Raw genomic sequence first — 57,671 nt, 5'->3', positions numbered from 1 at the left:
GAGCAACGTATACATAACCATAAGTAGTAGCCATTAGGCCGAGGTCTTTCTTGCGTACACGCTTGCCGGCAGCGGCAAACTTGGCGATGGCACCTACCGGAGTAGACTTAGAAGACTGTCCGCCCGTGTTGGAGTAAACCTCGGTATCCAGTACGAGGATGTTGACATCCTTACCGCTTGCGATTACATGGTCGAGACCACCGTAACCGATGTCGTAAGAAGCACCGTCACCACCGATAATCCATTGGCTGCGTTTTACCAGGTATTGAGCCAAGCTGGCGATGGCCTTGCAGCTGTCGCACTTGTCTTTGGCTGCTTCTACCATCGGAATGATCTTTTCAGCCAGTTCTTTGCTCTTGTCTGCATCGTACATGTTTTCAATCCAAGCCTGGAATACTTCTTTGTATTCGGCCGGAGTTCCTTCTGCTGCGATGGCATCTTCCATAGCCTTCACGATACGTGCACGCATCTTTTCGTTGGCAAGCTCCATACCCAGACCGAATTCGCAGAAGTCCTCGAACAATGAGTTTGCCCAAGCAGGACCGTGACCTTTTTCGTTTCTGGTATAAGGAGTGGAAGGTACTGAACCGGAGTAGATGGAAGAACATCCTGTTGCGTTGGCCACCATTTCGCGGTCACCGAACAACTGGGAAATCAGTTTGACGTACGGAGTTTCACCACAACCGGAGCAAGCGCCTGAGAACTCAAACAAAGGAGTAGCGAACTGAGAGTTCTTCACGTTAGCCTTGATGTCGACCAGGTGTTGTTTGCTCTTCACGTTTTCAGTACAGTAAGTCCAGTTGGCAGCTTCCGGCAATTGGCTTTCGAGGTGCTTCATAGTCAGAGCCTTGCCACCCTTCTTCGGGTTACCCGGACAAACATCGGCACAGTTGCCGCAACCCAGACAGTCGAGAACGTCTACCTGAATACGGAATGTCATGCCGTCGAATGCCTTACCTACAGCCTTCAGTTGAGTGAAGTCGGCACCCTTCTGCTCTTCAGCATCGAGTACGAACGGACGGATGGCAGCGTGAGGACAAACGTAAGCGCACTTGTTACACTGAATACAGTTTTCAGCATTCCATTCGGGAACGAATGCAGCCACGCCACGTTTTTCGTATTTGGCAGTACCTTGTTCCCAAGTACCGTCTTCGATACCCTTGAATGCAGATACCGGCAACAGGTCACCGTCTTGTGCATTGATAGGACGAACCACTTCGTTGATGAATGCGGGGTCGTTGTTTTCAGCCTTGGCGTCGTCTGCCAGATTGGCCCAAGCAGGATCGACGGCCAGCTGCTTGTATTCACCGCCACGGTCAACGGCTGCATAGTTCTTGTTGACAACATCTTCACCCTTCTTGCCGTAAGACTTAACGATGAATTTCTTCATCTGCTCTACAGCCAAGTCAACCGGAATAACGCCGGTGATACGGAAGAATGCGGACTGCAGGATGGTGTTGGTACGGTTGCCCAAACCGATTTCTTGTGCAATCTGGGTTGCGTTGATATAGTAAACAGTGATATTGTTTTGTGCAAAGTACTTCTTCACCTTGTTAGGCAGGTTCTTGGCCAGTTCTTCGCCTTCCCAGATGGTGTTCAGCAAGAAAGAGCCGTTTTTACGCAAACCGCGGGTTACGTCGTACATGTGCAGGTAAGCCTGAACGTGGCAAGCCACAAAGTTAGGTGTATTTACCAGATATGTAGAGCGGATAGGAGTGTCACCGAAACGCAGGTGCGAGCAGGTGAAACCGCCTGATTTCTTGGAGTCGTAAGAGAAATAAGCCTGGCAGTGCTTGTCGGTATTGTCACCGATAATCTTCACGGAGTTCTTGTTGGCACCTACCGTACCGTCAGCACCCAAACCGTAGAATTTGGCTTCGAACATGCCTTCGCCGCCCAATGCGATTTCTTCTTCCTGGGGCAGAGAAGTGAAGGTGACGTCGTCTACGATACCGATAGTGAAGTGGTTCTTTGGCATCGGCATAGCCAGGTTCTTGTAAACGGCGAGGATTTGTGCGGGAGTAGTGTCCTTTGAGCCCAAACCGTAACGGCCGCCTACGATAACCGGAGCATTCTCTGCACCGTAGAAGCAGTCTTTTACGTCGAGGTACAGCGGTTCACCGTTGGCACCCGGTTCTTTCGTACGATCCAGTACGGCAATCTTCTTGGCAGTCTTGGGAACGGCGGCCAGGAAGTGCTTGGCAGAGAACGGACGATACAAGTGAACGGCAACCAAACCTACCTTTTCGCCATTGGCAACGAGGTGGTCGATGGCTTCGCGGGCAGCTTCCGTTACAGAACCCATGGCGATGATGACGCGTTCTGCATCTTCTGCACCATAGTAATCGAACAAACCGTACTTGCGGCCTGTGATTTTGGAAATCTCGTTCATGTATTCCTCAACGATAGCCGGAACAGCTTCGTAGTAATTGTTGCAAGACTCACGGTGTTGGAAGAAGTGGTCGGGGTTTTCGGCCATACCACGGGCAACCGGATTCATCGGGTTCAATGCACGTGCGCGGAATTCAGCCAGAGCTTCCTGGTCGATAAGCGGAGCGAGGTCTTCGTTCTCCAGCATCTCAATCTTCTGGATTTCGTGAGAAGTACGGAAACCGTCGAAGAAGTTCATAAACGGAACACGTGCCTTGATGGTGGACAGGTGGGCAACACCTGCCAGGTCCATGACTTCTTGTACGGAACCTTCGGCCAACATGGCAAAACCTGTCTGGCGTGCAGACATGACGTCTTGGTGGTCGCCGAAGATACACAGTGCATGGCTTGCCAGTGTACGTGCCGATACGTGGAACACGCAAGGCAGGAATTCACCGGCAATCTTGTACATGTTCGGAATCATCAGCAACAGACCCTGTGAAGCTGTGTAGGTGGTAGTCAGCGCACCGGCTTGCAGAGAGCCGTGAACGGCACCGGCAGCACCGCCTTCCGATTGCATTTCCTGTACCAATACTGTTTCGCCGAAGATGTTCTTGCGACCTGCGGCAGCCCATTCGTCTACGTATTCAGCCATCGTAGAAGAGGGGGTGATGGGGTAGATGGCAGCTACTTCGGAGAACATATATGAGATATGTGCAGCAGCCTGGTTACCATCACAAGTAATGAATTTCTTCTGTTTAGTCATAACTAAATTGAATTATTTATTTAAGTAAAAAATCTCTCTTTCTTAATACAAGAAGCCGAATAACCAGAGAGGTATTTGGTTACCTCGGCCTATTTCCGCCTTATGCAGTACATAAGTGACTCCCGGATTATTCTTTATCTTTGTCCCTTCCGGACAAATCTTGAAAGGCATCACCTCGTCTACCATGAACGAGATGTTCTTGTCGCCCTTGTTCACCTTGTGGTCCTTCCACATTGTGTTCGCAAAGAAAGTGTCCAGTACGTCCTGCTCTTCTACCTTGACGGGATAGATGGAATACATCAGATTTGAATTGTGCATCATTATCTTCGACGGCTTCTTGGGAAATTCCTCTCCCTTCGGATATACCATATTGATGAGTCGTGCGTCTGCCAGATACTTGATGTAATTCATTACTGTGGCGCGGGATGTCTGTATGTCGTTTGCCAGTTGGCTGACGTTCGGTGCTTTCGGTCCGTCCACAGCCAATAAATATAGCAATTTCTTTATCTTCGAAAGATATTTCAGTTCTATTTGTTTGATTAGAAGGATATCCACTTCCACCATCATGTTCATCGTCTTGAGCAGATTCTCCGAAAAGTTGCGCTTTTCGAGGAAGAAAGGGTAGAAGCCGTGGTGCATATAGTCCTGCATGTAGTCCAGCGGACGTACTTTGGAGAGGATGCCTTTGGCTATTTGTTCGTGGTTGCTCAGGATTTCTTCCAGCGGATAGGCATGGAATTTCATGCCCGTCTGCAGGTTCAGGTATTCGCGGAAGGAGAAGCCGCGCAGGTTGTAGCTTTTCACAATGTCGCGCAACTCCATATTCTCTTCTTTCAGACGCATCACAGAGGAACCGGTGAATACGATTTTCAAGTTTGGGAAACGGTCGTAGCACATGCGTAGCTCCTTGCTCCACTCCGGATATTTGAATACTTGGTCTATCAACAGCACTTTTCCTCCGCGGCGCTGGAACTCGGCGGCAAATTCCACGATGCCATGTCCGGAGAAGTAGAAGTTGTTCATGTTGATGAAAAGGCAGGAACGGTCTGTTCCGAATTTTTCTTTGGCGTATTGTAGCAAGAAGGTGGTCTTACCTACGCCTCTTGTCCCCTTGATACCGATAAGACGGTCGTTCCAGTCTATTTCGTCCATCAGGTCGCGGCGTACGGGAGCATGGGTATGCTCTACGAGATAAGCGTGTGTACGGTAAAATGCTTCCATGCTTTCAATTCGGTTTATCAGGCGGCAAATATACTGCTTTTTTGTGTATTTGCAAAGTAGAGATGGCAAAATATTGTATAACTTTGCACTTTCAAACAAAAAGTGGGTAATTGATTAAATAATTGAAAGAGATGAAACTTTATGTGTTCAATCCTGATGCTGACATGGCATTGGGAAATAACGAAGAAAATTATATGGCGCCCGCTACCATCCGTCGTATGGCTGAAGACCTGGCTTTGCTGCCGATTTGGTATGCCCGGCCGGGTAGTGGCGTGTTGGCTCCTTCCGCCTATAATGCAGATTATCTGAAACAGATGCAACAGTTGTTCCGGTTGGATGTGCAGTTGGTGACGGAGCCGGAGCTACCCGATTATGCTGATATGCAGGTGATTCCTTGGGGATGGAATCCCGCTATCCGTAAGCGGATGCTGAAAGGGGGAGTAGCGGAATCGCTGCTTCCTTCGGCAGCAGACCTTTCCCGTTATCGCCGACTGGCTTCGCGCGCCAATGTCCGTTTGCTCTACGCATGTGGTGGTGAGGCCGGGAATATGTCCTATCTCTGTGGTGGTGAAGGCGTTCTTGTGACGGCAGACGATTTTGCAAACAAGGGGCGGGAGGCTGTGCAGGAGCTGCTGTTGCGTTGGCAGGACTGTGGGTGCATCTGCAAGTCGCTTTGGTCGGGCAGTGGGAAGGGACTTTGCTGGTATCGGCAGGAGGAGATGGAAAAGGTGATAGACTGGTGTTGTCGCGCTTTGCGTACCGATGGGGCTTTCTGGTTGGAACCTATATATAATAAGGTGGAGGATTTTGCAATGGAGTTCTATGCCGATGGCAAGGGAGGTGTCCGTTTTGTAGGCTATTCCCGCTTTGTCACGGATGGCAAAGGGGCCTATCGCGGTAATTTGCTGGCCACGGACATGCAGGTGGAGGAGTGGATTCAGACTTATGTTCCTTTGGAAGCATTCCATCGTCTGCGCGAGTCTGTGCGAAAAGGCCTGGCTGCGCTGGGGACTGATTATACCGGCTTTTTGGGGGTAGACATGATGGTCTGCCGCCAAGAGAAGGGGCATCCGTATGCAGTCAATCCTTGTGTGGAGGTTAATTTGCGGATGAATATGGGGATTGTTGCTCATACGTTCTGCGATAGATTCGTCGCTCCCGGTGGCGAAGGATTTTTCTCTATCGAATACTTTCCCGCTCAAGAGGCTTTGCAGGAGCAGCACGCAAGGGATATGCTGGAACACCCGCTGCGTGTGGAGCAAGGCAGGGTGGTGTCGGGCTATCTGCCGTTGATACCGGTTACGCCGAGAAGCAGGTATCGGGCGTTTGTAAGGGTGGGGTAGTCCTGTATTCATAGTGATAAAAATATGATTATCCGCATTCCTCGCCTCTGATAGGCTGTTTGCATGCTTCATCTTTATCCTTTCACCGCTTCTGTCGGCTTCGTCCTTATAGTGATGTGTCATTGAAAGCCTTTTAATGTCATGTTATAAGCCTTTCAATGCTATATTATAAGGCTTTTAATTGTATCTTCCCTATGCTGCCTTTCCAACAGACTTATACACGTATCTTGCTTCCTGGTAGCATTGATGTGCCGTAATGTGGAAGACATGAGGGTATATTACGGATAATCATTATAAAAAAACTCTTTTTTCTTCGATTTTTAAATAAGATTCCATACATTTGCCTTCGATTATAAGAGCGAAGTGTTGCTGGTAATCATTTTTACGGGAAAATATTAGCGTTTGCTATTATTCTTTAATCGTAGTTGAAACTTAGGAACTTTCAAATTGCATAATGATTAAGAATAAGATGGCTGACGCCTACGTTTAGCGTAGGTGCATCTTACTTCTTTGATTATGCAAGGTTTCCTAAGACCTCAACTACAGAAGACAGAAAAAGATGCCCTGCGCTTTTTTTTGCATCTCTTCTCTCCTTATCCTAAAGACAATAGTTTTTCGTTATACTTTCTCTTCCATTGCCAAAATAATTTTACAATTTTAGTTATTAATTTAAAAGAAATCGTTATGAAAGAGTTTAAAACATTAGTGTTTGCTATTGCATCAATCTGTTTGTTGGGTGCATGTGGAGGGTCAAAGCAAGTAACAACGCCAGGAGGTACGACTAAAGGTACCAAACAAGCCCCATGGGGGACTGAAATAGAGTTGAACGAATGTCAGATTTTGGCTGAACAAAGCCCGGCAACACGTGCCTATGGAGAAGCAACGAATCATCGGTTGTCGTTTGCAAAAGCTTATGCAGAAGGACAAGCAAGAGCTGCATTGGCACGTGCTATCAGTGCCATAATCAAAACTGCAACGAATGAAGCTGATCTTTCATGGGAGAAGTATGCGGGGACAACATCGGAGGGACAAAGTGTCATAGATGAAGGCAGTAAAGGAGAAGGGAAAGCGTTGCAAATAGCAGAGGAAATCGTTGAAAATACTGTAGTGATAAAAACGAATCAGTATATGCAACCCAATCGTCAATATCATATCTTTGTTTGTGTTGAGTATCAGGGGGATGTGACTAAAATGGCGGCTAAAATAGTTGATAAGGTAAAACAGCAAGTCCCGGATGAAGATAGAATAAAGATGGAATATCAATTTCAAAAATTCGAAGAAAAAATAGAAAAGGAATTGGCTAAAAGAAGTAACAAGTAGGCATCGATGAGAGTATTAATATTAACAATTCTGATATTGATTAATTTTCGCAGTTATGGTTTGTATGCCCAGGTAAATATACAGCATATAAAGTCAGATTCTAAATATTGGAGTGCAGAAGGAAATGGTACTACGGTAGAAGAGGCTGATCATGATGCTTTATCTCAAATTATTAGGCAAATATCAGTCAGTGTATCAACGACAATGCAAGAAGAAAATGAGAATAGACTGGTCAATGAGGGAGTTGAATATTCATATTATGCTCAAAAGGGATTTGTCAAATCATCTTCTTTTGCTTCCCTGCAAAACGTGGAAATGATTGTTCTGGAACCGGAACCCAATGCCAAAGTTTTCAGATGGGTTGCCAAAAGTGAGGTTGGCCGAATGTTTGAGGAACGGAAGAACAAGATTCTTGATTTTGTAAAAACCGGAAAGATTGCGGAACAAAGATTACAGATAGACGATGCGTTGCGCAACTATTATTGGGCATTGATGCTCGCCAAGGTCAATCGGGATGCTGTCTATGCAGATTTCAATACTGGCGAGGAGGTGAATTGTCTTACTTTCCTGCCGTTGAAGATAAAATCAGTCATATCCCGCGTCAGGGCAAATCTGGAAGAATGTGTCAATAGCGATAACCGCTATTTTGCCAAAATGCGTTTCACCTATGAGAATCGGGATGTGGCAAGCATACAACTACGCTATTTCGATGGGCAGTCTTTCGTTGGTCCTTTAGTTGTAAAAGACGGCATCGGGGAAATGGATTTAGTCTCATTGCCTGCCGATGGAAAGATGAAAATGCGCTATGAATATAGTTTTCGCAAAGAAGCTGAGAATCTTGATGCAGAGTTGAGGGCTATATTTTCAGAAATATCTGCTCCACCGATAGACAATGCTTTGGCAGAAATACCTGTCAAAGTAAATGTGAAGAAAAACACAATGGCTATTGATGAAAAGCGTATGAAAGAAACAGCAGCCTCTGTTGTTGTAGCCGAAGTTCCTGCGGAACCGATACGTACCAAGCAACGGATGGAACTTTCCACAGTTTCCAATAGTGGAGAGCTTGCCAATGTCTTGCAGCAGGTGGAAAATGCCATCAAGCAGGGAACGCCCCAAGCTGCTTATCCGCATTTCACTCCTGAAGGGTATAAGTTGTTTGAGACTTTACTGAGTAAGACAGGAACTGTCTCTTTGGTAGGCGAAAAGCAGAATTATGAATTCATACAAGCCAACGGGCAAGTTCTGGCACGCTTCTGCAAGGTGAAAATCAAATTCAGGAATGGGAAGTCGTTCATGGAAAACTTGGTATTCAGATTTAATGAAGAAAGCAAGAAAATCCAGTCGGTAGCTTTGGCTTTGAGCAAAAAGGCAGAGGAAGACATTTTTAACGCAGCCTCTTCGTGGACGGAAATATCGCGTTTTACCATTCTGCAATTCATGGAAGATTATCAGACTGCTTATTCTTTAAAAAGGCTGGATTATCTTGAAAAGATATTCTCTGATGAAGCGATTATCATAACCGGCACGGTATTGAAAACTGCTTCTTCCAATCAAGTTGAAGGGATGCCAATCGATTTCGGGAATACAGATGTGCGGTTTACTCGACAGAACAAGCAACAATATCTTTCCAATTTGCGGAGACATTTCAATGAGCGGGAATACATTCACCTTACTTTCGAAGACAACCAGGCCAAAGTGATAAATGCTCCACGGATACCTCGCGGAACGGCGTTTGCCATACAAATTAACCAATTGTATAATTCACCGATCTATTCTGACCGAGGATATTTGACCCTTATATTGGATGCTTCGAAGGAGCTTCCTGTCATCCATGTCAGGCTGTGGCAACCGGAGAAATCCAACATGCTGACATTGGATGAATTCATGAATAAATTTGAGTTTTAATGTTTTAATCTTTATAAATTATGAAAAGGATTTTGTTGGCTATTTTTGTAATAATGTTGTCATGCTTGGTTTACGGTCAAGACAAGCCTCAATTACAACTACACTCCTTCAGAATTGTGAAATCGGCAGGCGGCATGGCAAATTTGGGAACCTTGTTCCAGAACGGGTGGCCGAAAGATTCCAACGGTGAAGAAGATTGCGCATGGGTACGTGTGAGATTTGAGAATATGACGATGGCAGATGCAGCCAACGTAAAATTCAGTTTCGGAAACAGTGCCCCGATTGAAGATATCAAAGACAAACTGAAAGAAGCGGAACACGAGATATGGCTTTTTGTTACCCCCACAGAGAATGCTTATATGGAAGCCGGGCTCGATAAGTATGGGATGAGCAACCGCTTGTCTAATATAAAGTTGGAACCTAAACAAGCATACGACGTTGTGCTGAGGAATGACAAAACGATGTCAATCAACATTATAACAAAACCTGAGGGTGCCATAGCTTCGTTGGAAACCGGTCAAAAAGAAAATACTCCGGCTACCATTACTGGCGTTTCGCTTGGAAAGCATACTCTTACAATCAGCCATAATGGGAAAACACTGAAAAAAGAGGAGATAGAAGTGACGGAAGAAAATGTACGTTTTGAGTATGACCTCAGAGAAAGAAAAATGGTGGAATTCATAAGCGATCCCACCGGAGCGGTGCTATTCATTAATGGTGAAGAAAAAGGGAAAACTCCGTTGACAATAGAGTTGCCTTACGATTCTTATAATGTGGAAGCCAGGCTCAGCCTTCAAGAGACGGATTCAAAGGCATTTACCGTAAGCGGACTTTCTGAAACTAAAATCAAACTGGAGCCTATCAAGAAAAAGACATTTGAAGCTTTCGCAACCTACAACGGGAAAAAAGTGGATGCGGATCTTTATATCGACGGAAAACAAGAGGGAACCCGGCAGGCTTCTTACACATTGACCAAGCCCATTGGGAAAAGCTACGATATGAACATGATTTACTATGGAAATAGTAAAAAGCGGAAGATAAGGATAACCAAAGACATGGATGTGGAACAAGAATTCAAGATTTCCGCACGCAATTCTTTTGTATGGCCTTGGCAACGCGAATATGATGTTTGTCCGGTGGGATTCTCGATGGGATACGTGTCAAAGCAATTGGTGACCAGAGGGGAAGGGGAGAAACTGAAAGAAAATGGAGTTTGGGATGATGGGGAAGGAAAGTCACTACATGGCATGCAGCTTGGGTTGCATTTCCAGCCATGTTTTTCTTTCGGACTCGGGCTTTATTCTGGAGTATTCTATGAATTGTATATGTCGTGGAACGATGACTATGATTACAATCAATTTATAGAGCATTGTATCTATGTTCCGTTGCATGCTTATTACAGATTGCCTTTTGCAAATAAAGTGGCATTATCGGTACATGGTGGTTTAGGCTTCAACTACAGTGTGTATGGTGCTTACACTGACGATGAAGATAATCTTGAAGATTTTACTGATTTTTATGGAGAAGAAGCTTTCCCAAAACGTTTCAATATGGCTGCTGAAATAGGGCTTGGCTTCCGGGTTGGGCTGGTGCAGATCAATGCACAATATGCCAAAGGTATCACCAACCATAAATCTTATGAGTCATTAGGTGATTATAAAACGAAGCAGAATAAGCTTTCTTTAAGTGTATCTTATGTATTTGGCAGTAATTAACAGCTTGGTGTTATGGTAAATAAAATTATTTATTTAGTACTTTTTTGTGTCTTGATGCCTTTGGGCATCAAGGCACAAAATACGTTCGAGGAATTCAAGAAGAAACTTGAAGGTGACTACGCTTCATTCAGGGATACACGGAACAAAGAGTTTGAAGACTTCAGGAACAAGATTAATGAAGAATACGCTTCATTGCTAAAAAAGACATGGAAGGAATTTAATGCTTTCCAGGGCATACCTGTGCCTGATGAAGACAAACCTGTCCCACCAGTGGTTTATCCCGACGAAGACAAGGATAAGCCAATAAAAGACACTCCGAAACCTTTTGATGAAATAATTCCGATTGTTAAGCCGGAGCCTCAACCTGAACCGGTTGTACCTATTGAGGAAACTCCGAAACCGCCGGTTGAATCATACTACGCTTTTAAGTTCTTCAACACTTCGCTGAAAGTACGGTTGGAAGACAAGCATCGTTTCACTTTGCGCAGTTGTAATGAAAATGAGATAGCGACAATTTGGAACAAACTGTCAGGTACGGCTTATAACAATGTTATAAATGATTGCCTTGGAATACGTTCCCAAAACAGGTTATGCGATTGGGCTTATCTGTTGATGCTGCGCGATTTGTCCTATAGTTTCTTTAAATCGGGTTCCAATGAAGCCGTTTTGTTCACTGCTTTCCTTTATTGCCAGTCGGGATATAAGATGCGGTTGGCAAGTGCTGGAAACCGGCTGTATTTATTGTATGCAAGTAACCATGAGATATATGATAAAAATTATTGGAAAATTGATGGAGAAAGCTTTTATCCATTGGATTGTGACCAAAAACAATTGCGTATATGTCAGGTCGCTTTCCCGAAAGAAACTCCGCTCTCATTGCAGATTCCAACAGAACCGCTATTGGCCGTACGAATTTCGGCTCAACGCTCCCTGCAATCCAAGCGTTACCCTGAAATGATAGTTACAGTAAATACTAATGAAAATCTGGTGAAATTCTTTGATACCTATCCCACGTCAATGATAAACGAAGATTTCGGAACTCGGTGGGCTATGTATGCAAACACGCCGTTAAGTAAGCAGGCTAAAAACTCTTTGTATCCCAGTCTGAAAAAAGCAATAGCAGGAAAGACGCAGTCAGAAGCCGTAAATCGGATACTTAACTTTGTACAAACGGCATTTGTCTATGAATATGACGACAAAGTATGGGGTGGAGACAGAGCATTCTTTGCCGACGAGACTCTTTATTATCCCTATTGTGATTGTGAGGATCGGTCTATACTATTTTCGCGATTGGTGCGCGATTTGTTAGGATTGGAAGTCGTACTGATTTATTATCCGGGGCATTTGGCTACCGCTGTACAATTTACAGAGAATATAACCGGTGATTACGTCGCAATGAACGGTAAACGTTACGTTATATGCGACCCTACCTATATTGGTGCACCTGTGGGTGCTACAATGCCTAAAATGGATAACGCCAAAGCAAAAATAATATTGCTGGAATAATCTTTGTGAAACGTTTTATTAATCCACATATCATGGCAATGGACGATTCTGTTAATATAGAACGTTTTCCTGGATGAACCGGTAGCGAGTACTCTCTTTTTACCGATTTCCCGACTGGCATGCCTCGCTTTCGTTTCCGCAGCGGTCTACGGCTGTCACGGCAAAGTACTTCCGTGCCATCCAAGGACGGATGGGGGCATAGGTGTATTCCGTGCCTTGCACTCGTTGTGCCAGGATATTCTCCGGATTGGAGGTATCTACGGGATAGGTGTCCGAACCGTAGACTACATACATCGGGGCATTCCGCTTGTCATTGTCCGTGGCGGGTTGCCAGCTTAGTTTCCAATAGCCGTTTTCCGGTGCTGTTACTGTGAGTCCGGCGGGAGGTGTAGGGGCTACATTGTCTATCCACGGCATGGCGGGATGCAGGGCAGGGGCGGTATAGAAGTCTTCTTCCAGCGCACCATAAAGCCCTTGCGTGTTGTCCATCAGATACTTCACCCGATAGTGCGCCTCGCCTGCCAGACCTTGTGCACGGATAAAGTACATCTGCCGCTCAATCTCGTCCAGCGTCCAGTTCCCCTCACCGGGGTCGAGGAAGTAGATGCCCAGACCGGGGATGATTTGGCGTCCGTTGCTTTGTTCCTGCCAGTCGAGGGCAAAAGGGTAGAAGTGGTTGCCACGGAAATAGAGCATCGGATAAATCTGGTCCTGGATACCCTCGCCCAGCCAACCCTGCACGTCCTGATAGACGGTGTGGAAGGCATTCCAGCCACGCGACGGATAGCGGGAAGTGTCTTTGTATTTTCCTACCGGGCAGGTGCTGACCTTTACCCAGGGTTTCATTGCTTTTACACCTTTATATATATAGCGCATTATTTCCGTCAGGTTATCCCGGCGCCATTGGGCAAGGCTGCGTCCTTTGCTATACTTGCGGTAGTCGTAGCTGTCGGGAAAGCGGGGGGCGTTTTCCGGATAGCGCAGGTAGTCGAAGTGCACACCGTCTATATCATAGCGTTCCACCACTTCGCGGACAAGGCTCATCAGATATTCCTTGGTTTGCGGGTGTCCGGGGTTCAGGAAGTACTCGCGTTTGTAGGGCACGCAGATAGCGCGTTTCTTCTTGGTGACCGATTCTTTGCCAAGGGCAGCCACATGCTTGCTGTTGCCCAACGGAATCGTTACCATCCAGGCATGGCATTCCATGCCGCGCTTGTGGCATTCGGCTACGGCAAAAGCCAGCGGGTCGTAACCGGGGTCTCCGCCCACCTTTCCGGTTAGTATGGAGTTGTAGGGCTCGATGGATGATTTATAGAGGACATCTCCCCGTGTACGGGTCTGGAACAATACGGTGTTGAAATTGGCAGCTTTCAGTCTGTCCAGTATTTCAGTCAGTTCGGCTTTCTGCTTGCGGATGCCTTCGGGCGAAGTGGCACGCGTCTGAGGCCAGTCCAGTCCATAAACGGCGGTTATCCAGGCGGCGCGCACTTCATGTTTGCGCGGTTGTGCGGCAAGCGGCAGCAAGACGGCTATATACAGTAAGATAAAAAATGCCCGTTTCATAAGTTGCGTGTGATGGGCAGACTTGGTACGGAGCGGATACGAAGATATCATGAAGCTCGGATGGAGGATAGGAAAGTACATAATTTCTTATTTAGTATACATTTTCTCGGCGAAGATAAGCAAAACACCCGATTATTTTGTGCTGTTTACTTGGAAACAGTTACATTTGCGAAATTAAAAACATGAACATGCCATGATTACATTTACGCTTTGCCTGCTGGCGTTGATAGCCGGCTATTTTCTCTACGGACGCTTTATGGAACGCGTCTTTGGTCCCGACAACCGCAAAACACCTGCCCTTACAAGAGCCGATGGTGTGGATTACATTCCGCTGCCTATCTGGAAGATTTTCATGATACAGTTTCTCAATATAGCCGGACTGGGACCTATCTTCGGTGCCATCATGGGAGCCAAGTTCGGCACGGCATCCTATCTGTGGATTGTACTTGGCAGTATCTTTGCCGGTGCCGTGCACGATTATCTTGCCGGTATGCTTTCACTGCGTCATGGAGGAGAGAGCCTTCCTGAAATCATCGGACGTTATTTGGGGTTGACCACTAAGCAGGTGATGCGTGGCTTTACTGTTATCCTGATGATATTGGTAGGGGCGGTATTCGTGGCAGGCCCTGCCGGACTGCTTGCCAAGCTGACTCCCGAAAGTCTGGATACGACTTTCTGGATTATTGTAGTATTTGCTTATTATATTCTTGCTACATTGTTGCCGGTAGATAAGATTATCGGCAAGATATATCCGTTGTTTGCCATAGCCTTGCTGTTTATGGCTGTCGGTATTCTGGTGATGCTTTACGTCAACCATCCCGCATTGCCGGAGATATGGGACGGATTGCAGAACACGCATCCCGATGCTGCCCTGTTGCCTATCTTCCCTATTATGTTTGTCAGTATAGCTTGTGGTGCAATCAGTGGTTTTCATGCCACTCAAAGTCCTCTTATGGCACGCTGCATGACAAGTGAACATTACGGACGCCCCGTTTTCTACGGAGCCATGATAACCGAAGGCATTGTAGCTTTGATTTGGGCCGCCGCCGCCACTTGCTTTTTCCATCAGAATGGTATGGAAGAGACGAATGCCTCCATTATTGTAGATGCCATTACAAAAGACTGGCTGGGCATCGTAGGCGGAGTGTTGGCTATTCTGGGTGTCATTGCCGCTCCTATTACCAGTGGTGATACGGCTTTCCGCTCGGCACGTCTCATCGTGGCCGACTTCTTGGGAATGGAGCAGAAATCCATACGTCATCGTTTGTATATTTGCATACCGATGTTTCTGGCGTCCATCGGGCTGTTGCTCTATAGCTTGCGCGACAAGGATGGCTTTGATATGATTTGGCGCTATTTTGCCTGGGCCAACCAGACTTTGTCTGTTTTTACCTTGTGGGCAATTACCGTTTATCTGGTGCGCGAGAAGAAAGGGCATTGTTATTACGTAACCTATTTTCCGGCATTGTTCATGACAGCCGTGTGTGGCTCTTACATCTGCATTGCTCCCGAAGGCTTCGGGCTCGGTCCCGATAGTGCACTGAGCATAGCCTTGATAACTGCTGCACTGGCTGCTCTTTGGTTTAATATCTGGTATTTCAAGACAACTAAAAAACTTTGGAAATGAAGAGAATAAGGAAATCTACCGGGCTTACGCTGGCCCTGCTTATTTACGTTTCTGCTACTGCCGCCTATTTCCTTCCCCGTAATACGGAAATCAGTGATACGGAGAAGTACGTTACTGTAGCTGCTTCGTACCTCATTGTATTTGTGTTGTGGCTGGTACTTCGCAAGAAGGAGGCACTGCAACGCAAACGATTCGAAGAAGATGATAAACAACATTGATTATTCACTTAAAAAAACAGAACAAGATGAAAAAACTGGCATTATTCGTTTGCTTGCTTGTTGTCGCAGTGGCAGCTCAGGCGCAGTTTGAAAAGGGTAAGTGGATTTTGAATCCATCCATCACAGGGTTAGAACTCTCTCATGACACGGGAACCGACAAGACAAGTTTTGGGCTTGAGGCTAAGGGAGGTGCTTTCCTGCTCGACAATGTGGCTTTGCTGGTGCATGCCGGAGTTGCTTGGAACACCGGAGGATCTGACCTCGATGTCTATACGTTGGGTGTAGGCGGACGTTATTATTTTGACAAGATTGGCGTGTATCTGGGTGCCGATGTCAATGTAGACCGTTGGGATTGGGGACACAATTTGGATGATACAAAGTTCTCTTTCGGTCTGGAAGCCGGTTATGCGTTTTTCCTGACGCGTACGGTAACCATTGAGCCTGCCGCTTACTGGAACATTAATGACGACCGTTCTAAATTTGGTCTGAAAGTAGGTTTCGGGTTCTATTTCTAATCTTATTTTCCTGCTACTGCAAGTTGTTTTGCAGTGCCGCTGCAAATGTGTTGCAGTGGCACTGCATAAATGTTTGCAGTAGCTCTGCAACTAATGTACAGTGGCACTGTAATAGGTTTGCAGCAGTACTGCAAAAGATATGCAGTGGTTTTGCAGTAACGTTTTGCTTAGAGCAATGCTGCATATTTTCCAACTTGTTTCAAGCGCTCCATGAGTGTTTGGTCACTTTCTGCCAATTGTATGTTATAGTCTAGCTGCGTTCGCATTATTATATGAGATGCCGGTTTGTGCAGCAAGCTTAGTTTGGGGTAATTTTCTATTTTCCACCTCTTCTTTGAGTAATTCACCCGGATGTATAGGGCGTTGACATTTATAATTTTCCATATTCATAATCATTTATAGTAGTCCGATAATTCCAGGATATTACATATTGTCACTACGGTTTCAGATGTACTCTGCTTTACTGTGAATTCTATGCGGTCTTGGTCATTTACTCTAATGGAAGAAATACTTGCTTTATCTCCTTTCAATACTTCGTAATGAAACGACCGAATGGTGTGTTAAGCTCTTCGGTATTTCGTATTCCAAGGTCTTTATGCGCTACTGATATCGTTTCACCATTTGAGGCTGAAAGCGATGTTTCTTATCCTTTGTTTTTTCCTTCCTCATATAGTTGTTGCAAGTATTCCTTATCAAAGTGTATTTCCATTGTTTTTAGATTGTTTTCATTGTGCAAAGGTAATGTATACTCCAATATTCCACTATAAAAGTAGATATTTGTTGGTTGTCTGGATAACGCGAAACTTTTTATATGTCAATGAAAGTAGAGGCTGGTTTTGAACATTATAGCAAAAATCCTTATATTTATACTCGAAATATGAATCCTAAAAGCAAAATGCCATGAATAGAGTTTGTATTACCTTATTGCTTTGCTGCTTGTCATCTTGCCGAATGAATAAGACGGAACGCATGGAAATGTCTGAAGATTCCATAGATACAGTGAGGATAGACCAAAGGATGGGAGAAAAAACAGTGAGCGATAGCCTCAAGATAGGGATTGCGGATGATGGTGACTACTTGCAAAGACAATTGCTTGCCATTCACGAAGAACTGAGAAAAAGATTGAATAATACACCATATACACACATTCAGAGGAATGTGACCGGATATGGGATGGGGCGGCATTGCATCGATATAGATTTGATGGTGAATACTCCCGAGCGGCGGAAAGAGTTCCGGGAGAAAATAATGGACTCCCCCGTTTTCTGTTTTCATGGTGTAGAAGTCCCCATTATCAACGAGAGAGTAGGTAAGAATTGTATTCATGGCATCCATATCCGTCCCGAATATCCGGTCTTTTCAACGAAAGCGACTCAGGCGACATTCATCCTCAGCAATCACAGCGGCGGAGATTTGACCTGCGGCGAGCATTACTACCTGACGTTCGAAGACGAAAAAGGTACCTGGCGGGAATTGCCGATAAACGCTGCCTTTTGGGACATCGCCTATGTGCTGCGGGATGGGGAGGAAAGGGTTATGAAAGCCTCCCTTTATCCGGATGTGCATCCCAACAAGCCGGGACGCTACCGTTACTTTTATGAGATAGCCATCAGGAGGAAACCTGTCTTGATGATGGCTGAGTTCAGACTGACGGACAATGAGGAAGAATGGAGAACGGCGGAAAAGACGTCTCTTCCCCCTTATATTTCGGATGCAGGGAAGGGCGGGAGCCCACAATTGATAACGGAAGAGCCAATGGAAGAACCGGTCTATAAAGTAGTGGAAGTGATGCCCGAGTTTCCGGGAGGTATGAAAGCCTTAATGGATTTTATTCAAAAGAATATCCGTTATCCGGAAGAAGCCCGTAAGAATGGCATTCAAGGGAGAGTGATTGTCAGTGTGGTGATTGACGAGAATGGCCGTGTGGCGGACCCCGTTATTATGCGCAGCAGGTATCCTGCCTTGGATGAGGAAGCATTGCGGATTGTTGGATTGATGCCGCAATGGAAACCGGGGATGCAGCAGGGTAAAGCCGTGAAGGTGGAATTTGCTTTTCCGGTTACTTTTAAATTGGAGTAGTAGCACCGGTAAGATTAAGTTACTATTATGAAGAAAGGCGAAGAGGTTTGCAACTCTCTTCGCCTTTCTTCATAATAACTATGGCTTTAGTTTTTACAAAATCCCTTGTGCCATCATAGCCTTTGCCACCTTCATAAATCCGGCCACATTGGCACCCTTCACGTAATTTACATAACCGTCGGCTTCTGTGCCGTATTGTACGCAAGCTTCGTGAATGTTCTTCATAATGCTCTTCAGTTTCTCGTCCACTTCCTCTGCACTCCAGCTCAGCTTGATGGAGTTCTGAGTCATTTCGAGACCAGATACTGATACACCGCCGGCGTTGGCTGCCTTACCCGGAGCATACAAAATTTTTGCATCTTGGAATACTTTGATGGCTTCCGGAGTAGAAGGCATGTTGGCACCTTCGGAAACGGCTATCACACCGTTGGCTACCAATTGACGGGCATGGTCGCCATTCAATTCATTCTGAGTGGCGGAAGGCAAAGCTATGTCTGCTTTTTCTCCCCAAGGCTTGGCACCTTCCACATATTTGACGCCCGGATATTGTTCGGCATACTCGCGGATACGTCCACGGTAGAGGTTTTTCAGCTCCATGATGTAGTCCAACTTCTCGCGGTCAATACCGTCCGGATCGTATATGTAACCGTCAGAATCAGACATGGTCAATACTTTACCTCCCAATTCCAATACTTTCTCGGCCGTATATTGAGCTACGTTGCCGGAACCGGAAATCAGGCAAGTCTTGCCTTTCAGGTCAGTACCCCTAGTCTTCAACATTTCCATCAAGAAGTAGATGTTGCCGTACCCCGTAGCTTCCGGACGAATCAGCGAACCACCGAATTCACGGCCTTTGCCAGTGAAAGTACCGGTGAATTCATGAGCCAGTTTCTTATACATGCCGAACATGAAACCTACTTCGCGACCACCTACACCGATATCACCGGCAGGTACGTCTGTCTCAGGACCGATATGACGCCACAGCTCCAGCATGAAAGCCTGAACGAAACGCATAACCTCGGCATTGGACTTGCCGCGTGGAGAGAAGTCCGAACCACCTTTACCGCCACCCATAGGCAGAGTTGTCAATGAGTTTTTAAATGTCTGCTCAAAAGCAAGGAACTTCAGGATGCTCAGGTTCACAGAAGCATGGAAACGAACACCGCCTTTATATGGGCCGATGGCATTGTTGTGCTGTACACGATAGCCCATGTTGGTTTGTACGTTACCTTTATCGTCTACCCAGGTAACACGGAATTGGTAAACGCGATCGGGGATGCAAAGACGTTCAATCAGATTGGCTTTGTCAAACTCCGGATGTTTGTTATACTCTTCTTCAATAGTAGAGAGAACTTCTTCTACCGCTTGATGATACTCCGGTTCATTGGGGAACCGTCTTTTCAGGTCTTCTAATACCTTAGCTGCATTCATAATCTATTTCTTTTATTGGTTACTTATTGCTTTAATGTGCCAATATGTTAATATGCTAATTGCTGCGCTATGATTACACTGGTATGTCATACCGCATTAGTATATTATCCCATTGCTTTATTGCGGTTGCAAAAGTATACATAAAAATGAAATAGACAAACAATTTATAAATAAAATGCGGTATAAAACGTCAAATTTATTGTTTTATACCGCAAAATTGAATAAAAAGATATTATTTATCCTCTTTTTAGAGACTTTATGACGGGAATAAATACTAAAGCCGCCGAAATGGCAAGTGTTAGGAGAATTGGGCCGTCAATTCGTTCGGCAGATATCAAAACGATGTAGCAAAGTGCTGCCCAAAGCAACATAATGCAAACTATTTGGAATTTTGATAACGGCCGTCTCATTTGGCTGCTTTCTTTTTGTCTACGATAGCATCGATAACTGCCACTGCGGTGATGTTAACGATATCTCGCACGGAGCTCTCAAAATCGGTAAAGTGGATAGGCTTGTTCAGTCCCATTTGGATGGGACCAATCAGTTCGGAGTCCGTATCCATTGCCTGCAACAGCTTGTAAGCAGAGTTTGCAGAACTTAAGTTCGGGAAAATCAGTGTATTTACGTCTTTTCCTTTCAAGCGCGTAAACGGATACTTGGCATCACGCATTTTGCGGTTCATGGCGAAATTCACTTGCATTTCTCCGTCAATGGCAAGGTCGGGATAGTTCTGCTGCATATAATCCACGGCTTCGTGTACGCTTACCGGACTTCCTTCTTTATCAGCACCGAAGTTAGAGTAGCTCAACATGGCCATTATCGGGGTATGATTGAAGAAGCGGACTGTGTGTTCAGACAGCTTGGCGATGTCAATCAACGTTTCGGCATTGGGATGACGGTTAATCAACGTGTCGGCCAGGAAGTATGTGCCTTTCTTGGAGTTCAGAATGTGCATGGTGCCGAAATGCTTGTATTCCGGACGGATGCCAATGACTTCCTTGGCAACCTTGATGGTATTGCTGTATTTGGTGTAGAGGCCTGTGATGAAAGCATCTGCTTCACCCGTCTCCACCATCATCATACCGAAGTAGTTGCGTTCGAACATTTTGTCATTGGCTTCTTCGTATGTGGCGCCTTCGCGGGCACGCTTTTCGACAAGAATGCGGGCATAGCGTTCACGGCGCGGTGCTTCATCCGGATGACGCAGATTTACGATTTCAATACCTTCGAGGCTGAGGTCGAGTTCTTTTGCCAGCTTTTCGATGGCTTCGTCGTTGCCCAATATAATGGGATGGCAGATACCTTCTGCTTTTGCCTCCACAGCTGCTTTTAGCATATTGGGGTGGATACCTTCGGCAAATACCACACGTTGCGGGTTACGGCGGGCTGTATCATAGAGTTGGCGGGTCAGTTTACTTTCTTGTCCCATCAGTTCTTTCAGGTGTTGGCGATAAGCTTCCCAATCGGTTATGGGGTTGCGTGCCACTCCGCTTTCTATAGCTGCCTTTGCCACTGCCATAGATACTTCAGTGATAAGGCGTGGGTCGACGGGCTTCGGGATGAAATAGTCGGGACCGAAAGTGAAGTTATTCACGTGATAGACTTCGTTTACTACGTCGGGTACGGGTTGTTTGGCCAAATCTGCGATGGCATGCACGGCGGCCAGCTTCATATCTTCGTTGATGGCTTTGGCGGCTACATCCAATGCGCCACGGAAGATATAAGGGAATCCGATAACGTTGTTTATTTGATTGGGATAGTCGCTTCGCCCGGTAGACATTAATACATCGGGGCGGGCAGCCATGGCGTCTTCGTAAGAGATTTCGGGCACGGGGTTGGCAAGGGCAAAGACAATGGGTGTATCGGCCATGCTTCGTATCATGTCTTGTGTCAAAACGTTGCCTTTGGAAAGACCGAGGAATACATCGGCATTGCGAACCGCTTCTTCCAGTGTGTGGATGTCGCGGCGGTCGGTGGCAAAGTAACGTTTGGTCTCGTTCAGTCCTTCACGGTCGCTGCTGATTACTCCCTTGGAGTCCAGCATCACAATGTTCTCGTGCGTGGCACCCAGAGACTCATATAGTTTTGTACATGAAATGGCGGCAGCGCCGGCTCCGTTCACGACAATCTTTACGTCTTCTATTTTCTTGCCTGCTACATCCAGAGCGTTCAACAAGCCTGCGCTGGAGATGATGGCTGTGCCATGCTGGTCATCGTGCATCACGGGAATGTCCAACTCTTCTTTCAAGCGGCGTTCTATCTCAAAGCATTCGGGAGCTTTGATGTCTTCCAAGTTGATGCCGCCGAAAGTGGGGGCGATAGCTTTTACGGCTTCCACGAATTTGTCCACGTTTTTTTCGTTGACTTCAATGTCGAAGACGTCGATGCCTCCGTAGATTTTGAACAGCAGTCCTTTGCCTTCCATGACCGGCTTGCCTGCCATGGCGCCTATATCGCCCAGCCCAAGTACGGCGGTACCGTTGGAAATAACTGCAACAAGATTACCTTTGGCTGTGTATTTATATGCGTCCTGCGGGTTTTTCTCGATTTCAAGGCACGGCTCTGCAACGCCCGGAGAATAGGCGAGAGAAAGGTCAGTTTGTGTACTGTAAGGCTTGGTAGGTATTACTTCAATCTTACCCGGTTTGCCTTGCGAATGGTAAAGCAAGGCTGCTTCTTTGGTTATTTTTGCCATGGTAGAATAGTTAAATTGGTTATAATTTGGCTGCAAATGTAGGCATAATAGTTCTAAATTGAAGCTTGTTGTCAAAAAAAAACTATTACTTTTATCAGTTAATTAGCTTAAAATGCTTATTTTTGGCATCAGATTTTAGAAATTACCTCCATTTATTAACTTAACACATGAGTTGCATGAGAATTTTGAAACTTCCTCTGGCAGGATTATTATTTTGTATAATGGTACTATTGGCTGGATGTAAAACGAGTAATGAACCAGAGGTACCGGTTGCTCTGACCTGGGAAATGGGTGCAAGTGACATCGTCCCCGGATATTATGAGAATACCTTTATTCTCAAGAATATCTCTCAAAAACCTCTAAAAAAGAACTGGACAATTTACTATTCACAGCTTCCCCGCAAGGTGAAGCAGGAGGGAGCCTCTGAAGTGAAGGTAGAGGTGGTGAACGGTAATTTTTTCAAAATGTATCCGACAGATGAATTTGTTCCGCTGGCTCCCGGTGATTCCATGCGGATTACTTTCCTTTGTACTTACAAGCTAGACCGGAACTCCCATGTACCGGAAGGAACTTATTGGGTAGAGACAGTGGATGGTGAAGAGGGCAGTCCGTTGCCTGTAGCTTTGAAGGCGCTGCCGCTTCCTTCTCCCGAGTCAATGAGCGGCTATCCGGATGCGACTAAGATTTATGAATCAAATCTTCGCTTGGCTGGTGCCCCTGCTTTGATGCAGTCGGATATTCTTCCGTCGGTGAAGAAAGCGATAGCCATTGAAGGCGATAATGTCGTATTGGAAGGTAAGGTAGCTTTGGTATTCCCGGAGAACTTTGCCGGTGAAGCCAAGTTGTTGAAAGAGAAACTGACTGGTTTGTATGGTTTGGAAGTTGCCGAAAATGCTTCCGTGAAGATTGTGTTGGAAGAACTGCCTGATAGGAAGGAGGCCGTAAACGATGAATATTATACTATAAATATAGGCGGCAACCTGATAAAAATCAGTGCTGCCACTCCTCATGGCGTCTTCAATGGCACACAGACACTTTTGTCAATGTTGAAGGACAAGAAGAAACCTTATCTGCTGGAGGCAGTTTCCATCCGGGATTATCCGGACTTGGCATATCGCGGACAAATGATAGATATAGCCCGTAATTTCACCGCGCCGGAGAACTTGAAGAAACTGGTGGATGTTTTTGCATCTTATAAATTGAATGTCCTGCATTTCCATTTTTGTGATGATGAAGCCTGGCGTTTGGAGATTCCCGGTTTGGAGGAACTGACTGCTGTGGGTAGTCGTCGCGGGCATACCACTGACGAGAGTCAGTGCCTCTACCCATGTTATGACGGTGGCTATGACCCTGATGCAAAGACTGTAGGCAATGGATATTATAGCCGCGAGGAATTTATTGATTTGCTGAAGTATGCTGCCGAAAGACATGTCCGTATTGTTCCGGAAATAGAATCTCCGGGGCACGCCCGCGCTGCCATTGTCTCCATGAAGGCACGCTATAACAAATATTTTGAAACCGATCCGGGGAAAGCTACAGAATATATGTTGAGTGAACCGGAAGATACTTCACGTTATGTTTCTGTACAATATTATACGGACAATGTGATGAATGTTGCCTTGCCTTCTACTTACCGTTTTATGGAGAAGGTGATTCAGGAACTTAATGCGATGTATCAGGAAGCCGGTCTTTCACTGTACACAGTGCATTTGGGTGGTGACGAAGTGCCTCGCGGCGTGTGGATGGGCTCCCCAAAATGCCAGGAACTGATGAAAGAGAAAGGCATGACGAAAGCTCATGATTTGTCGGAGTATTTCATTACGCAAATGGCGGATGTGATGCAGAAGAACGGACTGAAATTCAGTGGTTGGCAGGAAGTTGCTTTGGGTCATACCGAAGAGGCTCATCAACAGTTGAGGGGGCTGGCTGCCGGTGTGTATTGCTGGAATACTGTACCAGGCTCTGATGAAGTGGTTTATCAGACAGCCAATAACGGTTATCCGGTCATCCTTTGCAACGTGGGCAATTTCTATATGGATATGGCTTACAATGGTCATCCGGACGAGCGTGGGCTCGATTGGGGAGGTTATGTGGATGAGTCTGTCTCTTTCTCTATGCTTCCTTTCAGCATTTATCGTTCATTGCGTGTGGATATGGCAGGCAATCCCATTGATTTGAATAATGCAGAGAAGGGGAAGACTGCCTTGACGGATATAGGCAAGAAGCATATTATGGGTGTACAAGGACAATTGTTTGCCGAAACCATCCGTAGTTTTGAGGGTGTGGAATATCTTCTTTTCCCAAAAATATTAGGGCTGGCAGAGCGTGGCTGGAATGCTCATCCGGCATGGGAAAATTTATCCGGCACACAAGAGCAGCAGGCTTTCAATCAAACTTTGGCACTTTATTATGAGAAAATCAGTCGGAGCGAAATGCCTTATTGGGCAAAGAATGGGATTAACTTCCGCTTGCCCCAGCCGGGATTATGGGCAAAAGAGGGAAATCTGTATGCTAATGTGGCCATTGATGGTGCTGAAATACGTTACACTACTGATGGCTCGGAGCCTACTACCCAATCGGCTTTGTGGAAGGAGCCGTTAAAATGTGATGCTTCGGTGGTAAAGGCAAAAACATTCTATCAAGGAAAGGAAAGCTTGCCGATAACGTGGCAGGTAAAATAGTTGTTGTGATATTAGGCGCGGAATACGCGGATGTAATGAACTGAATCCATGAAATCCGCGCCTAAAAGAATATTAAGAAAGTTTTGAATAATCTCTATACCTTGTCAAGCATTCAGCGCTTGTTCTATATCCGCAATAATATCCTCTGCATTTTCTATACCTACCGAGAAGCGAATCAGGTCGGGGCGTACACCTGCTTCCATCAATTGTTCGTCCGTCAACTGGCGGTGTGTATGGCTGGCCGGATGCAGTACACAAGTACGTGCATCGGCCACATGAGTCACGATGGCCGCCAGTTTCAGTGAATCCATAAACTTGATAGACTCTTCCCGTCCGCCCTTCAAGCCGAAGGTGACAACTCCGCAAGAGCCGTTCGGCATGTACTTCTGTGCCTGCTCGTAGTATTTGTCGCCCGGCAGACCACAATAATTCACCCAAGCCACTTTGTCGTTTTGGGCAAGATACTCGGCTACCGTTTGTGCGTTCTTGCAATGTTGGGGCATGCGCAGGTGTAGTGTTTCCAGACCCAGGTTCAGCAGGAATGCGTTTTGTGGAGACTGGATGCTGCCCAGGTCGCGCATCAGTTGGGCGGTAGCTTTGGTGATATAAGCCATTTTGCCGAAAGCTTTTGTGTAAGTCAGCCCGTGGTAAGACTCATCCGGGGTACACAGCCCGGGGAATTTGTCGGCGTGGGCATCCCAATCGAAGTTGCCACTATCCACAATGGCTCCACCTACACTGGTAGCGTGTCCGTCCATGTATTTGGTGGTAGAGTGTACTACGATGTCGGCACCCCACTCAAACGGGCGGCAGTTGATGGGGGTGGGGAAGGTGTTGTCCACAATCAAGGGCACACCGTGGCTGTGGGCTATGCGGGCAAACTTTTCAATATCGAGCACTTCGAGCGTAGGGTTGGAGATGGTTTCGCCGAACAGGGCCTTGGTATTGGGGCGGAAAGCAGCGGAAATCTCTTCCTCGCTGGCATCCGGATTGACGAAAGTGACGTCGATGCCCAATTTCTTCAAAGTCACTCCGAAGAGGTTGAATGTTCCGCCATAGATGGTAGAGGAGCAAACAAAATGGTCTCCTGCCTGACAGATATTGAAAATGGCATAGAAGTTGGCGGCTTGTCCGCTGGATGTCAGTATGGCGGCCACACCACCTTCGAGGGCAGCAATCTTGGCGGCCACTGCATCGTTCGTAGGATTCTGCAGGCGGGTATAGAAATAACCGCTGTCTTCAAGGTCGAACAGGCGTGCCATTTGTTCGCTGGTATCATATTTGAAAGTTGTACTTTGATAGATGGGGAGTACACGAGGCTCGCCCTTTTTAGGAGTCCATCCGGCTTGTACGCACAGCGTCTCCGGTTTGAATTGCTTTGCCATAATGTTATCTGTTTTAAAAGTTTCTTATCTATTATTATCGCGTAAGTTGTCGCAAAAGTAGGGAAAAAATTATAATTTTGTGCTTAAGTATGGTAAAATGCCATAAATTAGCGGCTGGAAGATTGGCGCGAACCAAATGAATGATGAATAATTGGAATATGAAACGCATACTTTGTTTACTGACCATCTTATTTTGCACTTTGTGTGTTTTTAATGCTTCGGCTCAGGAAGAGCGGGACAGTCCGAGACGTGGAGAAGGAATCTCTGCCTTCCTGGAACGTAACAACCGCCCGGGGAGAGCCTATTATAAGGATTTTCTGGAGCTGAACGAGAAAATTCTTAAAGGAAAGGAAGAGTTGCGACTGGGAGTGAAGTATGTACTGCCTCCATTATCAAAACCGGCCGGTAATGGGAAGAAAACAATCAATGAACCTTTGTTCGGGAAAGCACTTGCCGATGTAAAAGTGACATCCGGCCGTTTGCAGGGTGCTTGTTTTTATGTAGTGAGCGGGCATGGAGGTCCCGACCCCGGAGCCATCGGCAAAATCGGCAAAATAGAACTGCATGAAGACGAGTATGCCTATGATATCGCTTTGCGCCTTGCCCGTAACCTGATGCAAGAGGGGGCGGAAGTCCGTATCATTATCCAGGATGCCAAAGACGGAATCCGTGATGATAAGTATCTTTCCAACAGTAAACGTGAGACGTGCATGGGAGCTTCCATACCCTTGAATCAGGTGGCGCGCCTCCGGCAGCGTTGTGCCAAAATCAATGAGCTTTACAAGAAAGACCGCAAGAACTATAAATATTGCCGTGCCATTTTTCTTCATGTGGACAGTCGCAGCAAGAGCCATCAGACCGATGTGTTCTTTTACCACTCCAAAAACAGGCCCGACAGCAAGCGTCTGGCTAAGGCCATGAAGAAAACTTTCGAATCGGAATATGACAGGCACCAGCCCAACCGTGGGTTTACCGGAACCGTCAGCGCACGCAATCTTTATGTGTTAGCCAATACTTCTCCCGCTTCCGTATTCGTGGAATTGGGAAATATCCAGAACACTTTTGACCAGCGCCGTTTTGTAATCAGTTCGAACCGCCAAGCCTTGTCCAAGTGGATGATGGAGGGTTTCATCGCGGATTATAAAAAAGCGAAATAGGCACAATCAACTATGGCTCTTCCTTTTTCTTTTCGTGTATCACCACGACTGTAACAACCGTTGTTGTCAGCGCCATGCCGATGGCATTGATTGGTGTGAAGCTTTCATTGAATATCAAGAAACCGATAGCTACGGCTATCAGAGCTTATATTTATTCGTTCCATCATGAGACAAAAACCGTTCCGCCATGGAGTAAAAATCGTTCCACCACGGTGGAACGATTTTTACTCCATGGCGGAACGAATACTTGTTCGCTGTCCGGCTCCTAAACTCTTCCGGGGAGAAAGCCTGATGGCACCGGCAGAACAGTTTGCCTATTCTACCGGAATATAAATTTCTGTCAACAGTTCCTCCGGCGCCGTATCTGCGGGGTTGTTCAGGTAACGTTCCGCACTGGACTCATCCCGTAAGTTACATTCCATTTCGGGGATATACTTCCCGTAGATGGTATCGTATACGGCCTGCAGATGTTCGTATGGACCTTTGTATAGGAATATGGCATAGCGGCCTGCCGCGAGCTGTTTAAATCCTATGTCTCCTTTGGCCGTTGCAAATGAGGGCAGGACCATACATACATCGGTACGCAGCTTTTCGGCGGGTGTCACTTTGGGGTCATCGTGATAGATACAGTAGGGCATCACTTCTCCCATAGGCAGTTTTTCTTCTTGGATGAACTGGCAAAGGCGCATCCATGCGCTGCAATAGTCGTTCAGTTTATAGTCGCCAAAGAGGCGGATGTAAATCACATTGCGGGCAGGAACTTCTTTGATTTCGTGTTTCAGTTCCAGTTCCGGACGAATAATGGCTGGTTTCATAATTACAAAGTTTTTATTGTTACGATACTCTAATGGTGAAATGCCATAGAACTGCTTGAATACTTTTGACAGTGACGAGGGCGAAGAGTAGCCTATACGGTAGGCTATGTCCGCTATCGGCATGTCCGAGTAACGAAGCAACCGGGCAGCGGCTTCGGTACGCGTCCGGACAATGAACGTACCGACGGGTTCACCCAGGAAAGCTTTCATGATGCGGTGGAAGTAGAAGGGAGAGAAATGGGAAATCCTGGCCAAAGATTTCAGGTCAATTTCTTCTCCGAGGTGCAGATTTATATAATCCACTACTGCGTTCACACACTTTTGGTATTCCTCCTGGGTTGTCTTTTTCTGCTGCATGGCTCTATTGGGCTTTTTCATGTTGCAAAAATAGGAGGAAAAGAAATAGGTTACTTGTCCGATGTTGCTATAAATGCAATATCTTTAAATAAGATAGGCTATATCCCGGCACAACTTTTTCGTGCAAGCATGAAAGTTTTGCATTCGATTTGCAATATCTTTGCATTTCAGATGAAAAAACAAATGCTTGCAGATGACCGAGGAGATTAAAAGACAACTTTGGGAGTGGGCGGCGGCCTATCATTGCGCCGGCTTCATTCAGAACGACCCCGTACAGTTTCCACATCGCTATGAACGGAAGCAGGATATTGAAATCAGCGGGTTGCTGACTGCCATCATGAGTTTCGGCAACCGTAAACAGATATTGAAAAAGGCTGATGAGTTGCATAGGTTGATGGGGGCATCGCCTCATCAATACGTGTTGTCCTGCCAATGGAAGAACGACTTTTCTGCTGCGGATAGAAGCAGTTTTTACCGGATGCTTTCTTATGCCGACTTTCATTCCTATTTCAGGCGCTTGCATGCTGCCTATTCTGCTTTTGACAGTCTGGAGGATGCTTTATGTACGTATGCCGGTAATCCAATGGAAAGGTTATGTGCATTTCTGGAAGTCTCGGCAAAGAGTCCCCAGAAGAAACTGAACATGTTTTTGCGCTGGATGATAAGGAAAGGTCCGGAAGTGGATTTTGGTATTTGGGAGAGGTTTGATTGCAGGGACCTGATTGTGCCTTTGGACACACATGTCTGCCGCGTGGCATACGTCTTGGGACTCACCGAGACGGAAACATTTTCTTTGAAGAATGCCCGTCGGATTACTGAAGCTCTGGCGGAGGTTTTTCCGGATGATCCGTGTCTGGGGGACTTTGCTTTGTTTGGAAGCGGAGTCAGCGGGAGTATTAATTATCGTATGAAACGATAGTTCTTTTGAGTAAGTTTATTACTTTTGTGGTGCAATGCCGGACTCTAAGCATAGAGCCGCCATTGCCGAGGTTGAACTGATTGGTAAAATGAAGGAATGGAAAATTTTCATCGTATGGATGCTTGTCCGGTACGGGATGTACTGAGCAGGTTGGGAGACAAATGGACAATGCTTGTGTTGGTCACACTGAAAGCGAATGGAACGATGCGCTTTTGCGATATACAGAAAACCATAGGGGATATTTCTCAACGGATGCTGACAGTCACATTGCGCTCATTGGAGACGGACGGACTGATTGTCAGGAAAGTCTATGCGGAAGTTCCTCCCCGCGTGGAATATAATCTTACGGAAACCGGATGTAGCCTGATGCCGCATATCGAATCTTTGGTGGGATGGGCATTGAAGCACATGGACGATATTCTGAGTAGGCGCAGTTTGCAAGACAGAGTGTTTGATACAGAAAAAGATTGAACCAAAAGTCTTTTCACCACAGGATTACACAGATTGACACAGAACTAATTTTAAATACTTGTTTCTTCAATAAAATGATCCGTGAAAATCTGTGTAGTCTGTAATGAAGAAACTTTTTGCTACCGATATAAGTTTATTCCTTTACGGCTTCACCTTTTTCGTTTAAAACAACTGTGGTTTCCGTTCCGTCCTGGGCAGCAATAATTACTTTGTAAACCTTGGCTTCGTCTTTTCCCTTTACGTAGGCTTCTTTTACCAAAGTTTCCGGGTGCTCTTTGGTCAACGTCTGCATGACGGCTTGCGGCAACTCTGCCGGATTCAGTTTTACAAAATCATCCTGCGGAACTTGGGCTACTGCCACAGTAGAATCATTTGCTTCTTGTGCGAATGCTACAGAACTGCCTATTCCCAGAATCATTGCTAATGCTACTAATACTTTTTTCATAATCGTTAAGTTTTAGGTGAATATATTATTTTGTTATCTCTGATACTAAGAATGATGCAAAGGGGATGCCAGAAAAATGTGTTTTGATGTATGTGGTTGTAATGCAGTGTGATAGGATTTAATTGTAAACTTGCTAATTTATTGTGAGTGTGGAAAGGTGTGGAAACGAGACCACATGTTTGAGGAATAATTGCACAGTTTTGGTTTATTCTGTTTACATTTGCAGTACACTTAAAATTTATATAAGTATGATTAGATTAAATGTTTTTATTCAGGTAAGTGCGGAGAACCGTGCCGCAGTATTGGAATCTGCCAAAGAACTGGTCGCATATTCCTTAAAGGACAATGGATGCATTGCTTACGATGTGTTTGAGAGTGCAACTCGCAGCGATGTTCTTATGATTTGTGAAACATGGAAAGATGCAGAGTCATTGTCTGCCCATGAAAAAGCAGATCATTTTGTGACTTTGGTGCCTAAAATACAGAAACTGGCTGCCATGAAGTTGGAAAAATTCGAGTTCTAAATCTGTGCACACCGAAGAGGCACCCAAAGCCGACAAGTCTCTTGATTTCTATGACATCGGAATTGCCGAGATTGTGCTGATGCCGGCAGGGCAATATACGTTTATGGATTATAAAAGTAGAGCTTCCGTCGCAGATTATTATGGGAGTACGGTATATCGAGTTATCCGGTAATGAAGAGCAACCATGCTTTCCGTGTGAACTCTTGTTTTCCGGCACCGGTATCAAAGAAAGGAAACTTGGAGTAAATATTACTGGATAAAAATGCCCTTTCTGCTTCGAATGTTGTCACCGGACTTTCATTGGATGAGCAGGGAATGCTATGGATGGCAACCGGGAAGGGACTGTATTCGTTACGATTGTCTGACAGAAAAGTGAAATCCTATCATAATGTAAAAGACGGCAAGCATGTGTGTGCTTTTAACAATATCACCCGTTCCGGAGAATTTGAGTATTTTGTGGAGGTGGGGTGTAACATCATCTCTTCCCTTTCCAGCGACGGCAAAAATATGCTGTATGTAGGAACGGATGGCAATGGAGTCCATTTCATAGCCACAGGCCGGCGGAATGGGCGAAAAGGAAATCGGATAAAGCTTGTTTCAAGTGTTGGGATGTCCGTCCCAAGGTTGCGGATGTCTATCCCAACACTTGAAATGTCTATCCCAAGGCTTGGGATAGAAACAATGTCCTAATCTTCGGAACTTATCTATCTGTTCTTCGGAATTTTATTACTTATCTATAGGAACTTTTTTACTTGTACTCAGTGTGGCAGAACCATGTTCCGGCGAACTTGGCTTTATCTTCTCAATCTGATGAGGTTACTGACTTTCCGTTGTATCGCCAATACGTTCAGCATGGATACTGCAAGAAACAGCAGGCCGCCGGCCAGGATACATGGAAGCAGTGACCCGCTTTCCAATTGCGGGAAGAGATTCCGGACTACTTCTATGTAATAACTGCGTACCCATACCACACTACCGATGGCGAGGAACAGCACCAGTACATTCAGCCCTACTGTCAGTATATGATAAGGAGTGGCTACCCGTGTCGGGCTATATCCTATCAACAGCAGGTTTTCCAGTTTTACCGTGTTCTTTTGGAGAAGCAGGAAGATACTCAGCATCAGTATGTAGAATGACAGAATGCTGATGAACAGTCCTACTCCCATGACGAGGCCCGTGATGAGGCGTAGGAAATAGGTTGTCTTTCCTGCGTCCAGGTTGTTGCCTTCGGTTTCGTAGTTCTTCTGTCGGAAATAATCTGTGATGGCTGTGTCAGTGGGATTCTTCACTTCCACAATAAGGCGGGACGGTTCGGCCTCTTTTTCCGGTGCAAAGTTCTTGTTGGCCCAGTCCATGAAGGATTGGGGGATGAGAATGGTATTCAGCCGGTTGGAGAATCCCACAATGTTGCCTTTGTATTGTTCCACACGTCCGTTGCCCCTCATCATGATGTCCATCTGTACCAGACTCATCAAGCCTTCGGAGAGTTTCGGCAGGCTCCTGCTTTGTGCAAAACCAAAGTTGTAGAGGTTCAGATAATTGCGTGGAATGATGATGGGGATTATCCGGCTATCTTCGTCAAAATGCCATTTGTCCAGACTGACATCCACATATCCGTCGGGTACAGACTCGAAAAACATCTCTGTCGACAAGCGGATACCGGCTTCCTGCATGCCGAGTCCGGCAGAAACCTTGAACAAGGAAGGAGTGAACGCGCCTACTCCTTTAGTAAAAGGTTGGGCTTTCAGCTCCTTTATCTCCTCTTCGGAGAATGTGTTGCTTTTCCCCGCAAAGCTGCCGAGAGCACTTATCTTTTTGGTGACTATGATATAATCCTTCTTCATGAAACTATCTCCTTCCGTAAAGACGGGGAGGACGTCACGATAGAATTGTACGCTCAACAATACAATCATCATGCCGAAAAGATTGGCGAGGAAAAAGCCGGCCAGCTGTCCGATACTGATGTGCTGGCGAAGAAGTTTCCAAACAAGTCGGTTCATATTATTTTAATGTGCTAATGTGGTTAATGTACTAATATGCCAATGGGCTGCGCTGCATTTACATTGTGCTGTCACGCCGCAGGTCATTGGCACATTGGCATATTAGCACATTAACATGTTTATAATCGATAAATTTCATCATAATCCAATTCTAGATGTTTGCCGATGGAAGTCACTATGATTCCTGCTCCTTGGCGGTTGGCTTCTTCTGTCAGTAGCCTGCTCATGATTGTTCCATTCTCGTCATCCAGATGGCTGATGGGTTCGTCCAGAAAGATGAAGTCGAAAGGCTGGCAGAGGCTGCGGATAAAGGCTACTCTTTGTTGCTGGCCGAAAGACAGCTTTCCGGCTTTTTCGTTTAGCTTGTCTGCAATGCCGATTGCCTCAAAAAGAGCGAGGACTTCTTTCCTCTTTTTGAAATTGGTAAGCCGGTTCTTCAGTTGTATGTTCTCGATAGCGGTCAGTTCGGGGAAGATGCGCAACTCCTGAAAAAGAATGCTGAGCGAGTGCTTTCGAATATCTGTCCAATCATTGGCAGAGAGTGAACGGATGTTACGTTCATCAAAGTTGATGATTCCTTGGTAATCGTTGCGGTAGCCGTAGATATAACTGCAAAGCGATGATTTTCCGGTACCCGAAGCGGCTTCTATAAGATAACGTTTTTCCTTGTGGAAGATAATGTCCCGATGCCATACGTCTGAGCTGACGGCATCACGGTCGGCAAACACTTTGGGTAGTGTTTGCCGCAGGTGAATACTATTCATTTATAATCTGATGTTGAATGTTAGGGATTAAGGATTAGTAAACTGCAATCTTTTAATCCTTAATTACATGCCCGTAAACTGTTTGATGAAGTCCACAATCTGTTTCAGTGCGTTGGCATTCTTGTTTTTCAGTTGCAGGGTGACGGTCGCCTTGTCCTCGTTGCCAACGGCTTCCAGGTGCGAGATATTGCCGAGCAGTGAGTAATAGGTGCTATACTCTTGTCCGCCGAATCCAACAAGCATTTTTACAACGGGCAGGTCGAGTACGGCTTCAGCATTGATGACAAAGGCTGTGCGCTTGCCTTTCAGGCCGGAAGCAAACTCCGTTTCTTTGGCAGACGGGTCAACGGTCTTGCATACATTCTTGTACAGCAGTTCGTCATTGGTAGCGTACATCTGCTTGTTGCGTATGCCGAAAAATATGTTGATAGCGCGTGATTTATAGACATATTCATTCTCATTCAGCTTCACGATGTCTTCGCCACGCTTCAGTCCCAGTTCGGACTTTTTTTCATAAAGGGTTTTCAAGGGAGCATCGTTCTTTACGCTGGCGTAGGCCAGAAAAGAAGGATTACTGTTCATGGTTACATTGATTAGACCTACGGTCAGGTCGTTATGGAAGGCACTGAACAAGTTCTTCACTTCGGCAGCTTTGGTAATGGAGAAATCGTTGCGGAACTGTTCGTTCTCTTGCAGCACATTGTAGAACTCTTCTCCATTGATACCTATACTGAACAGTGCTAGAGTAGATTTGGGGAAATATTTCAAGAACGTGTTTTCGATGGGACAGGTGCTTTTGATTTGCTTCTCGAAAAGTGCTTTCAGTTCTGCATTCTCGGTATAACTCTCTACTTTCAGTTCAATCTTTCCTTTTTCGAAAGAGAGATTTCCCAGCATCTTCATATCTTTCAGGTCGACGTTGTGGGATATTCCGTAGTTCAACGGATTGGCGTATGCACTCAGCAGGCTGGAAGGAGAGATGAGCATATTGATGTCTCCATTCTGCTTTTGCATTTTCTTGAAACCGGGGTTGTTGTTTATGCTGTTTTCTTTGGTCTGTTTCAGCAAGGCGGGAATTTCCTCTTTTACTTTTTCCAGTTGCGATGTGCCGGTATAGTTCACTACCATAACCGTGGTAGGAGTGAAGGCAAGCAGTGCACGTTTGTTGAGCCGGGCAAAATTGTAACCGTCTGCTTCTTCAATCGGACTGCTTATCTGTTCTTTCTCCGTCACCTCCAGAAGTTTCAGCAGATCATCTTCATTCTGAACCTTGGCCACCATTGTGGTATAGGGGAATGAGGGAGCGTTGAAGATATAGATTGGTGCATTGACATCCACTCCCGATTGAGTCGGGTCTTTCAATATAGCTTCCAATTGTTGGTAAGTCACCGTATTCATATCGCTTTTCAAGGCATCTGTCAGTTTTTGCAGAGCTTCTTTGTTCTCTTTGTCTTTTGCTCCAGCCTTGTCTGCCAATGATTTTAAATTGATTGCGATGACTTGTGAGGCATCGGAAGGAATCACATAGGTATATTCCGGCTTTTTAGATGAACAGGCGCTTATCGATACAATGAGTACCGTCAGTAGCGAGAAGTGTAAGAATAGATTTTTCTTCATATAGTTTTGTTTTGGTGAGTATCATTGATTTTGTAAATTAAGAATATGGCAGGCAACAAGTGCCGCTGTCTCCGTGCGTAGCCTTGATTTTCCCAAGCTGATGGAGATAAATCCGTTTTCTTCTGCCTTCCGGACTTCCTCTTCACTGAAGTCTCCTTCGGGACCGATTAGTACCAGCGCATCTTCCCCAGAATGTACGATGTCTTTCAAAAGTTGTTTCTTACCTTCATAACAGTGTGCGATGAATTTCTGACCCGAAAAGGGCTGTGTGATGAATTTGTTGAAGTCTGTCATCTCATTCAGTTGAGGCAGACGGGCTTTGAGCGACTGTTTGATAGCAGAAACCAATATTTTGGAGATGCGCTCCGTCTTGATGACTTTTCGTTCCGAGAAACGGCAGTTCAGGAATGTCAGTTCGTCAAAACCTATTTCCGTGGCTTTCTCGGCAAACCACTCTGTACGGTCCATGTTCTTGGTGGGCGCCATGGCAATGTGCAGATGACCTTTCCATAAGGGGGCTTGCGGAAGGGTTTCCAGAATATTTACCAGACAGCGCTTGTTGGTAGCCGTACTGATTTCGGCACGATAAAAGCAGCCTTTTCCATCTGTCAGCATGATTTCGTCTCCAGCCTGCAAGCGCAAGACGCGTATGGCGTGTGCGGCTTCCTCTTCGGGCAGCTCTGCGTAGACCTGTATGTCGGGAGTATAGAATACGTGCATATTACAAATTGTTTTTGAGTTGATTAATCTGGTCTCTTAGCCGTGCGGCACGTTCATAGTCTTCTTCATCGACTGCTTTTTGCAGGGCTGTTTTCAGTATGTCTATCGAGTCTTCCTGCAACAGTTCATCTTTGTCCGGTTCGCTGTCTTTTGTCGGGTCGGTGGAACCTTCGACGATTTTCAGACATTCTGCTTCAAGGATGTCTTCGTAGATAAAGATAGGAGCATTCATGCGTAATGCCAAGGCAACGGCGTCGCTGGTACGCGCATCAATCCGGAGAATGGTTTCTTCGGTTTTCATATAAAGGTAAGAGTAGAATATTCCGTTGTCTACTTTATAGATAAGAATGCGCATCAGTTTTACGCCCAGCACTTCAAGAACGGAGGCGAATAGGTTATGGGTCAACGGACGGGGTGGTACGATACCTTTCATCTCAATGATCATAGCTTGCGCTTCGGTAGCACCTATGATAATCGGTAGCTGGCGTTTACCGTCCACCTCGCCCAATACCAGTGCGTATGCACCCGCTTGCGCTTGGCTGTTGGAAATATTCAGCACTTGTAGTTCTATCTTTTTCTTATTCATACCTATTAAATCAACCTGACTCTCAATCAGTTTTTCTCTATTTTTTCCGGATTATGTTTATAGCGGAACACCATTCCAAACAACAAACCTATGACTAAGGCATATCCTGCAAAGATAAACCATACCGGTGTCCAGTCGCGGCTTACCAGTCCTCCGCCTTCGGCATATACCGAGAAGGCATCCACCACGGCTCCGCTGGCATAGCCTCCGATGATGGCTCCCACACCGTTTGTCATCATAAAGAACAAACCTTGTGCGCTAGCGCGGATACTGGGATGTGCCTCCATTTCTGTAAACAGTGAGCCCGATACATTGAAAAAGTCAAATGCCATACCATAGACAATCATCGAAAGAACGAGCATCCATAGTCCGCTTCCCGGGTCTCCGAGGGCAAAAAGTCCGAAACGGAATACCCATGCAAACATGCTTATTAACATAACGCGTTTGATTCCGAAATGTTTCAGGAAGAATGGGATGGCAAGGATAAACAGCGTCTCACTCATTTGCGAGATGGAAAGTAGGATGACGGAGTGTTTTACACCGAATGAATCCGCATATTCGGGTATGGAAGCAAATGAACCCAGAAAAAGGTCACCGTATGTGTTTGTTATTTGAAGAGCGGCTCCCAGCAGCATGGAGAACAAGAAGAAAATAGCCATCTTCTTGCGCTTGAACAGCACCAGTGCATCCAGCCCGAAAGCGGAGAGCATTGTTTTTCCTTCGCAGCGCATGGGGGGGCAGGCAGGAAGGGTGAAGGCGTAAAGCCCCAGCGCAGCTGCCGATATGGCTGCCACATAGAGTTGTGCCGCACTCGCCTTGAATCCGGTGAGGTCCACAGCCCACATGGCACAGATAAAACCTACTGTTCCCCATACACGGATGGGGGGGAAGTCTTTCACCAAGTCCATTTTATATCTTTCCAGTGCATTGTAGGATACAGTGTTGGCCAAGGATAACGTGGGCATATAAACAAGCATGTTGAGTAGCATGGCCCAGTACATGTGGTTGTACGTAGTGGCAGTTGAAGCATAAATCAGGGCACCGGCGCCAACCAGGTGTAGTATACCATAAAGGCGTTCGGCATTTATCCATTTGTCAGCAACGATACCGGTCAGGCCGGGCATTATTAGTGAGGCGATGCCCATGGTTGCAAAGATTGCTCCGATTTGTCCGCCTTCAAAATGTAACGTACCGCCCATGTAACCACCTAATGAAATCAGCCATGCTCCCCAGACAAAGAATTGCAGGAATTGCATGGCAGTGAGTCGGAATTTGATGCTCATAATATTAGCTTTTTATATTTTAAATTATGTAATAGATGCAAATGTACAATGAGGCGGGGAGAAAAACAAGCTCTGTACGGCTTTTTCTTCAATGAAAGAGATTAATGAGGGATGGATTTTGGTAAGGAATGTATTATAAAAAAAGAAGGGTATCTATCCCAGACACCCAATCTTTATTAACCTTAAATCTAATACCATGAAAAACACAGTGCAAATATACACGGTTTATGTTATATAACATGCTATTTTGGTGTATTTCTGCTTTTTATTAACTCTATTTAAGAAAAGTAGGCTCTGTTAGCCTGCTTTTTCCTCTATTCTACATATAGAACCAGTCCTTTCAGGTATTCCCCTTCCGGATGATAGATACTGACCGGATGGTCGGCAGGTTGCGTCAGTTGGTGCAGGATGCGTACGCTGCGGCCGGACATGGCAGCGGCTGTAAACACAGCCGTACGGAAGTTTTCTTTGCTGACGGCTTGTGAGCACGAGAATGTGAAGAGGATGCCGCCGGGCTTGATTTTCTCGAAAGCCTTGACGTTCAGTTTGCGGTAGCCTTGCAGGGCATTGCGCAGAGCATCGCGGTGCTTGGCAAAAGCAGGAGGGTCAAGAACTATCAGGTCGTATTGGTCGCCCATGCGGTCAAGGTACTTGAAGGCATCTTCTGCGTATGCGGCATGGCGGGTGTCACCCGGGAAATTCAGCTCTATATTCTTGTTGGTCAGGTCGATGGCTTTGGCGGAACTGTCCACGGAATGCACCAGTTTGGCGTCTCCGCGCATGGCATATACGGAGAAGCCGCCGGTATAGCAGAACATATTCAGTACGCTGCGGTCTTTGGCATGACGTTCCAGTAGCGAACGGTTCTCGCGTTGGTCTACAAAGAAACCGGTCTTTTGGCCTTTCAACCAGTCGATGTGGAACTTCAGACCGTACTCCATGGCTACATTGTCTGTGCTGCCGCCTTTCAAGAAACCGTTCTCCGGATAGAGGTCGGCTTTGAAGGGAAGGGTCGTTTCCGATTTGTAATAGATATTGTCTATCTGGTTGCCCATCACTTCGGTAAGGGCATCGGCAATGGCCATGCGGTCGAGGTGCATGCCGGCAGAATGTGCCTGCATCACTGCAGTACGGGCATAAATGTCGATAACCAGCCCCGGCAGGTTGTCTCCCTCCCCGTGCACCAGGCGATAGGTGTTGTTTGTCGGGTTTCCGGCTATGCCGATACTGCGGCGCATGTCGTATGCTATGCTGAGTTTACGTTTCCAGAAGTCCGCATTGATTTCTTCTTCTTGACAGAAGGTCAGTATGCGTACGGCGATACTGCCAATCTGAAAATGCCCTTTGGCTATGAATTCCTTTTTGGACGTGTAGATTTCAACAACTTCCCCTTCTTCGGGCTCTCCGTCGAAATGTGCGATGGCGCCGGAAAACACCCACGGGTGAAAACGCTTTAATGACTCCTCTTTATTGGGTTTAAGGTATACTTTGTACATATATATAATGTGATTAATGTGGTAATGTGATAATGTGCATCACATTACCACATTATTATTGGTTTCTATTTCAAAATCTCCTGTCTGTTTCAGTTCTTGCAGTTTGTTGTAGATGTTGAGACATGCCCAGGCATCGGTGGCTGCATACAGTTTCTGCGGTTCGGTCAGGTTTTCGGCTTCCCAATTGGAAAGGCGCTGGCTTTTCGAAATCTTTTCCCCGAAAAGGATGGCATATATCTTTTGCAGGCTTTTATCCTGGATACCAAAAGTACGGACATATTCTTGTAATTCAATGCAGGCACGCTGTTCAAAAGGCGCCCGCTTGTGCAGCATCATGAAGTCATCCCGCAAGGAAAGGCCTACTTTCGTTACACTTGGGTTTTCAAGCAATGTGATGACCGGTAACGTCAGTCCCGTGAGATTGAGGCGAAACAGAAAGCAATGCTCTTCTGAAGAAATTTGTAGCAGGGCTACCTTGTGGACATGACCTTTTGTGAACGATGGGCGGGTCTCACTGTCTATGCCCAGTAGCGGGCAGGACTTCAGATAAGAGACCGCTTTTTCCGCTTCCCAGGGTGTTTGTACGACATGTATTTGTCCCGGAAAGGCGGCTTTGGGCAAATCTTTCACCGTTTCTTTATCTATTGTTCTTTTGATAACCATAATTTAATATTCAAAGTCGGCGGTTTCTTCCTCTTCATCCTCATCTTGCGCATACTTCACCTCGTGCAGGGCACGCAGGGTGTTGACAAGTTTTTGTCCCCAATGGAGGCGGAAGTTTTCCTGGCAGATGGCAAGCGAATCGTTCATCGTCTCGTTGAAACCCAGTTGGAATACGAAGATGAAGTCTTTGATGTCCTGATATATATCGGCCAAATCTTCGGAAATGTTCCTGGTGATGGGCTGGTCACTATACTTCATGTCAGATACGAACACGTCCAGATAGTCGTCTTTCTCGGCCAGAATATTGGCGAGGTTCATGCGGAGTACCTCATAGGTCTCTTCAGTGACGAATGTTTCCGGTGCCTCATCTCCTATGGTTTCGCACTCGGGCAGCATGGAGGCCTTCAGGTAGAGCAGCGGAAGTATTTTTAAGGATGTATCGACGAATGTAGAGCGTTTCACCCCTTCCGCTTGTTCCAGAAACTTGCAAAACTCGGCGGCTACGGTCACAAACTCTACAACATTCCGATCGAATATCACTTGGCTTTCTTTTTTCATATCTTCTTGATTTGAAACGCAAAGATAGCGCAAACCGAAAGTAGAAGCAAATTAATTGGCAGGATTATTCTTTTTTCACTACATGATATTCTGTTCCTCTTGTCTTCCGGCAGCTGTTATTCAAGGTACCTCCCTTTGGGGTATCGACATAGGCAAACTGAATTCATACAGCCAATTACGCATCAGGTCAACGTCGTCACCCAACTCGTTGCCCAGTCTTGATATGGTGAATGAGGGATGATTGTTCATGTAGTCAAGGGGCATATAGGCTTCGTTCTGCAAGAAGTCATTCAGGCAATGGTTGTCTGGTCGGGTAGGGTAGACTTGTACCTGTTTGAGATAGGCGTGTGGGGGTGCTTCGATATAGAAGTTGCCTAGATTGTTGTTCCTGTTGATTAGTGTGCCGTCAGTTTAGGCGTGTGAGCTTTGGATTTCGGCTGGTACAAAGCTGGGTGAATTGTCAATGCGTATCTTTATATGATGGTTACCGGGGCCAAGGTCGGCAGGCTATAGCAGTAAGGTCGGGAATTTCAACATATTTACCATCTAGATGAGAATTTCTATATCTTGTGATTTGTCTCTTATCTATATGATGAACTTGTAGTGGCTGTGACAATGTCGAAGTATACGATTACATGTTTAGTCGAAGGCAAGAGTTATCCAACTGACGTGTGCTATGCAGAATTGATTTGCGGCATGACCCGCACGACTGTAATGCGGCAGATTTGTCGTCTTTGTGAGTAGAATGTGTTGGTGAACAAAGGGTTGCATAAACAGCCGATTTACTTTTTGAAGGGAAAAGAGTAGATTGATGTGTATAGGGCATGCACGGATTGCGTCATGTAAGCAAAATCTGCCTGCATGCTTGCATGAGGCCTGCTTTCGTGGCGCAATCTGCTGTAAATTAGTGTACTATGTCATTTTATGCAAGTATGTAAGTAAAACATACGATAAAACTACAGTTGCAGATTAGGAATGCCCATAACCGGCATGAGAGAAATTAAAGCATGAAAACAACGCGGCAGAAGGATAGTTTTTATTATTTTTGCAATCGATTCTCAATAGTTATCTAAAAAATATGGCAAAGAAAAATTCAACAACTAAAGATACGGAACTGTCACTCTCATTTTTCGAGAAAGTGTCAACGTTATTAAAAAGTGAAACCGTTCATTTTGTTATAGGTTTGGTACTTGTAATTTTTTCGGTTTATTTGTTGCTTGCTTTCACGTCGTTCTTTTTCACAGGGGCGGCAGACCAGAGCATCATTGACGGAGGCAGTGCACAGGAGCTGATTTCCACAAACAATGGGGTGAAGAACTACGCCGGTAGCCGCGGTGCACAGTTGGCCAGCTATCTGATAAATGATTGTTTTGGTGTATCGTCTTTTTTGATTCTTGTGTTCTTGGCTGTGGCGGGGCTGAAGTTGATGCGGGTGCGTGTGGTGCGCTTGTGGAAGTGGTTCGTCGGCTGTTCGTTGATGCTGGTGTGGTTCTCGGTATTTTTCGGTTTTGTATTTGTAGACCTGTACAAGGACTCTTTCCTCTATCTGGGCGGTATGCACGGATATAATGTCAGCAATTGGCTTGTGTCTCAAGTCGGTGCACCGGGAGTCTGGCTGCTACTGTTAGTGACTGCCATCTGCTTCTTGATTTATTTGAGTACGCGTACTATAATCTGGTTGCGCAGATTGTTCAGCCTCAGCTTCTTGAAGCGGAAAGAAAAGGCTGAAAGCGCGCCGGGTGAAACGCCGGAAGAGTTCAAGACCTCTTGGGGTGCAAAGGAACACACGAGTGCTCCGGCTTCGGAAGTTGTAGAGGCGGAAAAAGAATTTGAGAAGGAGGAGGATGCTGCCACGGAGAAAGAAGAGATTGAACCGTTGCATGAAATTACCCTTGACTTAGGCGGGAATGGTGAAAGAACGAAGTCAACCAAATTTGCCGATGAAGATGTCACTATGACTTTTGAAACTCCTGTATCGGAGCCGATGCCACCTCTTCGAGAACAGCCGGTAGAGAAGGAGCCGGCATTCCAGGTTGAAAAGGCCGAAGAGGAGGAGTATGTAGGTGCGGAGAAGGAACCATACAATCCCCGTCTGGATTTGGAAAACTACCATTACCCCACAATAGACTTGATGAAGCATTACGATGACAATGGCCCGACCATTGACATGGCAGAGCAAAATGCGAATAAGGATAAGATCATCAATACGTTGCGCAGTTTTGGTATAGAAATCAGCACCATCAAGGCTACAGTAGGTCCTACGGTGACACTGTATGAAATCACTCCCGAGCAGGGTGTCCGCATTTCGAAGATACGCGGTCTGGAAGATGATATTGCCCTCAGCCTTTCGGCACTCGGCATCCGTATCATTGCTCCCATTCCGGGAAAAGGTACGATTGGTATCGAAGTGCCCAATTCCAATCCGAAGATTGTATCTGGTCAGAGCATTATCGGTAGCAAGAAGTTCCAGGAGTCTACTTACGACTTGCCTGTCGCACTAGGTAAGACCATTACCAACGAAGTGTTTATGGTGGATTTGTGCAAGATGCCGCACATGCTTGTTGCCGGTGCCACCGGACAGGGTAAGTCGGTGGGATTGAATGCAATCATCACCTCTTTATTATATAAAAAACATCCGGCAGAGCTGAAGTTTGTGCTGGTAGACCCCAAGAAGGTGGAATTCAGTATATACTCCGTAATCGAACATCATTTTCTTGCCAAATTGCCCGATGGAGGAGACGCTATCATAACAGACGTCACGAAGGTAGTGCAGACCTTGAACTCCATTTGTGTGGAGATGGATACCCGCTATGATTTGCTGAAAGCTGCTCATGTGCGTAATGTCAAGGAGTACAATGAGAAGTTTATTAGCCGTCATCTGAATCCGGAAAAAGGACATAAGTTCATGCCTTACATCGTAGTCGTTATTGATGAGTTCGGTGACTTGATTATGACAGCCGGCAAAGACGTGGAACTGCCCATCGCCCGTATTGCTCAGTTGGCGCGTGCCGTAGGTATACACATGATTATCGCTACACAGCGACCGACGACGAACATCATTACGGGTACGATTAAAGCCAACTTTCCGGCACGTGTCGCTTTCCGTGTATCGGCAATGGTCGATTCGCGTACCATCCTTGACCGTCCGGGAGCCAACCAGCTGATAGGACGCGGTGATATGTTATTCCTGCAAGGAGCTGACCCGGTGCGTGTGCAGTGTGCTTTTATCGATACCCCCGAAGTGGCGGAGATTACGAAGTTCATCGCCCGCCAACAGGGGTACCCCACTGCTTTCTATCTGCCCGAATATGTGGATGAAAATGCAGGAGGTGATTTGGGGGATGTGGATATGGGACGTCTTGATCCTTTGTTCGAGGATGCAGCTCGTCTGATTATTATCCATCAGCAAGGTTCCACATCGCTCATTCAGCGTAAGTTTGCTATCGGTTACAACCGTGCCGGACGTATCATGGATCAGTTGGAGAAAGCGGGAATTGTGGGACCGGCGCAAGGCAGCAAGCCACGCGAGGTGTTCTGTATAGATGAGAACGACTTGGAAATGCGACTGAACAATCTGCAATAGGAGGGCGTTTTTTGAAAAGGGGACTAAAAGCTGATTCCCTTTATATTCTAAAATGAATAATCTAAAATATGAATATGTGGAAAATCTATAAACTATTGTTGGGTATATATATGCTTGCGTTTGCCTTGCCTGCCTGGACACAGCAACCGGATGCAAAAGATATACTGGACTGTACTGCTGAGGCGTTCAAGAATGCAGGAGGAATCAAAATTACTTTTACAGCCCAAGCGCCCGAAGGTTCTTCTACCGGTGTTATTCGTCTGAAAGGAGATAAATTCTTATTGGAAACGGATGGAGTGACAACGTGGTTTGACGGACATACGCAATGGAGCTATCTTAGTTCCAGCGATGAGGTGAATGTTTCTGAGCCTACGGCTGAAGAGTTGCAGAGTGTTAATCCTTATGCATTGTTGTCGCTTTATAAACAAGGCTACAACTTGAAGTTGGGGAAGGTGGACAACCCTCGGTTCAGCTCGCTCTATAAGGTTGTCTTGACAGCCACGGGGCGGAAGCAGGACTTGCAATGCATCATTCTGTATGTGACGAAAGATATGTATCGTCCCGAGCGTGTCAGTATGGTGCAACGGGGGGGAGATGCAGTGGTTATTATTGTCGATTCCTATCAGACCGGGGAGGATTATCCGGATACCCTTTTCGTGTTTGATAAAAAGGCATACCCTGCTGCTGAGGTAATTGACCTGCGATAAATAGTAAATAGTCAAATAGTAAATAAAATAATGATGGAAACAGAAAAAGTAAAATGTCTGATTATCGGTTCAGGGCCCGCCGGATATACTGCCGCTATCTATGCAGGTCGTGCCAATCTTTCACCAGTGCTTTATGCAGGATTGCAGCCTGGTGGCCAGTTAACAACCACCACTGATGTGGAGAACTTTCCCGGTTATCCCCAGGGTATCGGTGGTCCTGAGCTGATGGAAGACTTGCGGAAGCAGGCGGAACGTTTCGGTGCAGATTTGCGCTATGGAGTGGCTACTGCCGCCGACCTTACTGAAGCACCTTACAAGATTACGATTGATGATGAAAAAGTAATTGAAACAGAAACACTGATTATCGCTACGGGTGCCACCGCCAAGTATCTAGGGTTGGAGGACGAAAAGAAATATGCAGGAATGGGTGTCAGCGCTTGCGCCACTTGTGACGGTTTCTTCTACCGCAAGAAAACGGTAGCTGTTGTAGGTGGTGGAGATACTGCCTGCGAGGAAGCTGTTTACCTTGCTGGATTGGCTGCCAAGGTTTATCTGATAGTCCGCAAACCTTATCTGCGCGCGTCCAAGATTATGCAGGAGCGTGTGATGAAGCATGACAAGATTGAAGTACTGTTTGAACATAACGCTGTAGGCCTGTTTGGAGAGAACGGTGTGGAAGGCGTACACTTGGTACAGCGTATGGGGGAGCCGGATGAGAAACGCTATGATGTAGCTATTGACGGTTTTTTCCTGGCTATCGGTCATAATCCTAACTCGGACATTTTCAAGCCTTATATAGATACGGACGAAGTAGGTTACATCGTTACCGAGCCGGGAACACCGCGTACGAAAGTGCCGGGAGTTTTTGCTGCCGGAGATGTGGCCGATTCTCATTATCGTCAGGCCATTACAGCTGCTGGAACAGGTTGTCAGGCGGCAATTGAGGCAGAAAGGTATCTTTCAGCAAGAGGACTGATTTAAGATTAGAGATTGTTAGGGATTAAGAGCTGGTTTTGAGTAGCTATTATATAGGTGTCAGATAATCTTAATCCCTGATTTTAAATCTTCTAATACACTTCTGTCTCATTTATGTACATATCCGATGGGATTATTTCATCCGGTGTATCTTTTACCAAATATGGCAGGTGGTAAAAGCTGACAAATGGTCTGGATGCCGTAGTAGAAACCGTTGGGTTGTGAAGTAACCAATGCCACTGGCAGTGCAGAGAGTTTGTATTCTTCTTTGGACATACCTTTTGTGGTGGTGATGGATAGAACTGGTATTTTCTGGACTGCCGATGCGTAAGGATATGCCGGAAATATTCTGATACGTGTTAAGGTAATAAAGGGGGGAGGATGAAGATACAATTAACGTGTGGGGTATCAATTGTTATCCGATTTTGCTGATTTTCTTCAGCTTCTCTTCGTCTATGATTTTGATTTTACGTCCGTCGATGGTGATTAATCGTTCTGTGGCAAACTGTGACAAAGTACGTATAGCGTTGGAAGTGGTCATGTTTGACAAATTTGCCAAGTCTTCACGTGAGAGATAGATACTCAAGGTGGAACCGTCTTCTTCCAGACCATAACTTTCTTTGAGGAACAGCAAGGATTCTGCCAACCTTCCGCGGATGTGTTTCTGAGTCAGGTTCACGGTACGTTCATCGGCAATGCCCAAATCAACGGACAATTGTTTGATGAAGAACATGGCAAGATCATTGTTTTGTGTGAGCAGAGTCATTAAAGCAGTCATAGGTATCTGGCAAACAAGAGACGGCTCGAATGCGGATGCTGCCGTGACATAGTCTGTTTTTGCAAAATATGGGCGATAACCGAAATATTCTACAGGTTTAATCATACGGATAATCTGGCTTCTTCCGCCGACTCCGTCTTTATAGATTTTTACCTTTCCACTCAGCAGACACATCAAGTATGTAGGGGTCTCGCCTTCGCAATGGATGACTTCGTTCTTTTTGTAGTTCTGGAGTGTGAAGTGGTTGGCGAGGAACTCCCGTTGTTCGTCATTCAGGGGAGACCATATATCTGCAATCAACTCCGGAACATTAATATCAGATAAGTTTACTTTTACCATAACTGCTGCAAAACTGTGTTATACAGCACAAATGTAAAAAGAAAAAATTAAATATTGCACAAATATGACAAAAAGATGTCGTAGGGAGGGAGATAAAGGAGAATTTAGGGGATTTACGATTGAAGTTTGTATTGTTAAACAACTGCTCATTAACAAGTAAGTTTATGTTTACGGAAGTAACTTCAATCGTAAATCGTCAAATTGTAAATCCCCTTTTACTTCGTGAACAACAGCTCCCTATACTTCGGAAGTGGCCAGATTTCATCATCAATTTCCATCTCTAGGTGGTCGATGTGGTCACGGATGCTTTCTAGATAAGGGCGTACGGTTTCTTCGTAAGCGAAAGCCTTGTCTTTGTAATTATCCATGTGGTTGGCTACTTTGCGGGCTTCGGTCATTTCGCGTACTTGCACCTTGATGGCGGTTACGCGCTTGGATATTTCGCGTACAAGTTCTTTCCGGTCGGCGCTGAGGACTTCGTATTCTTCGGGAGAGAAGGCCTCGCGCAGGCCACGGAGATTTTCCAACAGGCGGTTTTGGTAGATAACGGCAGTCGGCACAATGTGGTTGATGGCAAGATCGCCTAGTACGCGGCTTTCTATCTGTACTTTCATGGTGTATTTCTCCAATTCCACTTCCAGACGGCAGGCAAGCTCCGTTTCGTTGAAGATACGTTCACCGATGAGGACGGAGCGTGATTGGTTGTCCATGTAGTGCATCAGGGCTTCAGGAACGTGGCAGATATTGGTCAGCCCGCGGCGGGCGGCTTCCTGCTTCCATTGTTCGGAGTAGCCGTCACCTTCAAAGCGGATAGGCTCGGAGGCGATGATGGTCTCTTTCATAATGCGGAAGATGGCTTCATCCTTGCCGACTCCCTCTTCCATCAGTTTGTCGACGGAGACTTTGAATTCGTTCAACTGGTTTGCCATAGCTGCATTGATGGCAATCATGGCAGCGGCACAGTTGGCGGATGAACCTGCGGCACGGAATTCAAAGCGGTTGCCGGTGAAGGCGAATGGGGAGGTACGGTTACGGTCGGTGGTATCCAGTAATATTTCAGGAATACGTCCGATGCCCAATTTCAATGTCGTTTTCTCTTCCGATGTCATCTTGCTATTACTTATCTGGCGGGCTATTTCGTCGAGGATGGAAGAAAGCTGTTTGCCTAGGAAGATGGACAGAATGGCGGGCGGTGCTTCGTTGGCTCCCAGACGATGGCTGTTTCCGGCACTCATGATGGAGGCACGTAGCAGGTTTTGGTTTTTGTATACCATCATCAGTACGTTTACCAGAAAGGTGAGGAACAGCATGTTACCTTTCGGATTCTTGCCTGGTGCAAATAGGTTGATACCCGTATCGGTGCAAAGCGACCAGTTGTTGTGCTTGCCCGAGCCGTTCACGCCGTTGTAGGGTTTCTCGTGAAGCAGTACGGCAAAGTGATGCTTGCGGGCAATGCGTTTCATCAAATCCATCACAAGCTGGTTGTGGTCGTTGGCAAGGTTGGCGTTCTCAAAGATAGGCGCCAGTTCAAATTGGTTGGGAGCTACTTCGTTATGGCGTGTCTTGACCGGGATACCCAGTTTGTGACATTCTATTTCCAGTTCTTTCATGAAGGCTGTGACGCGTGGCGGGATGGAGCCAAAATAGTGGTCCTCCAGTTGTTGGTCTTTAGCCGAAGAGTGTCCCATCAGGGTGCGTCCGGTCAAGCAAAGGTCTGGGCGGGCATTGTACAGTGCCGAGTCGACGAGGAAATACTCTTGTTCCCAACCTAAATTGGTGAAGACACGTGTGATATTCTTGTCGAACAGTTGGCATACGTCTGTCGCTGCCTTGTCTACGGCTGCCAAGGCTTTGAGCAATGGAGTCTTATAGTCGAGTGCTTCGCCGGTATAAGAGATGAAGATGGTGGGGATACAGAGCGTGGTATCTACCACAAAAGCGGGTGAAGAAACGTCCCAAGCCGTATATCCACGTGCCTCGAATGTGTTTCTGATACCTCCGTTGGGGAAAGAGGAGGCATCCGGTTCCTGCTGGATGAGCAGTTTGCCGGAAAAACGTTCAATTACTTCTGTTCCTTCGCCGAATTCGATGAAGCCGTCATGCTTTTCGGCTGTTCCGTCTGTCAGAGGTTGGAACCAGTGCGTGTAGTGGGTGACGTTGAGGGACTTTGCCCAACTTTTCATGCCGTTGGCAATCAGGTCTGCCATTTCGCGGTTGATGGGGATACCCTTTTCGATGGCGTCGGTCACGGCTTTGTAGGCTTCACGGGGCAGGTATTCCTGCATTTTTTTACGATTGAAGACATGGCTGCCGTAGTAGTCGGACAGTTTGTTTGAAGGGGTAGTTACTTCAAGAGGTTGCCGATTGGCAAGTTCTTGAAGAGCAAAAAATCGCATTTTTGACATATAAGTCTTTCCTTTTATTGGTTGTTTGGCGCAAAAATACATGTTTTTTTGAAACACCCCCTCTTTTTGGGGGGGTGTTGTTGGAAATATTAGTGTTTTTTTGAGAATGTACCCCTTCAAAAAAAAGAAAACCAGCTTGTGTGAAAAGAATAGCTCGAAGATTGTGTTCGTCTCATGTTTCAATCAGTAACCTTCGTGTATTACGATTAGTAATGCCTACAACTCGGTATACATGGTGCCGATTTTATGATTCTTCGCACCTGCTCTGATTTCTTTAACTCCTAACGAAGGGAATTGAAGTGGAACTCTCTAATTTCTCTGGATGAAAGAGTTGTACGCCATTTTTCTTCTTTATGAAACATGTTTTTGCATTACACAAATTCTTCCGTATATTTGTTCCGGTTCAAAAAAGAGAGATTGCGGTTGAAACGTTTATTGTTTATATGGGTTGGGATTTGCTTCTTGTTTTCTTTCATACAGAAGGCAGGGGCGGAGCGTATATCTTATCCGGTTGACAAATATGTGAGTTCGGCAGACTCCATCATGGAGAAAGTCATCTTCTTTGCTCCTTTTTATGAACGTATTATTGAGAGTTATAAAGCTGAACTTTACATAAAAGGCTGGGTGAACATTCGTAAGAAGAATCATATTCTTCGCTATATCCCTTCCATGTTCCGGCCCAAGAAAGGGGTGCGGGAATATATGATGGAAACTTATAGCGATTTACATTTTACAGCTCCTGACATCTATGACCAAAAGGTAAAGGCAAGTGTCGGCACAGCTTCCGAGTTTTGGGAACTGGACGGACGATTGCCTGAATATTTCCATGTCAACATCTATTCTTCTACTTTATTATATGATAAACTGATTTCTCCCTTAGCTCCCAATGCCAGGAAATATTATATCTACCGGATTGATACGGTGATGGGCGAGAGGCATGCCCTTCAGTATAAAATCCGCTTTATGCCCAAAAGTAAGAGCTTTCAGTTGGTGGGCGGTTATCTGATAGTGAGTGACAACGTGTGGAGTGTGCGTGAGATGCGCTTTTCCGGACGCAATGAGATGGTAAGGTTCAACAACCTGGTGAAAATGGGAAATGTGGGAGACTCGGACGAGTTCCTGCCATTGCAGTATGACGTGGAGGCGACATTCCGTTTTTTGGGAAATGTGGTAGATGGTACTTATGAAGCTGTACTCGATTATAAGAATATCATTCAGAAGGCTCCCGGCTGTGACATAAGAAAGTCGGCATGGAAGAGCAAGTATGATTTGTCCGATTCGTACACGTTGCGTACAGATACAAACGCTTTTCGGCGTGATACCGCCTACTTTAAAACTTTACGTCCCGTTCCGTTAACCCCGCATGAGGAGACTCTGTATCAGGATTTTTTCTTACGTCGGGATACGCTCGCCCGGAAAAAGAAATCGGTCAATAAGAATCTGGAATTCTGGGGACAGATTGGCGATGCTCTGATTAGTCGTTATACGGTAGACTTGGATAAATTGGGGAGCGTGCGTTGTTCACCGTTAATTAATCCGTTTCTTTTGAGCTATAGCGGTACACATGGAATTTCGTATCGGCAAGAATTCAAGTACAACCGTATTTTTAAGGGCGACCGCCTGCTACGCGTTGTTCCCCGGATAGGTTATAACTTTAGAGAGAAGGAATTTTACTGGAGGGTGAGGTCTGACTTCGATTATTGGCCTCGTAAGCGTGCGGCGCTTCATCTGGAATTTGGTAATGGAAACCGGATTTATAGTAGTGATGTGCTGGATGACCTGAAAGCTATTCCTGACAGTATTTTTGATTTCAACCAGATACATTTGGACTATTTCAAGGACTTGTATCTGAATCTGCGCCATAGCTGGGAGCTAGTGAACGGCTTGTCGCTGGAAGTCGGCATATCCATGCATAGACGTACGGAAGTGAACCGTTCCAGATTTGAGCTTAACTATCCGAGTATGCCATCAGTAAAATCAGCGACAAACGTAGGTTCCGGCGGCTCGTCATTCTTTCCGAATTTCGACCCGAATATCCTGAATAAGTTTCGCCATACTTATAATAGTTTTGCCCCCCGTGTTCGTCTGTCCTGGACTCCAGGACAATATTATTATATGAACGGTGACCGCAAGGTAAATCTTCATTCCAAGTATCCTTCCATTTCGGTAGATTGGGAGAGGGGAATCAGCGGGGTGTTGCAGAGTAGTGGTTCATACGAACGTGTGGAGATTGATTTGCAGCATCAGATTTCTTTGGGACTGATGCGCGATATTTATTGGCGCTTTGGCTGGGGAGAGTTCACCAATCAGAAAGAGCTATACTTTGTGGACTTTGCCAATTTGCGGCGTTCCAATCTTCCTATGGGCTGGAATGATGATATTGGCGGGGTGTTCCAGTTGCTTGACGGACGATGGTACAACTCTTCCCGCAGATATATCCGCGGACATCTTACCTATGAAGCGCCTTTCCTTCTGCTCCGCCATCTGGTGAAATATACCCAGTATGTATTGAATGAACGTCTGTATCTGAATGTACTGGTAGTACCTCACTTGAAGCCTTATCTGGAAGTGGGTTATGGTATTGGTACCCATGTCTTTGACTTTGGCTTATTTGCCAGCTTTGCCAACTGGAAGTATCAGGAAATAGGTTGCAAATTCACCTTCGAACTGTTTAACAAATAGCAATGTGGTAATTTGACAATTAGTATATTGGCACATTATCACATTAATCAATTGTCAATTATCGTTTCTTTCGTACCTTTGCTGCAAATTACTTGTAACTATGGGTATAGTGATAGGAATAGATGTGGGTGGAAGTACCACGAAAATCGTTGGAATCAATGAGGGGCAGATACAGTCTCCAATGTTTATTACGGCAACCGATCCGGTGACTTCCTTGTTTGGAGCATTCGGCAAGTATATTTATGACAATGGCATACAGTTGTCTGATGTGGAGCAGGTGATGCTGACAGGAGTAGGAAGCGCATTTGTCGACAGTCCTTTATACGGATTGCCTACCCGCAAAACGGATGAGTTTATTGCCAATGGCTTGGGAGCCAGGCATGCGACGGAGATAGACCAACTGATTGTGGTCAGTATGGGTACCGGTACTTCTTTTGTGAAAATAGACAGAGATAAGATACAGCATATTGGTGGTTTGGGAATTGGTGGAGGTACCTTGCAGGGGTTGTCGAGGCTGCTACTGAAAACCCATGACATCCATCAGGTGTCCGAGTTGGCAGAGAAAGGGGATGTGACCCGTATCAACTTGCAAATAGGTGACATTTGTAATGTTGCTTTGCCTGACTTACCCGTAAGCGCCACCGCCTCCCTTTTCGGAAAGGCGGATAGTAATGCTTCCCAAGAAGATATTGCTTGCGGCATCATCTGTACTGTACTTCAAACCATTGGAGGAGCTGCTGTACTGTCAGCTTTGAACAGTCCTATTAAGGATTTTGTTCTGATAGGAAATCTTACCCAACTGCCCCAGTGCCGGGAGGTATTTTCTAAAATGGATGATATCTATCATGTACATTTCCATATACCGCCCTATGCTGAATATAGAACAGCGATAGGAGCGGCATTGGCATACGTAAAAGAAAGGCAAGGATAGTGGTTACTTCTTGCCTGCCTTCTTCATATAGCTGTTTATCAAAGTGCAGGCTGGAGTGACCACCGTACCATGGTCAAATCCCTCCATCTGATAGAGGGTGGATTTTTGTCCCAATGCTTTGAGAAGAGCATACAAATGGGCATTTTCTTCATAGCGTGCCAGCATCTCCAACTCTTTGTCGCCAGTGATAAGTATCATGGGTGAAGCGTCTTTTCTTACGTTATTGGAAGGAGCATATTTGTCTATAATCGGAGTGTCGGAAGGCAGCCCGCGTTCTTTGCGGATGGTATAATGGGTAGTGGTCTGTCCGCTGATGGGGAAAGCACCTGCCAGGCTGTTGGCGTCAATATTCCACTTTGCCAGGTAACTCTTGTCCAGATTGAGTATCAGACAGAGATAACCACCGGCTGAATGACCGGCTATGTATATTTTGTCTTTATCTCCTCCGAATTCTTCTATATTCTCGAAAGTCCAAGCAACGGCCTCTGCGGCATCTTCCGTGTAGGCAGGATTTTGCGCACGCGGACTGAGTCGGTAGTTTACGGCTATCACGGCGTAGCCTTGCCCCAGGAATTCCTTCGGAAAATGTTTTTCTCCGGCTTCCAGTCCTCCACCGTGGAACCAGACAAGGGTGGCAAATCCTTTTTTATCAGTAGGATAATAAAGGTCGAGTTTGCAACGCTCCAGCTTATAACTGTCCTTTTCGCCGGGATGAAGATAGGAAATGTTCTTTTGTGTACGGTAGTTGTTGTCCGTTGCCTGATTTTGGCTATAACATAATAATGTATAGCAAATGATGGAAATGCATGCGATTATTTTTTTCATGATAAATTATTGAAATTATGTATAAATGAAACGATGCAAAGGTACTATTTTTTTGTTCTTTAATTGATTATTCCACTGCTGTTTTGAGTGCTTTTTGTTTTGTAGTTCAAGAAAATACTTCTATCTTTGCGGCCGATTTACAATGAGTCAACATAAAGTCTCACTTAATTAACGAGTTAAACAATTTATTTATTAATGGAAAATTTAAAGAATGTAGCTCCTATTGAAGACTTCAACTGGGATGCTTATGAGAACGGCGAATCAGTAGCCAGTGCAAGCCACGAAGAACTGGAAAAGGCGTATGACAATACGTTGAATAAGGTTAACGACCGCGAGGTAGTTGACGGAACCGTAATTGCAATGAACAAGCGTGAAGTAGTTGTGAATATCGGTTACAAATCAGACGGTATCATTCCGATGAGTGAATTCCGTTACAACCCTGAGCTTAAGATTGGTGATACTGTTGAAGTATACATCGAAAATCAGGAAGACAAAAAAGGACAGCTCGTACTGTCTCACCGTAAAGCTCGTGCTACCCGTTCTTGGGATCGCGTAAACGCTGCTTTGGAAAACGAAGAAATTATCAAGGGTTACATCAAATGTCGCACAAAGGGTGGTATGATTGTGGACGTATTCGGCATCGAAGCTTTCTTGCCGGGTTCCCAAATCGACGTGAAGCCTATCCGCGATTACGATGTATTCGTTGGCAAAACTATGGAATTCAAGGTTGTTAAAATCAATCAGGAATTCAAGAACGTGGTTGTTTCTCACAAGGCTCTTATCGAAGCTGAGCTGGAACAACAGAAGAAGGAAATCATCGGTAAACTCGAAAAAGGACAAGTCCTCGAAGGTACCGTTAAAAATATCACTTCCTATGGTGTATTTATTGACCTGGGTGGCGTAGACGGTTTGATTCACATCACTGATCTTTCTTGGGGCCGTGTCAGCGATCCGAAAGAAGTGGTTGAACTCGACCAGAAACTCAACGTCGTTATCCTTGACTTCGATGATGAGAAGAAGCGCATTGCTCTTGGCTTGAAACAACTCACTCCGCATCCTTGGGATGCCTTGGATGGTAATCTGAAGGTGGGTGATCATGTAAATGGTAAAGTAGTTGTTATGGCTGACTATGGTGCATTCATCGAAATTGCTGCCGGTGTTGAAGGTCTGATTCACGTATCTGAAATGTCTTGGTCACAGCACTTGCGTTCTGCACAAGACTTCATGAAGGTAGGTGATGAAGTGGAAGCAGTAGTCCTGACTTTAGACCGTGAAGAACGTAAGATGTCTTTGGGTATCAAGCAGCTGAAGTCTGATCCTTGGGAAACTATCGAAGAGAAGTATCCTATCGGCAGCAAGCACACTGCAAAAGTTCGCAACTTCACTAACTTCGGTGTATTTGTTGAAATCGAAGAAGGCGTTGATGGCTTGATTCACATTTCTGATTTGTCTTGGACGAAGAAGGTTAAACATCCGTCTGAATTCACTCAGATTGGTGCTGATATTGACGTGCAGGTATTGGAAATCGACAAGGAAAACCGCCGCTTGAGCCTCGGTCACAAGCAGCTCGAAGAAAACCCCTGGGATGTATTTGAAACAGTATTTACAGTAGGTTCTGTACACGAAGGTACTATCATCGAAATGCTGGATAAGGGTGCTGTTGTGGCTCTGCCTTATGGCGTAGAAGGTTTCGCTACTCCGAAACACCTCGTTAAGGAAGACGGCTCACAGGCTCAGTTGGACGAGAAACTTGAGTTCAAGGTAATCGAGTTCAATAAGGACGCTAAGCGTATCATCCTTTCTCACAGCCGTATCTTCGAAGATGCTGCAAAGGCAGAAGAAAGAGCTGAAAAGAAGGCTGCTGCCAAGAAGTCAGCCAATAAGAGAGAAGACGTTGCTCCTGCCATCCAAAATCAGGCTGCATCTACTACTCTGGGTGACATTGATGCTTTGGCTGCTTTGAAAGAGCAGATGGAAGCTGGAAAGAAGTAACTCTGAGATAGAATAGAAGGCCCACTTTTTAGTGGGCCTTTTTTGTGATATGGACTATTTAAATTGAAGGAAATGAAAAAGGTATTGTTTTTTTATTGTTAATTGTAATGTTTGGCTGTGAACGGTCAGCTAATGAAAGTTTAGTTGCTAATTTTGAAAAGAATGAATTGAAACAAGAACAGTTTACTTTTAATTATGAGGGTTGTGAAATCTATGGTAAAGTGTTACCTGTGGATGCTTTAACGAGAGGTTTTTCTTCTGGGGTTAAAGTCTATGATTTAGTTGTGGAATCAGAATTTTTGAAAAAAGCAGTAATAACTCAATTAACGCAGACTTTTAATAGTGATGGTAGTTTTACTTTAACTCATTATGTTGAAGGTATAAAGATTGCAACTTTGTTTTATAATGCAGAGGGTGTGCTTTCGGATATTGAGATAGAAAATAATTTGAAAACTAGAGCGGCAACTTCTTTTACGGGCTGTGTCGCAGAGAAATATGCTCAATTGAGAAAGGATATGGAAGGAAGTATAATGGGGATTATTGTAGATTGTACTGGACCGGTTTCTACGGTAGCTTTAGCTGCGACTGCTGCAGCCGATTGTGCGGGAATGTTTGATAATATAGGTATTAAATAATGACTTCAGTATTGTTTTTATTATATACCATTCCTATAACATGGGGAGTTGCTATTCTTTTGTGGGTCAGGTATTTTCAGAGACATAAATTGCATTGGCTGTCATGGGTTTCATTGCTTTTAGTGCCTTTCCCTGCTTTATTCTATTTTCTATGTGCTTATGTAGACAAGATAGATAAATATAAAGCAAGAGATACTGATATTGGTAAATTGACATTCAAGTTGAGAATAGGGATATGTGCTTGTTGCTGGATTGGTGAATTGGTAATTTGCTTTACTTTGAAATACATGGGCTTTCCAGATTATCTTGAGATTGCTGTTGGAGGCATGAACGTTTTCCAGTCTCTTTTAATATTAGTGTGCTGGGATATGATAGAAGATAAGAACTTTACTGCATTGGGTGACATCGATGCTCTGGCTGCTTTGAAAGAGCAGATGGAAGCTGGAAAGAAGTAACTATTATTAAACTATAAATTAAGAGTAGGGCACTTATATTACAAGTGTCCTTTCTTTTTATAAATCTTTATTTATGATGGAAAATATGTTCAAAAGTGCGGGGAAGACGGTATTGTTCGCTTGCCTGTCATTGATGTTACTGACTGCATGCAGTCAGAAGTCTAAATTAAAAATGGCCATAGAAATTGCCAACAAGCAGTGTCCGATGAGTATGGGGACGGTTGGCGAGGTGTCAAGCATTGTTTTTGACGGAACTAATGTGGTATATTCTATGTTGATGAACGAAGATTATGCGGATTTTGAGGCTTGGGAAAAGCATCCGGATGTCATGAAGTCAACTACAATCGCCATGTTCAGTAATCCTAAAGACAATATCAGGAAACTGTTGGAAATGGTGGTTGATACTAAATCCGGGATGAAATTCGTTTATAAAGGGAATACTACGGGGAAAGAGGCAGAGTGTCTGCTGGATACAAAGGACTTGGAAAACATCTTGAATCAGAAGGTTTCGAAGGAAGAAAGCGAACAGAAGAAACTGGAGGAACTTGTGAAAGCCACCAATATCTCTTGTCCTATGAGAGTGGACGAAGTCACCGTGCTTGAGAAACTGGTGATAGAGGTGGAGAACGTGGTCTATACTTATACTATA

Annotated in this window: 47 protein-coding genes and 1 pseudogene (2 of these 48 cut by a window edge); 27 read left to right on the top strand and 21 right to left on the bottom strand. The window is 45.5% G+C overall.

Features of this window, described 5'->3' with window-relative positions; all coding sequences use genetic code 11:
* Positions 1-3,136, bottom strand: the 5' portion of a protein-coding gene (gene nifJ / locus M1B78_RS03570; protein ID WP_257939911.1) for a pyruvate:ferredoxin (flavodoxin) oxidoreductase. 422 nt of this gene lie to the left of the window's left edge; 3,136 of the gene's 3,558 nt are visible here — the first part of the coding sequence; its start codon is at positions 3,134-3,136; its stop codon lies beyond the left edge, outside the window.
* A gap of 42 nt (positions 3,137-3,178) precedes the next feature.
* A complete protein-coding gene (locus tag M1B78_RS03565; RefSeq protein ID WP_136011092.1) occupies positions 3,179-4,357 on the bottom strand; it encodes an ATP-binding protein in 1,179 nt (392 codons plus the stop codon).
* Positions 4,358-4,488: 131 nt separating this feature from the next.
* Between M1B78_RS03565 and M1B78_RS03560 the strand changes: the two genes are divergently transcribed.
* The 5 genes from M1B78_RS03560 (at position 4,489) to M1B78_RS03540 (ending at position 12,146) form a co-directional block, all read left to right on the top strand.
* On the top strand, positions 4,489-5,700 hold the full coding sequence (locus M1B78_RS03560; protein WP_257939910.1) for a hypothetical protein: 1,212 nt from the start codon (positions 4,489-4,491) through the stop codon (positions 5,698-5,700).
* A 516-nt stretch (positions 5,701-6,216) separates the two neighbouring features.
* Complete coding sequence (locus M1B78_RS03555) at positions 6,217-7,020, top strand: hypothetical protein (protein WP_148356399.1); 804 nt, start codon at positions 6,217-6,219, stop codon at positions 7,018-7,020.
* Between the two features lie 204 nt (positions 7,021-7,224).
* Entirely contained in the window at positions 7,225-8,925 is a 1,701-nt protein-coding gene (locus M1B78_RS03550) for a hypothetical protein (protein ID WP_257939909.1), read from the top strand.
* 20 nt (positions 8,926-8,945) lie between these two features.
* Positions 8,946-10,640, top strand: coding sequence for a PEGA domain-containing protein (locus M1B78_RS03545; RefSeq protein ID WP_257939908.1), 1,695 nt, complete (start codon positions 8,946-8,948; stop codon positions 10,638-10,640).
* 12 nt (positions 10,641-10,652) lie between these two features.
* A complete protein-coding gene (locus M1B78_RS03540) occupies positions 10,653-12,146 on the top strand; it encodes a hypothetical protein (protein ID WP_257939907.1) in 1,494 nt (497 codons plus the stop codon).
* A 99-nt stretch (positions 12,147-12,245) separates the two neighbouring features.
* Here the strand turns inward: M1B78_RS03540 and M1B78_RS03535 are convergent, their stop codons facing one another.
* A complete protein-coding gene (locus M1B78_RS03535; protein ID WP_257939906.1) occupies positions 12,246-13,709 on the bottom strand; it encodes a glycoside hydrolase family 10 protein in 1,464 nt (487 codons plus the stop codon).
* Between the two features lie 193 nt (positions 13,710-13,902).
* Between M1B78_RS03535 and M1B78_RS03530 the strand changes: the two genes are divergently transcribed.
* The 4 genes from M1B78_RS03530 to M1B78_RS03515 all read left to right on the top strand — a co-directional run bounded on the left by M1B78_RS03530 (position 13,903) and on the right by M1B78_RS03515 (position 18,148).
* The gene (locus M1B78_RS03530; protein ID WP_257939905.1) at positions 13,903-15,336 is read left to right on the top strand and encodes a carbon starvation CstA family protein; all 1,434 of its coding nucleotides are present in this window, start codon (positions 13,903-13,905) and stop codon (positions 15,334-15,336) included.
* The gene (locus M1B78_RS03525) at positions 15,333-15,554 is read left to right on the top strand and encodes a hypothetical protein (protein ID WP_257939904.1); all 222 of its coding nucleotides are present in this window, start codon (positions 15,333-15,335) and stop codon (positions 15,552-15,554) included. Before M1B78_RS03530 ends, M1B78_RS03525 begins: the two co-directional genes overlap by 4 nt.
* 26 nt (positions 15,555-15,580) lie before the next feature.
* Complete coding sequence (locus tag M1B78_RS03520; protein ID WP_257939903.1) at positions 15,581-16,069, top strand: porin family protein; 489 nt, start codon at positions 15,581-15,583, stop codon at positions 16,067-16,069.
* 900 nt (positions 16,070-16,969) lie between these two features.
* Positions 16,970-18,148: an energy transducer TonB gene (locus tag M1B78_RS03515; RefSeq protein WP_430732560.1), complete on the top strand. Its 1,179-nt coding sequence runs from the start codon at positions 16,970-16,972 to the stop codon at positions 18,146-18,148.
* 93 nt (positions 18,149-18,241) lie between these two features.
* On the opposite strand, the gene M1B78_RS03510 is transcribed toward M1B78_RS03515, so the two are convergent.
* Together M1B78_RS03510 and M1B78_RS03505 are read right to left on the bottom strand one after the other, a co-directional pair.
* Positions 18,242-19,579 carry an NADP-specific glutamate dehydrogenase gene (locus M1B78_RS03510; RefSeq protein ID WP_136010916.1) on the bottom strand — a complete coding sequence of 446 codons (1,338 nt, stop codon included), beginning with the start codon at positions 19,577-19,579 and terminating at the stop codon, positions 18,242-18,244.
* 406 nt (positions 19,580-19,985) lie between these two features.
* Positions 19,986-22,274, bottom strand: coding sequence for an NADP-dependent malic enzyme (locus tag M1B78_RS03505; RefSeq protein WP_136010914.1), 2,289 nt, complete (start codon positions 22,272-22,274; stop codon positions 19,986-19,988).
* A 176-nt stretch (positions 22,275-22,450) separates the two neighbouring features.
* Here M1B78_RS03505 and M1B78_RS03500 point away from each other — a divergent pair, with 176 nt between their 5' ends.
* Positions 22,451-24,955, top strand: coding sequence for a family 20 glycosylhydrolase (locus tag M1B78_RS03500; protein ID WP_257939901.1), 2,505 nt, complete (start codon positions 22,451-22,453; stop codon positions 24,953-24,955).
* 104 nt (positions 24,956-25,059) lie between these two features.
* On the opposite strand, the gene M1B78_RS03495 is transcribed toward M1B78_RS03500, so the two are convergent.
* A complete protein-coding gene (locus M1B78_RS03495) occupies positions 25,060-26,340 on the bottom strand; it encodes an O-acetylhomoserine aminocarboxypropyltransferase/cysteine synthase family protein (protein WP_257931654.1) in 1,281 nt (426 codons plus the stop codon).
* 140 nt (positions 26,341-26,480) lie between these two features.
* On the opposite strand from M1B78_RS03495, the gene M1B78_RS03490 reads away from it, so the two are divergent.
* Positions 26,481-27,497: an N-acetylmuramoyl-L-alanine amidase family protein gene (locus tag M1B78_RS03490; protein ID WP_136010911.1), complete on the top strand. Its 1,017-nt coding sequence runs from the start codon at positions 26,481-26,483 to the stop codon at positions 27,495-27,497.
* 165 nt (positions 27,498-27,662) lie between these two features.
* The gene (locus M1B78_RS03485) at positions 27,663-27,830 is read left to right on the top strand and encodes a hypothetical protein (RefSeq protein ID WP_257939900.1); all 168 of its coding nucleotides are present in this window, start codon (positions 27,663-27,665) and stop codon (positions 27,828-27,830) included.
* Here M1B78_RS03485 and M1B78_RS03480 read toward each other — a convergent pair.
* Positions 27,812-28,669 (bottom strand): AraC family transcriptional regulator, encoded by an 858-nt coding sequence (locus M1B78_RS03480; protein ID WP_176468872.1) that lies wholly within the window; start codon positions 28,667-28,669, stop codon positions 27,812-27,814. The two genes, M1B78_RS03485 and M1B78_RS03480, sit on opposite strands and share 19 nt — an antisense overlap.
* Positions 28,670-28,862: 193 nt before the next feature.
* Here M1B78_RS03480 and M1B78_RS03475 point away from each other — a divergent pair, with 193 nt between their 5' ends.
* Together M1B78_RS03475 and M1B78_RS03470 are read left to right on the top strand one after the other, a co-directional pair.
* The gene (locus M1B78_RS03475) at positions 28,863-29,588 is read left to right on the top strand and encodes a TIGR02757 family protein (RefSeq protein WP_257931656.1); all 726 of its coding nucleotides are present in this window, start codon (positions 28,863-28,865) and stop codon (positions 29,586-29,588) included.
* 96 nt (positions 29,589-29,684) lie between these two features.
* Positions 29,685-30,059 carry a winged helix-turn-helix transcriptional regulator gene (locus M1B78_RS03470; RefSeq protein ID WP_257931657.1) on the top strand — a complete coding sequence of 125 codons (375 nt, stop codon included), beginning with the start codon at positions 29,685-29,687 and terminating at the stop codon, positions 30,057-30,059.
* A 133-nt stretch (positions 30,060-30,192) separates the two neighbouring features.
* Here the strand turns inward: M1B78_RS03470 and M1B78_RS03465 are convergent, their stop codons facing one another.
* Positions 30,193-30,504: a hypothetical protein gene (locus M1B78_RS03465; RefSeq protein WP_257939899.1), complete on the bottom strand. Its 312-nt coding sequence runs from the start codon at positions 30,502-30,504 to the stop codon at positions 30,193-30,195.
* A gap of 248 nt (positions 30,505-30,752) precedes the next feature.
* On the opposite strand from M1B78_RS03465, the gene M1B78_RS03460 reads away from it, so the two are divergent.
* The 3 genes and pseudogenes from M1B78_RS03460 to M1B78_RS03450 all read left to right on the top strand — a co-directional run.
* Complete coding sequence (locus M1B78_RS03460) at positions 30,753-31,028, top strand: putative quinol monooxygenase (protein ID WP_136010904.1); 276 nt, start codon at positions 30,753-30,755, stop codon at positions 31,026-31,028.
* 4 nt (positions 31,029-31,032) lie between these two features.
* Positions 31,033-31,200, top strand: a complete 168-nt coding sequence (locus M1B78_RS03455) for a hypothetical protein (protein WP_168354345.1) — start codon at positions 31,033-31,035, stop codon at positions 31,198-31,200.
* 53 nt (positions 31,201-31,253) lie between these two features.
* Positions 31,254-31,592 (top strand): annotated as a pseudogene (locus tag M1B78_RS03450) (AraC family transcriptional regulator); the annotation flags it as partial.
* 230 nt (positions 31,593-31,822) lie between these two features.
* Here M1B78_RS03450 and M1B78_RS03445 read toward each other — a convergent pair.
* From M1B78_RS03445 to M1B78_RS03405, 9 genes are all read right to left on the bottom strand, one after another.
* Positions 31,823-33,028 (bottom strand): ABC transporter permease, encoded by a 1,206-nt coding sequence (locus M1B78_RS03445; RefSeq protein WP_136010903.1) that lies wholly within the window; start codon positions 33,026-33,028, stop codon positions 31,823-31,825.
* 119 nt (positions 33,029-33,147) lie between these two features.
* Positions 33,148-33,792 carry an ATP-binding cassette domain-containing protein gene (locus tag M1B78_RS03440; protein ID WP_136010900.1) on the bottom strand — a complete coding sequence of 215 codons (645 nt, stop codon included), beginning with the start codon at positions 33,790-33,792 and terminating at the stop codon, positions 33,148-33,150.
* A 63-nt stretch (positions 33,793-33,855) separates the two neighbouring features.
* The gene (locus tag M1B78_RS03435; RefSeq protein ID WP_257939898.1) at positions 33,856-35,409 is read right to left on the bottom strand and encodes a DUF4836 family protein; all 1,554 of its coding nucleotides are present in this window, start codon (positions 35,407-35,409) and stop codon (positions 33,856-33,858) included.
* A gap of 21 nt (positions 35,410-35,430) precedes the next feature.
* Positions 35,431-36,129, bottom strand: a complete 699-nt coding sequence (locus tag M1B78_RS03430; protein WP_136010898.1) for a 16S rRNA (uracil(1498)-N(3))-methyltransferase — start codon at positions 36,127-36,129, stop codon at positions 35,431-35,433.
* Position 36,130: 1 nt separating this feature from the next.
* Positions 36,131-36,715, bottom strand: coding sequence for a bifunctional nuclease family protein (locus tag M1B78_RS03425; protein WP_257939897.1), 585 nt, complete (start codon positions 36,713-36,715; stop codon positions 36,131-36,133).
* A gap of 26 nt (positions 36,716-36,741) precedes the next feature.
* Positions 36,742-37,998 (bottom strand): nucleoside permease, encoded by a 1,257-nt coding sequence (locus M1B78_RS03420; protein ID WP_257939896.1) that lies wholly within the window; start codon positions 37,996-37,998, stop codon positions 36,742-36,744.
* Between the two features lie 314 nt (positions 37,999-38,312).
* Positions 38,313-39,494, bottom strand: a complete 1,182-nt coding sequence (locus M1B78_RS03415; protein WP_257939895.1) for a class I SAM-dependent rRNA methyltransferase — start codon at positions 39,492-39,494, stop codon at positions 38,313-38,315.
* 39 nt (positions 39,495-39,533) lie between these two features.
* Positions 39,534-40,157 carry a 3'-5' exonuclease gene (locus tag M1B78_RS03410; RefSeq protein WP_257931662.1) on the bottom strand — a complete coding sequence of 208 codons (624 nt, stop codon included), beginning with the start codon at positions 40,155-40,157 and terminating at the stop codon, positions 39,534-39,536.
* A gap of 3 nt (positions 40,158-40,160) precedes the next feature.
* Positions 40,161-40,715: a DUF5063 domain-containing protein gene (locus M1B78_RS03405; protein ID WP_136010493.1), complete on the bottom strand. Its 555-nt coding sequence runs from the start codon at positions 40,713-40,715 to the stop codon at positions 40,161-40,163.
* 237 nt (positions 40,716-40,952) lie between these two features.
* Here M1B78_RS03405 and M1B78_RS03400 point away from each other — a divergent pair, with 237 nt between their 5' ends.
* The 4 genes from M1B78_RS03400 to trxB all read left to right on the top strand — a co-directional run bounded on the left by M1B78_RS03400 (position 40,953) and on the right by trxB (position 45,986).
* Complete coding sequence (locus M1B78_RS03400) at positions 40,953-41,093, top strand: hypothetical protein (RefSeq protein ID WP_257931664.1); 141 nt, start codon at positions 40,953-40,955, stop codon at positions 41,091-41,093.
* A 700-nt stretch (positions 41,094-41,793) separates the two neighbouring features.
* Entirely contained in the window at positions 41,794-44,298 is a 2,505-nt protein-coding gene (locus tag M1B78_RS03395; protein WP_257931665.1) for an FtsK/SpoIIIE family DNA translocase, read from the top strand.
* A gap of 74 nt (positions 44,299-44,372) precedes the next feature.
* The gene (locus M1B78_RS03390) at positions 44,373-45,005 is read left to right on the top strand and encodes a LolA-like putative outer membrane lipoprotein chaperone (protein WP_257939894.1); all 633 of its coding nucleotides are present in this window, start codon (positions 44,373-44,375) and stop codon (positions 45,003-45,005) included.
* Positions 45,006-45,038: 33 nt separating this feature from the next.
* Positions 45,039-45,986 carry a thioredoxin-disulfide reductase gene (trxB, locus tag M1B78_RS03385; RefSeq protein ID WP_136010498.1) on the top strand — a complete coding sequence of 316 codons (948 nt, stop codon included), beginning with the start codon at positions 45,039-45,041 and terminating at the stop codon, positions 45,984-45,986.
* A 132-nt stretch (positions 45,987-46,118) separates the two neighbouring features.
* On the opposite strand, the gene M1B78_RS03380 is transcribed toward trxB, so the two are convergent.
* The 3 genes from M1B78_RS03380 to M1B78_RS03370 all read right to left on the bottom strand — a co-directional run bounded on the left by M1B78_RS03380 (position 46,119) and on the right by M1B78_RS03370 (position 49,502).
* Positions 46,119-46,373 carry a glycoside hydrolase family 20 zincin-like fold domain-containing protein gene (locus M1B78_RS03380; RefSeq protein WP_257931668.1) on the bottom strand — a complete coding sequence of 85 codons (255 nt, stop codon included), beginning with the start codon at positions 46,371-46,373 and terminating at the stop codon, positions 46,119-46,121.
* A 22-nt stretch (positions 46,374-46,395) separates the two neighbouring features.
* Complete coding sequence (locus tag M1B78_RS03375; protein ID WP_136010490.1) at positions 46,396-47,097, bottom strand: Crp/Fnr family transcriptional regulator; 702 nt, start codon at positions 47,095-47,097, stop codon at positions 46,396-46,398.
* Between the two features lie 215 nt (positions 47,098-47,312).
* Positions 47,313-49,502: a glutamine synthetase III gene (locus tag M1B78_RS03370; RefSeq protein ID WP_257939893.1), complete on the bottom strand. Its 2,190-nt coding sequence runs from the start codon at positions 49,500-49,502 to the stop codon at positions 47,313-47,315.
* Positions 49,503-49,862: 360 nt separating this feature from the next.
* Here M1B78_RS03370 and M1B78_RS03365 point away from each other — a divergent pair, with 360 nt between their 5' ends.
* Together M1B78_RS03365 and coaW are read left to right on the top strand one after the other, a co-directional pair.
* On the top strand, positions 49,863-52,184 hold the full coding sequence (locus M1B78_RS03365) for a DUF5686 family protein (protein ID WP_257939892.1): 2,322 nt from the start codon (positions 49,863-49,865) through the stop codon (positions 52,182-52,184).
* A 100-nt stretch (positions 52,185-52,284) separates the two neighbouring features.
* The gene (gene coaW / locus M1B78_RS03360; protein ID WP_136010487.1) at positions 52,285-53,115 is read left to right on the top strand and encodes a type II pantothenate kinase; all 831 of its coding nucleotides are present in this window, start codon (positions 52,285-52,287) and stop codon (positions 53,113-53,115) included.
* 3 nt (positions 53,116-53,118) lie between these two features.
* On the opposite strand, the gene M1B78_RS03355 is transcribed toward coaW, so the two are convergent.
* Positions 53,119-53,940 (bottom strand): alpha/beta hydrolase, encoded by an 822-nt coding sequence (locus M1B78_RS03355; RefSeq protein ID WP_257939891.1) that lies wholly within the window; start codon positions 53,938-53,940, stop codon positions 53,119-53,121.
* A 195-nt stretch (positions 53,941-54,135) separates the two neighbouring features.
* Here M1B78_RS03355 and rpsA point away from each other — a divergent pair, with 195 nt between their 5' ends.
* From rpsA to M1B78_RS03335, 4 genes are all read left to right on the top strand, one after another.
* Positions 54,136-55,932: a 30S ribosomal protein S1 gene (rpsA, locus tag M1B78_RS03350; RefSeq protein ID WP_136010485.1), complete on the top strand. Its 1,797-nt coding sequence runs from the start codon at positions 54,136-54,138 to the stop codon at positions 55,930-55,932.
* Between the two features lie 107 nt (positions 55,933-56,039).
* Positions 56,040-56,567, top strand: coding sequence for a hypothetical protein (locus M1B78_RS03345; RefSeq protein ID WP_257939890.1), 528 nt, complete (start codon positions 56,040-56,042; stop codon positions 56,565-56,567).
* Positions 56,567-57,022: a hypothetical protein gene (locus tag M1B78_RS03340; protein WP_257939889.1), complete on the top strand. Its 456-nt coding sequence runs from the start codon at positions 56,567-56,569 to the stop codon at positions 57,020-57,022. The genes M1B78_RS03345 and M1B78_RS03340 overlap by 1 nt, the downstream gene beginning before the upstream one ends.
* A gap of 73 nt (positions 57,023-57,095) precedes the next feature.
* Positions 57,096-57,671, top strand: the 5' portion of a protein-coding gene (locus M1B78_RS03335; protein WP_257939888.1) for a hypothetical protein. 222 nt of this gene lie beyond the right edge of the window; the window shows 576 of its 798 coding nt (coding positions 1-576); the start codon lies at positions 57,096-57,098; the stop codon falls past the right edge of the window.

The organism is Bacteroides muris (ex Fokt et al. 2023), from assembly GCF_024704895.1.
In the GTDB taxonomy this organism is placed as follows: Bacteria; Bacteroidota; Bacteroidia; order Bacteroidales; family Bacteroidaceae; genus Bacteroides; species Bacteroides muris.
The sequence above is the reverse complement of the archived record's forward strand: the minus strand, read 5'-3'. Positions and strand labels throughout refer to the sequence as shown.

Bases quoted from the DNA above. Each gene is read 5' to 3' on its own strand.
- M1B78_RS03565 (WP_136011092.1), bottom strand. From the start codon at position 4,357: ATGGAAGCATTTTACCGTACACACGCTTATCTCGTAGAGCATACCCAT.
- M1B78_RS03560 (WP_257939910.1), top strand. From the start codon at position 4,489: ATGAAACTTTATGTGTTCAATCCTGATGCTGACATGGCATTGGGAAAT.
- M1B78_RS03555 (WP_148356399.1), top strand. From the start codon at position 6,217: ATGCAAGGTTTCCTAAGACCTCAACTACAGAAGACAGAAAAAGATGCC.
- M1B78_RS03550 (WP_257939909.1), top strand. From the start codon at position 7,225: ATGCAAGAAGAAAATGAGAATAGACTGGTCAATGAGGGAGTTGAATAT.
- M1B78_RS03545 (WP_257939908.1), top strand. From the start codon at position 8,946: ATGAAAAGGATTTTGTTGGCTATTTTTGTAATAATGTTGTCATGCTTG.
- M1B78_RS03540 (WP_257939907.1), top strand. From the start codon at position 10,653: ATGGTAAATAAAATTATTTATTTAGTACTTTTTTGTGTCTTGATGCCT.
- M1B78_RS03535 (WP_257939906.1), bottom strand. From the start codon at position 13,709: ATGAAACGGGCATTTTTTATCTTACTGTATATAGCCGTCTTGCTGCCG.
- M1B78_RS03530 (WP_257939905.1), top strand. From the start codon at position 13,903: ATGATTACATTTACGCTTTGCCTGCTGGCGTTGATAGCCGGCTATTTT.
- M1B78_RS03525 (WP_257939904.1), top strand. From the start codon at position 15,333: ATGAAGAGAATAAGGAAATCTACCGGGCTTACGCTGGCCCTGCTTATT.
- M1B78_RS03520 (WP_257939903.1), top strand. From the start codon at position 15,581: ATGAAAAAACTGGCATTATTCGTTTGCTTGCTTGTTGTCGCAGTGGCA.
- M1B78_RS03515 (WP_430732560.1), top strand. From the start codon at position 16,970: ATGAATAGAGTTTGTATTACCTTATTGCTTTGCTGCTTGTCATCTTGC.
- M1B78_RS03510 (WP_136010916.1), bottom strand. From the start codon at position 19,579: ATGAATGCAGCTAAGGTATTAGAAGACCTGAAAAGACGGTTCCCCAAT.
- M1B78_RS03505 (WP_136010914.1), bottom strand. From the start codon at position 22,274: ATGGCAAAAATAACCAAAGAAGCAGCCTTGCTTTACCATTCGCAAGGC.
- M1B78_RS03500 (WP_257939901.1), top strand. From the start codon at position 22,451: ATGAGAATTTTGAAACTTCCTCTGGCAGGATTATTATTTTGTATAATG.
- M1B78_RS03495 (WP_257931654.1), bottom strand. From the start codon at position 26,340: ATGGCAAAGCAATTCAAACCGGAGACGCTGTGCGTACAAGCCGGATGG.
- M1B78_RS03490 (WP_136010911.1), top strand. From the start codon at position 26,481: ATGATGAATAATTGGAATATGAAACGCATACTTTGTTTACTGACCATC.
- M1B78_RS03485 (WP_257939900.1), top strand. From the start codon at position 27,663: ATGAGACAAAAACCGTTCCGCCATGGAGTAAAAATCGTTCCACCACGG.
- M1B78_RS03480 (WP_176468872.1), bottom strand. From the start codon at position 28,669: ATGCAGCAGAAAAAGACAACCCAGGAGGAATACCAAAAGTGTGTGAAC.
- M1B78_RS03475 (WP_257931656.1), top strand. From the start codon at position 28,863: ATGACCGAGGAGATTAAAAGACAACTTTGGGAGTGGGCGGCGGCCTAT.
- M1B78_RS03470 (WP_257931657.1), top strand. From the start codon at position 29,685: ATGGAAAATTTTCATCGTATGGATGCTTGTCCGGTACGGGATGTACTG.
- M1B78_RS03465 (WP_257939899.1), bottom strand. From the start codon at position 30,504: ATGAAAAAAGTATTAGTAGCATTAGCAATGATTCTGGGAATAGGCAGT.
- M1B78_RS03460 (WP_136010904.1), top strand. From the start codon at position 30,753: ATGATTAGATTAAATGTTTTTATTCAGGTAAGTGCGGAGAACCGTGCC.
- M1B78_RS03445 (WP_136010903.1), bottom strand. From the start codon at position 33,028: ATGAACCGACTTGTTTGGAAACTTCTTCGCCAGCACATCAGTATCGGA.
- M1B78_RS03440 (WP_136010900.1), bottom strand. From the start codon at position 33,792: ATGAATAGTATTCACCTGCGGCAAACACTACCCAAAGTGTTTGCCGAC.
- M1B78_RS03435 (WP_257939898.1), bottom strand. From the start codon at position 35,409: ATGAAGAAAAATCTATTCTTACACTTCTCGCTACTGACGGTACTCATT.
- M1B78_RS03430 (WP_136010898.1), bottom strand. From the start codon at position 36,129: ATGCACGTATTCTATACTCCCGACATACAGGTCTACGCAGAGCTGCCC.
- M1B78_RS03425 (WP_257939897.1), bottom strand. From the start codon at position 36,715: ATGAATAAGAAAAAGATAGAACTACAAGTGCTGAATATTTCCAACAGC.
- M1B78_RS03420 (WP_257939896.1), bottom strand. From the start codon at position 37,998: ATGAGCATCAAATTCCGACTCACTGCCATGCAATTCCTGCAATTCTTT.
- M1B78_RS03415 (WP_257939895.1), bottom strand. From the start codon at position 39,494: ATGTACAAAGTATACCTTAAACCCAATAAAGAGGAGTCATTAAAGCGT.
- M1B78_RS03410 (WP_257931662.1), bottom strand. From the start codon at position 40,157: ATGGTTATCAAAAGAACAATAGATAAAGAAACGGTGAAAGATTTGCCC.
- M1B78_RS03405 (WP_136010493.1), bottom strand. From the start codon at position 40,715: ATGAAAAAAGAAAGCCAAGTGATATTCGATCGGAATGTTGTAGAGTTT.
- M1B78_RS03400 (WP_257931664.1), top strand. From the start codon at position 40,953: ATGATTGTTCATGTAGTCAAGGGGCATATAGGCTTCGTTCTGCAAGAA.
- M1B78_RS03395 (WP_257931665.1), top strand. From the start codon at position 41,794: ATGGCAAAGAAAAATTCAACAACTAAAGATACGGAACTGTCACTCTCA.
- M1B78_RS03390 (WP_257939894.1), top strand. From the start codon at position 44,373: ATGTGGAAAATCTATAAACTATTGTTGGGTATATATATGCTTGCGTTT.
- trxB (WP_136010498.1), top strand. From the start codon at position 45,039: ATGGAAACAGAAAAAGTAAAATGTCTGATTATCGGTTCAGGGCCCGCC.
- M1B78_RS03375 (WP_136010490.1), bottom strand. From the start codon at position 47,097: ATGGTAAAAGTAAACTTATCTGATATTAATGTTCCGGAGTTGATTGCA.
- M1B78_RS03370 (WP_257939893.1), bottom strand. From the start codon at position 49,502: ATGTCAAAAATGCGATTTTTTGCTCTTCAAGAACTTGCCAATCGGCAA.
- M1B78_RS03365 (WP_257939892.1), top strand. From the start codon at position 49,863: ATGTTTTTGCATTACACAAATTCTTCCGTATATTTGTTCCGGTTCAAA.
- coaW (WP_136010487.1), top strand. From the start codon at position 52,285: ATGGGTATAGTGATAGGAATAGATGTGGGTGGAAGTACCACGAAAATC.
- M1B78_RS03355 (WP_257939891.1), bottom strand. From the start codon at position 53,940: ATGAAAAAAATAATCGCATGCATTTCCATCATTTGCTATACATTATTA.
- rpsA (WP_136010485.1), top strand. From the start codon at position 54,136: ATGGAAAATTTAAAGAATGTAGCTCCTATTGAAGACTTCAACTGGGAT.
- M1B78_RS03345 (WP_257939890.1), top strand. From the start codon at position 56,040: ATGTTTGGCTGTGAACGGTCAGCTAATGAAAGTTTAGTTGCTAATTTT.
- M1B78_RS03340 (WP_257939889.1), top strand. From the start codon at position 56,567: ATGACTTCAGTATTGTTTTTATTATATACCATTCCTATAACATGGGGA.